The sequence below is a fragment of the Mesorhizobium sp. B2-8-5 genome (assembly GCF_006440675.2).
In the GTDB taxonomy this organism is placed as follows: domain Bacteria; phylum Pseudomonadota; class Alphaproteobacteria; order Rhizobiales; family Rhizobiaceae; genus Mesorhizobium.
In genome coordinates this window covers 790,799-845,962 of sequence record NZ_CP083951.1, presented here as the reverse complement: position 1 = coordinate 845,962, position 55,164 = coordinate 790,799, and the positions used below count along the sequence as shown (strand labels likewise).

The window sequence follows — 55,164 nt, the reverse complement described above, 5'->3', positions numbered from 1 at the left end:
TTCCGGCAACCATGCGCAAGGGGTGGCGGCCTCCGCCGCCATGTTCGGCGTCAAGGCTGTCATCGCCATGCCGGCCGATGCGCCGGCCATGAAGATCGGCAATGTCCGCAAGATGGGCGCCGAGGTGGTGCCGTTCGACCGCTTCAAGGATGACCGCATGGCCGTTGTCCGCCCCTATATCGAGAAGGGCATGGTGCTGGTGCCGCCCTTTGACGATCCGGCCATCATTGCCGGCCAGGGCACGATCGGCCTGGAGCTGATGAAGCAGGCGAAAGCGCTCGGCGCAGCGCTCGACGCCGTCGTCGTGCCTTGCGGCGGCGGCGGCCTGTCGAGCGGTATCTCCGTCGCGGTCAAGGACGCTTCGCCGCGAACCGCCGTCTGGGCGGTCGAGCCCGAGCATTTCGACGACACGCGCCGCTCGCTGGCCAAGGGCGAGCGGGTCGCGAACGATCCCGGCCATAGCTCGATCTGCGATGCGCTGCTGACCGCCGAGCCCGGCGCCATCACCTTCGAGATCAACCGCAGGAATCTCGCCGGCGGCATTGCCGTCTCCGAAGACGCGGTCAGACAGGCGATGCGCGACGCCATGGCCCATCTCAAGCTGGTGGTCGAGCCCGGCGGCTGCGTCGCGTTTGCCGCGCTCTCCTCCGGCGAGATCGACCTCGCCGGCAAATGCGTTGCCGTCGTGCTCTCCGGCGGCAATGTCGATCTCGTCACCTATGCCGGGATCATGGCCGCCGCATAAAGCGCCGCGCCGCGCTCATCCGCTCGCCAGCGCCTGTTCGAGATAGTCGCTGAAGGCGCGCGCCTTTTGCGAAGGGCGCCGTCCAGCCGGGAATACGACGTAAGCCGCTACAGGGTCGAGACGGTAGTCTGCCAGGAGTTCCACCAGTGCACCGGAGACAAGCTCCTCCGCGCACATCCATGTCGAGGCGATTGCGATGCCGAGGCCCGCGTTCGCGCAAGCGAGGACGCCTACGGTCGAACGGGTCCGCACGCGGGGATTGACGGGTTGGATCTCGGCGATGCCGTCCCGATGCGCGTTCCAGTTCTGCTCGTTCATGTCGCTGGGCCCGCTGATGAGATGGTGCCGGCTGAGCTCGGCGAGGGTCTTCGGAATACCGCGCCGGGCGAGGTAGGTGGGCGAGGCGACGAATAGCCGCCGGGCGGTGGCGAGCTTGCGCGCCACGAAGCTGGAATCCGGCTGTTCGCCAAGGCGAAGCGCCATGTCGGCGCCTTCCGCGATGAGGTTCTCGTAACGGTCGGACATCATGAGATCGATCTTCAGCAAGGGATGGTTGTCGAGGAAGGCAAGCAGCCGCGGCACTATCTGCCGCGCTCCGAAACCTTGCGACAGCGCCACGCGCAGTGTGCCGGACAGCCTGTCGGCGCTGCGGGCGGCGTTTTCCGCCTCTTCGACCCCGGCAAGCGCTTCTCGGGCGCGAGACAACAGAGCCTCGCCCGCGTCGGTAAGCGAGAGTTGGCGAGTGGTCCGGGTAAGCAGCTTGACGCCCAGCCGGTCCTCAAGCGCGGCCACTGTCCGCGAGACGGAAGGTTGCGACAGCCCGAACTCCCTGGCCACCTTGGAAAAACTGCCCGTCTCGACGGTGCGGACAAAGATCGCCAGTTGCTGAAATCGGTCATTCATACCAGAGACGTATATATCATATGAACCCGGCGGCGCTACCGGTCGCACGACGCATGATTTACCTCCTTAGCAACACGCCGCGTGGCGGCGATGAGCGAAGGAGAAAGATCATGAACGAGCTGAAGGACAAGGTAGCGATCGTGACCGGCGCGTCAAAGGGCATCGGTGCGGCGATAGCGCGTCGGTTTGCCGAGGCGGGCGCCGCCGTGATGGTCAATTACGCTTCGAGCAAGGAGGATGCGGACCGGGTGGTCGCAGACATCCTGCGCGAAGGTGGCAAGGCCGTGGCAGTCCAGGCGGATGTCAGCAACAGCGCCGACGTGAAGCGGCTCTTTGCCGAGACCAAGGCGACGTTCGGGACGCCCAGCATCCTCGTCAACAATGCCGGCGTGTACCGCTTCGGGCCGCTGGAGGACGTGACGGAAGCCGAGTTCCATCGTCAGTTCAACACCAATGTGCTGAGCACGATCCTGACGACACAGGAAGCGGCAAGGGCCTTTGACGGCCACGGCGGCAGCGTCATCAATCTCAGCACCATTTCGAGCACCAATCCGGTGCCGAACTCCGTCGTCTATTCAGCCTCCAAGAGCGCGGTGGATTCGATCACCAGGGCACTCGCCAACGAGTTGGCCACCCGCAGGATCCGCGTCAACGCGATCGCACCAGGCATGACGGAAACCGAAGGCCTCGCAGTCGTGGGCATCGATGACGAAACCGCCAAGAACATCGGAGCGACCTTGCCGATGGGCCGGGTGGGGCAGCCCGACGACATCGCGCGCGTCGCCGTCTTCCTGGCTTCCGACCAGTCAGCCTGGCTGACGGGTGAGCGCATCACTGCCTCCGGCGGCCAGCGTTAGCCGTTCGTCCGGAGTGAACTCGGCATCGATCTTGCAAAGTGTTGCGGCAATGGAATGGGCACGTCCGCCTGCCTCGACATCTTCATTGTTGTTCCGGAATGCAGCGGAGAACGCTCATCGCCGGCACCTCTTGCAGAAGGTCGGCATTCGAAGCCCTCACGACAGCGGACGTGCCCATCCCAACAAACGATGCCGGCTTGTCAGCTGGAGTGGACATCCGCGGTTCTGAGACCATTCGAACTGCGCGGCGACCGTCCCGTCACCCGGCTGAACACGCGAGAGAAAGCGGCGCCGCTCTGGTAGCCGACCTGCAAGGCCACGCTCTTGACCGGCTTACCCCTGGCAAGAAGCTGACGTGCGACCGTCATGCGCCAGACCGTCAGATAGTCGATAGGCGTCTGGCCGATGCGTGTCCGGAAATGCTCGGCGAACCGCGTGCGTGACATGCCGGCGATCCCAGCGAGATCTTCCAGGGTCCATGGCTTCCCGGGCGCATCGTGCATTGCCGTCAGCACCCTGGCAAGGCGCGGATCGCCGAGTCCGGCGAGCACGCCGGTCGCTACCCGGCCGCTGTCGGTGACGTGTCGCACGATCAGGATCAGGAGGTAGTCCAACAGCTGGTCGAGCGCCACCTGGCGGCCACTCAGTTCGGAGAATGCTTCCCCGATCAGCAGATCGCAGACCGGCGCCAGCGCGGGATGCGACGCGAGCGGCAGGACCACGAGTTCGGGCAGGCCCTGTCCGATCGGGTTGCCCTCGGCGCCGCCGAGCTCGACGGTCGCGCAAACGAGATCGGCGCCGCGGTCCGGATCAACCGTGAAACTGTGGACGCGGCCACGAGGAAAAAACAGGAGCGATGGCTCATCAAGCTGGAGGTCGACCTGGCCGGCCCGGGCGAGCGTGAGCACGCCTCCCTTGAGAAGGTGCAAGTGGCCATCATCGGTGAAGTGCCTCGTCTCACAAAGGTTACCGGTGAAGAAGGTCCGGGCTCTCGGCGTGACGTGGTCGAACAGGGCAGCGAAGGGATCCATTGGGACGATCGGCAACGTATTTGGCACCAACCATCACCTTTAATCCGACATACAGAGCAGTGCAAGCCCGCAATGTTACAGAAAAGGACCCCCCACATGCCCCGTATCGCTCCCATCGAAACTGCCCATGCCGATCCCGGCGTTAAGGCCACGTTGTCGGCCGTCAAGACCAAGATCGGCATGGTGCCGAACCTATTCTCGACTTTTGCGCGATCGCCCGCGGTGCTCAACGGCTATGTTGCCTTCTCCGATGCGCTCGGCAAAGGCGTGCTGACCGCCAAGCAGCGGGAGATCGTTGCGCTCGCCATTGGGCAGGCGAACGAGTGCGAGTACTGCCTCTCGGCGCACACGCTGATGGGCAAGGGCGCCGGCCTGTCGCCGGAAGGCATCCGCAGGGCCCGCGAGGGCAAGGCGGAAACCGCCATCGACGCCGTCATCGCATCGTTCGCGCGCCGCGTGCTTGAGAAGCGCGGGCAGGTCACGGACGCCGAAGTTGCCGCCGTGCGTTCGGCTGGTCTTGACGACGCCCGCATCATCGAGGTGATCGCGAACGTCGCGATCAACGTGCTGACCAACTACACCAACAACGTGGCGCTGACCGATATCGACTTTCCCAAGGTCGATGTCGCGCTGCGACCTGCCGCCTGATCCCGAAGGGCGTGGCGCTCGATCCTTGGGCGCCGCGCTCATCCGCCCCGCAATCACACGGTCCACGGCCTGTGCAGGCCCTCCTCAATAGCAGCGTGTCATGAATATTCGTTTCGTCACCAACACCGCTCAGGCCTTGCTCGACTATCTCGTCGCGCTGAGCCTGATTGCTATGCCGTTCCTCGTTGGGCTCCGCCATCCCGAACGCCACGGGATTGCAATCTTCGTCCTGCCCTGTTGGCTGCAGGTTGTCGTCGACCGCCTCGTCAGCGGTGTATTCATCGTTGTTCCGTTCGTGCTCGGCTTCCAGGGTCTCGAAGTCTGGTACTACTGGGCGAAAGTGAGATCCGGTCCGCGCTTGAGCCAGCCTGGGGATTGTGCCGGCCGAGGATCAACGAATGGCGGCGCAGCTTGAATCGGTGGCGGCCGACGTCCCGCCCGCAATCGGTTGCTATGTCCAGTGTCAATTTCCATAACTATAGCGGAGAACCCTCATGCCCCAACCAGAACATTTTGATTTTCTGATCCTCGGCAGCGGCCAGGGCGGCAAGGCGCTTGCCTGGCATCTGGGCCGATCCGGCCAGCGCGTCGCGGTCGTCGAGCGCCGCTGGGTAGGCGGCTCCTGTCCCGCGGTGGCCTGCATGCCCAGCAAGAATGAGGTGTGGAGCGCGCGGGTCGCCTACCTGTCCCACAACGCCGGCCAGTTCGGCACGTCGACCGGTCCCGTCTCGACCGACATGGCGAAGGTCCGCCGGCGCAAGCAGGAGATGGTCGATCGCGAGATCGCCTTCCACCTCGATGCCTATAAGACCAGCGGCGCGGAGCTGATCATGGGCAGCGGCCGCTTCGTTGGACAAAAGACGATCGAAGTTGCGCTGAACGACGGCGGCACGCGTGTGCTCACCGGCGACAAGGTCGTCATCAATGTCGGCACGCATGCGGCGATCCCCGGTATTCCCGGTCTCGAGCAAGCCCAGCCGCTCACCCATATCAGTGCCCTCGAGCTCGACATCCTGCCGCCGCATCTCATCGTGCTCGGCGGCGGCTATGTCGGGCTGGAACTGGCGCAGGCCTATCGCCGCTTCGGTAGCCGGGTGACGGTGATCGAAGCCGGGCCTCAGCTTATCGGCCGGGAGGACCGCGACGTCGCCGACGAGATGCGGAAACTTCTTGAGGACGAAGGCATCGAGTTCCTTGTCGGCACCGAGCCGCTGGGCGTGCATGGCCGCTCCGGCGAACAGGTCAGCGTGACCATACGCACGGCTTCGGGCGAGCGGACGATCGAGGGCAGCCATCTGCTCGCTGCCGTCGGGCGCGTCCCGAATACCGCCGGTATCGGCCTCGAAGAGGCCGGCGTGGCGCTGGATAGCCGTGGCTTTATCCGGGTCAACGAACGGCTGGAGACCGTCGCGCCCGATGTCTGGGCGCTCGGCGAATGCGCCGGCAGTCCGCAATTCACGCATGTCTCGGTCGACGATTTCCGCATCATCCGGGACAATCTGGCCGGCGGCCATCGCACGACGCGCGACCGGCTGGTGCCCTACACCATGTTCACCGATCCGCCGCTCGCCCGCGTCGGCTTGAGCGAGGGCGAAGCGCAGCGCCAGGGCGTCATCGTGCGCGTCGCCAATCTGCCGATGAGCGCCGTGCTGCGCACCGAAGCGACGGACGAAAAGCAGGGTTTTATGAAGGTGGTCGTGGCCGGCGATGACGACAATATCCTCGGCTTCACGATGATCGGCTCCGAGGCAGGCGAGGTGCTGGCGGCGGTGCAGACGGCGATGCTGGCGAACCTGCCTTATCCGAAGCTGCGCGACGCCGTCATCACGCATTTGACGATCGCGGAGGGACTTGGCCCCCTGCTGGCGAACGTGCCGCCGAGGTCCGGACAATAGGTTGGAAGCTTCATCCCGGGGAGCCACCGGAGAGACAAATGACGAGGAGGAAATTATCATGAAGGCAATCGTGGTGACGGACCAGGCCGCGGGAACGGCCGGGATGACGCTGGTGGAGCGGCCCGAGCCGCAGGCAGCGATAAACGACGTCGTGGTTCAGGTTCATGCTTCGGGATTCGTCCCGACCGAGCTGGCGTGGCCCTCGACCTGGACCGATCGCCGCGACCGTGACCGAACACCGTCGATCCCCGGCCACGAGCTGGCCGGCGTGGTCACCGCCCTGGGCTATGGCACGACAGGGCTGTCGGTGGGACAGCGGGTGTTCGGCCTCGCCGACTGGTATCGCGACGGCACCCTGGCGCAGTATATCGCCATCGAGGCACGCAACCTCGCGCCGCTGCCGGGCGACGTCGACTTCACGGTGGGCGCGAGCCTCCCGATCTCGGGCCTGACCGCCTGGCAGGGACTGTTCGAGCACGGCCGCCTTCGGGCCGGGCAGAGCGTGCTTGCGCACGGCGCGGCCGGCGCGGTCGGGTCGATGGTGACGCAACTCGCGCGAGAGGCCGGCGCCTACGTCATCGGCACCGGCCGCGCCGCCGACCGTCAGGCGGTGCTCGACTTTGGCGCGAGGGAGTTCATCGACCTCGACAACGACGCCCTGGAAGATGCCGGCAAAATCGATCTGGTGTTCGACGTCATCGGCGGCGACATCGGCAAGCGGTCCGCGGGCATGGTTCGGGACGGAGGAACGCTGGTGTCCGTCGTCGGGCCGGTAGAGGCGCGGCCCGCCGACGGCCTGGCGGTCGACTTCGTTGTCGAGTCCGATCGTGCCCAGCTGAGCGAGATCGTCCAGCGGGTGCGGGACGGACGTCTGCGGACGAACATCGGCAACGTCTCGACCCTCGACGATGCCGTCGCCGCCTTCAACCCCACCGAGCGGCGCAAGGGAAAGACGATCATCCGCGTTCGTCCGTGAGGACTTGGGGACGGCGAATGGTCTTTGCCGTCTTTGTGGATAGAACGTGCCATTCATCGATGTCCGGTTCTGGCCACAACAAGGCCGTTCGAGTCACTCTCGCTCGCCCCTTGCAATTGTCCTCCGCCCCCAATCCAGCTGCGGCGAGGGGCTTTCAAGTTGTCGCGCGGTTGGACCCGCTTTGGGGCCGAGAGAAGACTGGCGGGTTTCGGGCTGCGAATCTGCGAGAGCTGACATTCAGGTTAGGTCGGCATCGTTCGAGACATGACCCGACGCCGAAACATGGAAGCACGCGACGCAATCGAGTGCAGCCTTGCGGGTACCTCAATCGAGGAAAGGATTGGGCATTCACGCAGCCTCCTGAAATCACACGTCGCCGAGCAAGGCCGCACTCGTGCGCTGCTTGGCTTGCGGGTTGACGATATCGGCTTGTCCTTCGCCGCTCATCATCGCCCACAGGTTCTTGGCCGCATGCCAGCCGATGGCTTGAGTTCCTTCAGTCGTCCAGGCGGCGACATGCGGCGTGCACAAGACGTTGGGCCGCGAAAACAGCGGATCGTCGGTCTTCGGCGGCTCCTGGTCGAACACGTCGAGTGCTGCACCCGCGATTTGGCCATTGGCCAGCGCTGCTCGCAGGGCCGCGTAGTCGATCAGCGATCCGCGCCCGGTGTTAACGACAATGGCTGAGGGTTTCATCTTCGCAAACGCGGCGGCGTTCAGGATGTGATGGTTATCCGGGCTCGGCGTTGCGTGCAGCGTCAAGAAGTCGGATTGCTTCACCAGAGTGAAGAAGTCTACGAGTTCGATACCCGGAGGCGCTTCCTTAAGGAAGGGATCATAGGCCAGGATGCGAGCCTCCCAGCCCGACAGCCGTTGCGCCACGCCACGGCCGATGCGGCCGAGGCCGAGGATGCCGACGGTGGCGCCGCGCAGCGTAGCGCCATGTGTCAGGCCGCGCCACCCGCCACGCCGCATGAATTCGGGCGTCCACGTGCCGAGTTGCTTGGCAACAGCCAACATTAGGGCGACCGCGTGCTCGCTGACCGTAAAGATTTGAAAGTCGTTCGGCGTGCTGGAAACCAGAATGCCGTGCTCTGTTGCGGCGTCGATATCAATGCTGTCAACGCCAATGCCATATTTCGAGATATAGCGCAGATCCGGAAGCGCCTGTAAGACGCTCCGGGTGATGCGGGTGCCGCTTGCCCCCATCAAGGCGACACAGCCCTGTGCCTTGGCAATCAGCTCATCCTCGGTGAAGCGCTTGAACGGCATTTCCCAGAGCGCATTGCCGAAAATGACGTTGACCCCACGCTCGCGCAACCAGTCCAGCGAGGCGTCAGTCGGGTCGTAGCGTTCAAATGCGAGAACGCTGGGCAAGTCTTGAGCGCTCATGATGGTGCGATCTCCTCAGATACCTTCGAATTGTCCCGACGGAACAGTTCTTGTCGATTCAATCCGCGTCGCAGATGCGCTGGCAGGTATTGGACGGCTGCGCGCGCCTTGCCCCGCTTTGCCTTGGCAGCGGCTTGAGCGCTCAACCGCGATCGCTGGCAACGCATCTTCAGCATTCTTGTTTCCAGCACACAGCCCAAGCCTCGCACACGACCTTCCAAAAAAATAGTGCAGCATAGGTCCTGCATCTGATACGCGCCAGCAATGACGGCTTTTGGGAAACAGCTGCATCACCCGAAACGTCTGAACGGAGGCGCAAAGCAGCCATTGCCTAGCTCGGGGCCTGATCCGGCTTAGAACATGCCGTTCATCGATGTCCGGTTCTGACCACAACAAAGGACCGTCTCGACCCACTCCCGCTCGCCCCGCGTTGTCCTCCGCCCCTAATCCAGCGTCCGCCTGAACCGCACCAGGGCCACGCCGGCAAACAGCGCCACGAACACCACCAGCCAGCCGATCTCGGTCGCCACCGCCGGCAGTTGGGCGCCCTTCAGCATGACCGCGCGGGTGATGCGCAGAAAATGCGTCAGCGGGAAGATCTCGCCAAAAGTCTGCGCCCAGCCCGGCATGCCGCGATAGGGGAACATGAAGCCCGACAGCATGATCGAGGGCAGGAAGAAGAAGAAGGTGAGCTGCAGCGCCTGCATCTGCGTGCGGGCGATGGTGGAGATCGAATAGCCGAGCAGCACCAGCGACAGCACGAACACCAGCACCGCTGACAACAACAGAGAAAGCGAGCCGGTGAAGGGGATGGCAAACAGAAGCTTCGCCGCGGCCAGCACCACCACCACTTGCACCGCGCCCACCACCAGATAGGGCAGCACCTTGCCGAGCATGATCTCCAGCGGGCTCGACGGCATGGCCAGAAGGTTTTCCATCGTGCCGCGCTCGGTCTCGCGCGTCAGCGCGATCGAGGTCATCATCACCATCGTCATCTGCAGGATGACGCCGAGCAGGCCGGGCACGATGTTGTATTGCGAGATGCCCTCGGGATTGTAGCGCCGGTGCACGACGACATCGAGCTGGCCGCGCGCCGCCTCCTTGGCCGTCTCCTGCGTGCCCTGCGCCCTGAGCAGCCCCTGGCCGGCCACGGTGCTCAGCGTCGAGATCGCGCCGCTGGCCACCGCCGGATCGGTGGCGTCGGCCTCGATCAGGATCTGCGGATTGTCGCCGCGCTCCACCCGTCGGGCGAAATCGGCGGGAATGGTGACGACGAAGGAGACATCGCCGCGCGACATCAGGAATTCGGCCTCGTCCGCGCTTTGCGCGACATGGTCGAAGCGGTAGTAGCCCGTCGTCTGCAGCGCCGAGACCATGGCGCGCGTATAGGGATCGCTGCTGGTCGCCACAAGAGCTGCCGGCAGGCTCTTCGGGTCGTTGTTGATCGCATAGCCGAACAGCACCAGCTGGATCAGCGGCACGCCCAGCATCATGGCGAAGGTGATGCGGTCGCGCCGCATCTGGATGAATTCCTTGATCAGCAGCGCGCCGAGCCTGGCGAAGGAGAAGACCGCGTTCATGCCATGTTGTCCTTCGAGCCGGCCATGAACTGGATGAACACATCCTCGAGGCTTGTCTCGCCGGGCTTCACCGTGACGCCCTTATGCTCCTTCTCGACATCGGCGAGCGCCTTTTCGAGCGCCGCCTTGTCGGAACCGACGACATGCAGCGTCGCGCCGAACGGCGCCACCTGGTCGACGCCCGGACGGCCCTGCAGCGCCTCGGCCACCTGGTCGAGCCGCGGCCCCTGCAGCACGAAGGTGGTCAGCCCGGCATTCTTCACCACCTCGTCCACCGTGCCGGTGGCGAGCATCTTGCCGTAGGAGATGTAGCTGATGCGGTGGCAGCGCTCGGCCTCGTCCATATAGTGGGTGGAAACGAGCACGGTCAGCCCGCCGCCGGCCAGCCGATGGATCTCGTCCCAGAACTCGCGCCGCGCCTTCGGGTCGACGCCCGCCGTCGGCTCGTCGAGCAGGAGCAGCTTCGGCTTGTGCATGATGCAGGCGGCCAAGGCCAGCCGTTGCTTCCAACCGCCGGAAAGCGTGCCGGCCAGCTGGTCGCGACGGCTCGCCAGGCCGAGCTCCTGAAGCGTGCGCGCGACATATTCCTCCACCGGCCTCAGCCGGTAGAGCCGCGCAACGAATTCGAGGTTCTCGCCGATCGTCAAATCCTCGTAGAACGAGAACTTCTGCGTCATGTAGCCGACTTCGCGCTTGATCTTGAGCGCGTCGGTGCGGATGTCGAAGCCCAGCACCGTGCCGTCGCCTTCGTCCGGCGTGAGCAGCCCGCACATGATGCGGATGGTCGTCGTCTTGCCCGAGCCGTTCGGCCCCAGGAAGCCGACGATCTCGCCCTCGGCCACCGTCATTGTCACATGGTCGACGACGGTCTTGTCGCCGAAGCGCTTGACCAGGCCGCGAACGTCGATTGCGTTCATTGCCCGAGATCCGCGAGATCGACATCGACGATCTGGCCGGGCTGCAAGGGCCCGGTATTGCCGTCCGGCCGCGCTTCGACCAGATAGACCAGCTTCTGCCGGTTCTCGAGCGAATAGATCACCGGCGGCGTGAACTCCGGATCGGGCGAGACATAGCTGACACGTGCCTTCAGCCCCGTCCCGCAGCCGTCGCAATGGACGTTGAGCTCGGTGCCGACCTTGACCGACGAAAAAGCGCTTTCCGGCACATAGACGCTGAGCTTCACGGCACCGTCCGGCAGCACCGAGATCACCGGAGCGGTCGGCCCTGCGGTGTCGCCGGGATTGCGGATGACGTCGTTGACGTGCCCGGGCGAGGGTGCCGTCAGCACCCGCTTCGACAGCCGCCACTCGGCCTGCTCCAGGGTCGACTGCGCCTGCTTGACCTGGTTGTCGGCGGCCTTGATGGTCTCGGCCCGCGCCGGCAGGTTGCCGACGGCGAGATTGGCTTCCGCCTGGCCGACCTGGGCCGTGGCGGTCTCCAGCGAAGCCGAGGCGGTGTCGTAGTCGGCCTGGGTGCCGGTCCCGCGCTTGTAGAGATCGCTGGCACGGTCATATTTGCGCTTGGCGTCGGCGGCCTGGGCTTTGGCCATGTCGACCTCGGCCTTGAGCACGGCGATTTCCTCGGGGCGCTTGCCGACCTGCAGGTCGGCAAGCTGCGCCTGTGCCTGCGCAAGCGCGGCTTTAGCCTGCGCCACCTCGATCTTGGCGTCGGCGTCTTCCAGCGTCGCCACCGCCGTGCCGTTCTCGACGCGGTCGCCGCGCCGGACCGTCACCGTCGCCACCTGGGCCACTTCGATCGGCGCCATCAGCACATATTCGCCTTCGACATAGCCGACGGCCAAAGGTGCGGCCGGCGCGCAGGCGCCGAACAATTGGGCCGCGAGCGGCAGCGAACAGAGAAAGCTCATGATTTGCCCTTCTTGCCGGCGCGCGCATCGCGTGCCGCCAGCATCGCCCTGAGGTTGTCGGTCGCGACTGCCACCACCTTGGCGGCCTCTTCATTGCCGATCCCGCGCCAGCCCATCCGGCGCATCACCGCCTCGCGGCCGATGCGGAAATAGATGACCTGGCCGATCATGGTGAAGACGGTGAGCTTGGTCGCCTCGCTCTCGGCCGGCTCGCCGGTCGCCTGTTCCCAGATCTGGCACAGCCGCCGGTGCGTCGGCTCGAACACGCCGGCATAGATGCGGTCGAGCGCGGCGGTCGGATGCGAGAGCTCGCGAAGTACGAATTGTACGATCTCGCCGGCCTGCGGACTGGCCACGACGAAGCCCACCATCCGCTCGAGCGCTGCGAAAAGCTGGGCACGGGCGGCTTCCGGTTCCGGCGGCGCGGCGGCCTGATCGCCGCCCAGCGCCTGGCCGGCGATCCCCTGGATGGTGTCGACGATAAAATCGGCGGCGGCGGCGCGCAGGCCTTCCTTGCCGCCGAAATGATAGGCGATCGAGCCGATATTGGCCTTGGCCTCGGCCGCGATCTCGCGCGTCGAGGTGCCGTCGAAACCTTGCCGCCCGAACAGCTTGAGCGCCGCGTGCACCAGCGCAGTGCGCGTCTGCTCGGCGGTGGTGGCCTCGCGCGGCTGCCTTTTTATGCTTGGCTGCTTGTTCATATTCAGACTTTAATCATTCGATTGATTAAAGTCAAGTTTGACTCCGACTCGGCTTGCCTTCTCGACCCTCACAGGCTTTAGTGCCCGGCCATGGGCAAGGAAGTCGAGCGCAAATTCCTGGTCTCCGGTCCGGCCTGGCGCGACAGGGTCGAGGCGGAAATCCGCATTCGCCAGTTCTATGTCGCCGCCCAGCCCGGCCGCACGGTGCGCGTACGCATCAGCGACGGGCGCTCCGCCAGGCTGACGCTGAAGTTCGGCGACAGGGCGCGCGAGCGCGACGAGTTCGAATATTCGATCCCGCTTGCCGAGGCCGAGGAACTGATGGCGTTTGCGCTGGGGCGTGTCATCGAGAAGACACGCCACCATGTTAGACACTGCGGCTATCTCTATGAAGTCGATGTTTTCGGCGGAAAGCTCGCGGGGTTGGTGATCGCGGAGCTGGAGACGCCGGAGGACGTATCTGACGAAATGCTGCCCGACTGGCTCGGTCGCGAGGTCACCGGCGAGTCGAGATTCTACAACGCGTCGCTGGCCCTCGGGGGGATTCCGGAGATCGCCGCATGAGCTTCCGCATCGATCCGCGCTTGCCGCTGACCGGCGAGGTCAGGCGCATATTGGCCGACGAGATCGGCAAGGCAATCGCCCATCTCGAGATGGCGCGCGAGAAGCCGGAGCAGGGTCTGCACAAATGCCGCAAGCGGCTGAAGAGCGTGCGCGCCTTGCTGCGCCTGGTTCGTTCCGGGGACGAACCGTTCTGCCAGACCGAGAACGAATGCTATAAGCAGGTATCGGCGCTGCTGGCCGGGCCGCGCGAGGCAACCGCCTTGATCGAAACCGTCGATCGCCTGGCCGATGCCTTTCCGGAACAATCCGCCGGCGGCGGTCTCGATCCCGTGCGCGAGCGGCTGGTGCTGCGCCAGCATGAGCTCCATGCCGGTCCCGGCCTCGACGCCGCCATCAATGCGGCGATAGCCGCTTGCCGGGAGGGCCTGGAGCGCATCGACAGGCTGGCCCTGCCCGACCAGCCGGAACAGGCCGCCGACATCCTCGCCGACGGCGCCCGCGCCACCTTGCGGCGGGCGAAGAAGGCGCTGGACAAGGCGGAGTCGCGCGGCGAGGACGAGGACTTTCACGACCTGCGCAAGGCGGTCAAGACGCATTCCATGCATCTGTCGCTGCTCGGCCGCCTGTGGCCGACGCCGATCAAGGCGCGCCGCAAGGCGGTCGACAGGTTCGGCGAGCAGCTCGGCGAATTGCACGACGTCTTCGTCATGCGCGCCCTGCTCGCCGCCGAAGGCGAGCCGCTCGGCTCCGCCGACGACACGAAGCTGCTGCGCAAGCTGCTGAAGCGCTCCGAAAAGAGCCTGACCAAGGCCTGCCTCGCCGATGCCGCCGACCTGTTCGGCGACAGTCCGAAACGCTCGGCCAAAAAACTCGCCCGCAAGGCGCGCGACGATCTCGCCGGACCCCAGGAAGAAGCGAAAGCGGCGTGACGCCCTTTCCTTCTGCCACAAGGGATCCCAAAAGGGAGAAGGGGCAGAGCTACGCCGGCAGCGCCCGTTTCTCCTTCTCCGGCCGCGCGCCCGCATCCCTCGGATGCGGCCCGATCGGCATGATCGCCGGAAACGGCGTTGCGCCGAAGGCAAAGGTCCATTTGTAGCCGGTGAGCTGGTCCTCCGGCGTGGTGTGCTGGTCGTGATGGGCAAGCAGCTTGGCGCGCTCGGCGAGCTCCTCGGCCTCGCGCCGCAGCATCTCCGCCGTTTGCGGCCGCATGCGCCTGGAAAAGCTGATGAAGGTCGCGCCCTGCTCCATGTGGCCGAGCGCCCAGCCGACAAAATTCTTGTTGGTCATCTCGAAATGCGGCTTCAGCGGTCCCTCGAAATCCCACTGGATCGGCGTGTCGACGAGCAGCCTTGCCGACAGGCCGCGCCCCAGCGCCACCAGCCCGAGCTCCTCGAGGTCGCGCAGGTAGAGGAACATCGAAGCTTCGCTCAGGCCTTGCGAGAGCATGATGCCTTCGGCCGTGAATTTCTCCGACAGCATGATGAAGACGAAGAGCAGCGCCGGCCGCGCCGCCAGGCGGCGCTCGATCTCCGGCCCGACGCGGTTGGCCGGGCCCGGTCCCCGGTTCATCGCGCCGAGCACGTTCTCCAGCTCGACATTGGCCGCGGCGCAGATCTCCATCAGCCGGTCGAGCTTGCAGTTCCGCTCATGGAAGATGCGCTTCACCGTCGGCTCGGAAACGCCCATGCGTTCGGCCAGCGTCCGGTAGGTCAGGCCCTTGGCCTTCAGCGTCCGTTTCAGCGCCTCGAAGATCGGACCGTTCATGGAATGCGCCTCGTTCATTCGATTTGGTATCGAAGAACGATACTAGTCTTGTTCCGGCTTCCGGAAAAGTATCGAAAATACTAGCTCTCCGCCGTCATTGCAGGAGAGCACCCATGAAACGTCTCATCGCCTCAACCGTCGTCGCAACGATCGCCGTGTCTGTCGCGCAGGCCGGCGAACTCTGGCGCGCCACCGGCTTCGAGCAGCCGGAATCCGCGCTTGTCGATGCCGCCCGCAACCGCATCGTCGTCTCCAACATTGCCGGCAATCCCGGCGACGCGGACGGCAATGGCTACTTGTCGCTTCTGTCTATGGACGGCAAGGTCATCGCCCGCCACTGGGTGGACGGCATGGATGCGCCCAAGGGCATGGCGATCGCCAGCGGCAGGCTCTACGCCGCCGACATCACCAAGGTGCGCGTCGTCGACCTCGCCAGCGGCAAACTGGTCGAAACCATCGATGTACCGGGCGCCGTGTTTCTCAACGACATGACGCAGGACAGCGCCGGCAAGGTCTATGTCAGCGACATGCTGGCCGACACGATCTACCGCATCGACGGCGACAGGCCGGAATTGTTCGTCAAGGACGCGCTGCTCGCCTCGCCCAATGGCGTGTTCGCCGATGGCGGCAGGCTGATCGTCGCGTCCTGGGGCAAGGGCATCAACAAGACCGATTTCAGCACGGCCGAGCCGGGTGGCTTGCTGTCGGTCGACCTCGCCACGAAGGAGATCACGCCGCTGCCGGGCGCGCAAAAATTCGCCGACCTCGACGGTGTCATCGCCATGGGCGACACCATCTACGCCACCGCCTACATGACCGGCACGCTTTACAGCTACGAAACAGGCGGCGCGCCGGAAGCGGTGGCGCACTTCAAGCCCGGCAGCGCCGACATCGGCACCGACGGCAAAAAGATCTTCGTGCCGCTGATGGGCGAAGGCGAGGTCGTGGCGCTGTCACTGGATTGAGCACGTCGCGGCGGAGAAGCATTGCAACGCCGGCGGGACAGCGTTTCGCATCTCGGCACTGCAGCGGCGAGGCGAGTTTTTCGCCTCGCCGATCGGGATTGGACCGTCATATCGACGGCGCTGCCATCTGGTTTGGCCGCTTGCTCCGTACTATCCGGCTCCCATCCGTCACATGAGCGAAGCCGTGAAGACATCCAGCCTGACCGGCGCCGTTTCGCCGATGATCCCCGTGCTCATATGCGCGCTGGCGATCTTCCTGCTCTCCGGCATGGATGCGGCAATGAAGTCCCTGGCCCTCGCGGTCGGCGTCTATAACACGCTGCTGTGGCGCAGCCTGGTTGCCACGTTGGTCGCGGGCGCCGCCTGGTCGGCGGGGTCGCGCTCGAAGCCGAGCCTTCCGGTGCTGGGCCTGCATGCCCTGCGCGCCGCGATTGTCGGCATCGTCCTGGTCTTGTTCTTCTGGGGTCTGGCGAGGCTGCCGCTCGCCGAGGCGATCGGGCTCAGCTTCGTCGCGCCGCTGTTTGCGCTTTTGCTTGCGGCATTGTTGCTGGGCGAACGCATAAGGCGGCAGGCAATCTGGGCATCGCTGGCCGGCATGGCGGGCGTCGCGATCATGCTGGCCGGCAAATTCGGGGCGGCGAGCCATTCGCAAGATGCCCTGCTTGGCACGGCCGCGGTGCTCGCATCGACGGTGTTCTACGCCTACAATCTGATCCTCTCGAGGCAACAGGCGCTGCTGGCCAGGCCGGTCGAGATCATGCTGTTCCAGAACCTCTTCGTCGCGATCATCCTCGGTCTCGCGGCACCCTGGCTCGCGGTTGCGCTGCCGAGCGATCTCTGGCTTCCCTTGGGCGCGGTGGCGCTGCTGTCGCTCGCCGGGCAATTTTTGATGAGCTGGTCCTACGCCCGTGCCGAGGCGCAATATCTGATTCCGACCGAATACTCGGCCTTCATCTGGGCGATCGCGCTTGGCTGGTTCTTTTTCGGCGAGACGGTGGCCTGGACCACGCTGACGGGGGCATGCCTCATCGTCGCCGGCTGCCTGATCGCCGCGCGCGCCAATCCGAAGCTTGCCGAGCCGATCGAAGCGGCGATGTGAGAGAGCGCGGCATCGGTCGGTAAATCCGGCCGCAACGGCGCCGATTCTTTCGCACCGCCGCGGTGGCGGCTCAGCCCTGCGGGTTCTGCGCCGCGGTAGTCTTGAGGCGCACGCCCCTGCCGCCGCGCTCGCTGGCCTGGTTCTCGCCGATCAGCTCCACGCCGACCTCGTCGAGCGCCTGGATGACCTTCATCAGCGTGTCGACCACGCCCCGGACCACGCCGTCGCTTGCTTCCATGCGCTGGATCGTCGGCAGCGAGACGCCGGCGCGCTCGGCGAGCGTCTTCTGGTCGATGCCGGTCAACGCCCGCGCGGCGCGCATCTGTGCGGCAGTGATCATCGGCCTGAACCCGTCTTTTGAAGCTGCAGGAGATGTATATTGCAGATATTACAATGTCTCAAGCATCATTTTATATGCCTCAGCCATCGATCAGTCGCTGTCGGCCACTACTTTGCGTCGCTGCAGCAGGCGCGCCGCAAGCCAGCACAGCATGGCCCATGCGAAGCCCGCGCACCAGCCGGCAAGCACGTCGGACGGCCAGTGCACGCCAAGATAGACGCGACTGGCGCCGATCAGCACCGTGGTGAGCACGGCAAGGCCGAGCACGAAGACTTTCGTCCTGCGATCCGGCAGGAAGCGGGCCGCCAGCGAGCCGAGGGTCAGATAGGTCACCGCCGACAGCATCGCGTGACCGCTGGGAAACGAGAGCGAAGTCTCGGTGACGAGATGCGAGACGAGATCGGGGCGCGGCCGGTCGACCTCGAATTTGAGCAGGCTGGAAAGCACTTGCCCGCCCGCCACGGCCGCGAACATGAACAGAGCGGTCAGGGGTCTGCGGAGCAAGAGCAGATAGACGATCGTCGCCGTCGTGATCAGCGCCAGCACGGCGGTGCTGCCCAGCGCGGTGACGTCGCGCACCGCGCCTTCGAGCCAGGGTGGACCGATCGGACTGTCCGGCTGCCCTGCATGGCGGAAGGCAAGCAGGATTTCCGTATCGAAGGCATGTGGCGTGGTGGCGCGCGCCACCTCGATGAGCTCCACCAGGCCCCATAGACCGCCGGCGATCGCCAGCCCGGCCAGCAGCACCGGGAATTCCAACTTGTTGAGCAGCGCGTCGGCGGTCGATTTCATTCGGGCCCTTGGGTCCAGCTACAGCCGTTGCATATAGGGCCCGAGCGTGATCAGCGCGACGGCGGCGATCGCCAGCACCATGCCGGTCGCCTGCAAGGCGTTTAGCCGTTCGCCGAAGAAGGCGAGCGCCACGGCATTGACCGAGACGAGCTGGATGACCGCCGACAGGCTGAACGACACCGACATGCCGAACTCGCGCACCAGCCGCAGCATGATCAGATTGCCGGCCGTGTAGAGCGCCAGGGTCAAAAGAAGCTTGGCCAGGCTCGGCGCCATCCCCCAATGCTTGGCCGCCATCGCCGCCAGCAGGAACATCACCGTCGAAATGCCGAGCTGCGCCAGTCCCCAGAAACTCACCTTGTCGTCCCCTTCTTGAAGCGCCGTCGCCACGCCGGCCGCAGCCTTTGTTTCCGAAGCGGGCGAAACCGTCAAGCTGCGTGGTGGAGGATAGGGCGAAGGCCGCGGCAAGCCCTTTCTCCCCGTATAGTGTAGAAAGGGAATCGACATCGACGACTTCGCCAATCACGGAGGGTATGTCGAAGGCATGTCACGAAAATGTGATCGGCGCGCTTTAGGGGTCGAAAGGTCAAAATCCCAGCCACCTCAAGAAGCCAGAGGAATCCCATGACCGTGACCCCTGAGACCCGCTTCCGCACCAGTCAGCTCGAAGAAAATGACGGCCCGCCCGTCAATCCGACCGACAACCGCACCATGGGCGAGATCGTCGCCGCGCGTTTCTCGCGCCGCGGCTTTCTCATGGGCTCGCTGGCCGTCTCGGCCATTGCCGCCACCGTCAGCCCGCTGGCGCTGATCGCCGCCGACGAGGCGCGCGCCGCCGAGGCTTCGGCTTTCAAGTTCGACGAGCTAGAGGCCGGCATCGACGACAAGCACCATGTCGCGCCGGGCTATGACGCCGACGTGCTGTTGCGCTGGGGCGATCCGTTGTTCGCCGACTCGCCCGCGTTCGATCCGGCAAAACAGTCGGCCGAAGCCCAGGCCAGGCAGTTCGGCTACAACAACGACTATGTCGGCTATATCCCGATCGACGGCTCCGCCGAGCACGGCTTGCTGGTCGTCAATCACGAATACACCAACCCGCATCTGATGTTCCCCGGCATCGTCTCGATCGTCGAGAAGGACGGCAAGAAGGCCGCCGAGGTGGCGCCGCTTTCGAAGGAGCAGGTCGATGTCGAGATGGCCGCGCATGGCGGCACGATCGTCGAGATCCGCAAGCAGGGCGGCAAGTGGCAGGTCGTGCGCGACGGCAAGCTCAACCGCCGCATCACCTCCAACACCGAGATGGCGCTGTCCGGCCCGGTCGCCGGCCATGATCGCGTCAAGACCAATGCCGATCCGTCCGGCGCCAAGGTCATCGGCACCGTCAACAACTGCGCCGGCGGCGTCACGCCCTGGGGCACCTATGTGATGGCCGAGGAGAACATCCACGGCTATTTCTCGGGCGAATTGCCGGAGAGCCACAGGGAAGCCGCCAATTACAAGCGCCTCGGCATCCCCGAAGGCGCCTATGAGTGGGGCGCGCATTATGATCGCTTCAACCTTGCCAAGGAGCCGAATGAGCCCAATCGCTTCGGCTGGATCGTCGAGGTCGATGTCAACGATCCGGCTTCGGTGCCGAGGAAGCGCACCGCCATGGGCCGTTTCAAGCATGAGGGCGCCGAATCGATCGTCGCCAGGGATGGCCGCGTCGTCTTCTATCTCGGCGACGACGAACGCTTCGACTACGTCTACAAATTCGTCACCGCCGGCAAGTTCAATCCCGATGACCGCGCGGCCAACATGAACCTGCTCGACGACGGCACGCTGCATGTGGCGAAGTTCGCCGAGGACGGCTCGGTCGAATGGATGCCGATCGTGTTCGGGCAGGGCCCGCTGACTGCCGAGAACGGTTTTGCGTCCCAGGCCGACGTGCTCATCGAGACGCGGCGCGCCGCCGACCTGCTCGGCGCCACCAAGATGGACCGGCCGGAGGACATCCAGCCGAATGCCGGCAACGGCAAGGTCTATGTCATGCTGACCAACAACACCAAGCGCAAGGCCGAGCAAGTCGACGCCGCCAATCCGCGCGCCGGCAACGCCTTCGGCCACATCATCGAGATCGTCGAGGACGGCGGCGACTTCGCCGCCACCAAGGGCAAATGGGAAGTGCTGCTGAAATGCGGCGATCCGTCGGTGGCTGATGTCGGCGCCACCTTCTCCACCGCGACCACCGCCCATGGCTGGTTCGGCATGCCGGACAATTGCGCCGTCGATTCGGCCGGGCGCCTGTGGGTCGCCACCGACGGCCAGGGCCCGAAGGCCACTGGCCGCACCGACGGCCTGTGGGCGGTCGACACCGAAGGCCCGGCGCGCGCGACTTCAAAACTGTTCTTCCGCGTGCCGATCGGCGCCGAAATGTGCGGCCCGCTCTTCGCGCCGGACGACCAGACGGCTTTCGTCGCCGTCCAGCATCCGGGCGACGGCGGCGAGGACTGGGAAGGCTTTGGCCGCCCGTCCTATTACGAGGACTCGTCGACCCGCTGGCCGGACTTCAAGCCGGACATGCCGGTGCGGCCGTCCGTCGTTGCGATTACGAAGCAGGGCGGCGGCAAGATCGCGATGTGACCTCGAGAGGGAGGATTTCGATCGATCCGAAATCCTCCCCCTTCCGTCATCCGGCGCGTTGAAGCATTGCCATGTTCATCCTGTTCCTCAGGCGGAAGCCGATCGACTCGTAAAGCCGATCGCCACCGCATTGCTGTCACAGGCGTGCAGGTACGCAACCTCGCCGCGTGCCGAACGGGCCGGGCTTGGTGAGAGACGCGAGCAAGCAGCGCCACGCTGCCCGTCACGCCCGGTTGCGCGACGCCGAGGGATTGCGCCAAAGCCGACGCGCGCATGGCGCGTTTCGCGCGGCGATGGACGATACTGGCCGCTTTCGGACGTTTGCCCTTCATTCGCCGCCAATTGCATCCTATATCGCGCTGGCGCGACGTGGCCGGCAGCGGTCGCCAGCGATTCGCGACCTGAGGGCGGCAGGTCATCCATTCTTGGCACGCGGAGCTCATGGCGCCCCTGCGCATCTATTTCGACAGGCTTCTCGACGCCGTGGCGCCCAAGGTTCCGCGGCGCGAGTTGACGGATGCCGAGCGCCTGGCGCTGGTGCGCCGCCATGGCGATTTCTCGCTCGCCTATTCCACGGCCGTGCAGAAGAAACTGTCCTATTTCAGCGATGGCGACGGCTATATCGCCTTCGGCACCAAGATGAGCCGTCATTTCGCCCTGGGCGATCCGGTCGCCGACCCGGCCGACCGCACGGCCTATATCAAGCGCTTCGTCGAGGCCGCCGGCGGCCCGTGGTTCGTCCAGGTCGGCGCCGACACCGCCAAGGTGCTGGCCGGCCTCGGCTACCGGGTCAATCGCCTCGGCGTCGACACCAGGCTGCTTTTGCCGGCGCATGATTTTTCCGGCAAGCGCAACGAAACCGTGCGCTATTCCGAACGCTGGCTGACGAAGAAGGGTTTTATCCTCGCCGAGGACAGGGGCGACGGGCTGCAGGAGGAGATCATTCAGCTTTCCGCCGACTGGCGAAAGGAGCGCATCATCAAGCGCTGGGAGATGGGTTTCCTCAACCGTCGCTTCGCCGAAGAGCTCGGCGCCGACATGCGCCGCTTCATGCTGCACAGCCCGGAGGGCCGGCTTCTCGCCATCCTCGATTTCGACCCGCTGTTTCGCGACGGCAAGGTCATCGGCTACACCACCTCCTTCAAGCGCAAGCAGGTCGACGCGACGCCGCATGCCGAAATCGGCTTGACCAAATTCGCCGTCGATCGCTTTCGCGAGGAGGGCATCTCTGAGGTGACGCTCGGCCTCTCGCCGCTGCTCGACATCGAACCCAGCGGTTTTGCCGAATCGGGCTTCTGGCGCGGCGCCTTCCAGCGCGCCTACAACTCGCCCTGGGTCAACCGCTCGCGCTTCAACCTGCAGGGCCAGGCGGCCTTCAAGCGCCGCTTCCATGGCGTCGAGGAGCCGACCTACATCGCCTTCCGCAAAGGGACTTTCGTGGAAATGCTGGGGCTGCTGCGCCTGCTGAAGGCGATTTGAAGGAGGCTCTGTTTTCCTCGCCCCCACTTCGTGGGGCGAGGAACTGAAAGTCCGTCAGTTCCTCAACCGGTAGCCCGTCTTGAAGATCCACGCCACGATCGCGATGCAGATGGCCAGGAACATCAGCGTCATGCCGAGGCTGACGCCGACCGAGACGTCAGCCTTGCCGTAAAAACTCCAGCGGAACCCGCTGATCAGGTAGACGACCGGATTGAACAGCGTGATCGTCTTCCAGATGCCCGGCAGCATGTGGATCGAATAGAAGCTGCCGCCGAGGAAGGTGAGCGGCGTGACGATGAGCAGCGGCACCAGCTGCAGCTGCTCGAAGGTCTTTGCCCAGATGCCGATGATGAAGCCGAACAGGCTGAAAGTCACCGCCGTCAGCACCAGGAAGGCGATCATCCAGAACGGATGCTCGATCCTGAGCGGCACGAACAGTGCCGCGGTGGCCAGGATGATCAGGCCGAGGATGATCGACTTGGTCGCGGCGCCCCCGACATAGGCGATGATGATCTCCAGATAGGAGACTGGGGCCGACAAAAGCTCGTAGATCGAGCCGACGAATTTCGGGAAATAGATGGCGAAGGAGGCGTTGGAGATCGATTGCGTCAGCAGCGACAGCATCATCAGGCCCGGCACGATGAAGGCGCCGTAGGCGATGCCGTCGATCTCGTTGATGCGCGAGCCGATGGCCGAGCCGAAGACGACGAAATAGAGCGATGTCGAGATGACCGGCGAGATGATGCTCTGCAGCACCGTGCGGAAGGCGCGCGCCATCTCCACCCGGTAGATCGCCCATACCGCACGAAAATTAGGGGCCGCGCGCAGGTTCATGGCTCTTGCCTCAGAAGATTGACGAAGATCTCTTCGAGCGAGCTGTTCTTGGTGTCGAGATCGCGGAACTGGATGCCGGCCGCCTCGAGGTCACGGATCAGCGAGGCGACGCCCGGACGGTCGCTCTGGTTGTCATAGGTGTAGGTGAGCTGGTTGCCGTCGTCCGACAGCTCCAATGAATAGTGGGAAAGCCCGTCCGGAACGGCGGCAAGCGGCGCGCGCAGCTCCAGTTTCATCTGCTTGCGACCGAGCTTGCGCATCAGCTCGGCCTTGCCTTCGACCAGGATGATCTCGCCCTTGTTGATGACGCCGACCCGGTCGGCCATCGCCTCGGCCTCTTCGATGTAATGCGTGGTGAGGATGATGGTGACGCCGTCCTCGCGCAGGCGCCTGACCATCGCCCACATGTCCTGGCGCAGTTCGACGTCGACGCCGGCGGTCGGCTCGTCGAGGAATAGCACGCGCGGCTCGTGCGACAGCGCCTTGGCGATCATCAGCCGGCGCTTCATGCCGCCGGACAGCGTGATCGCTTTCGAATCCTTCTTGTCCCACAGCGAGAGGTCGCGCAGCACTTTCTCGACGAAGGCCGCGTTGGGCGCCTTGCCGAACAGGCCGCGGCTGTAGTTCACCGTCGCCCAGACCGTCTCGAAGGCGTCGATGGTCAGCTCCTGCGGCACCAGCCCGATCAGGCTGCGCGCCGCGCGGTAGTCCCGGCCGATGTCGTGGCCGTCGACGCTGACGCTGCCCGACGAGCGGTTGACGATGCCGCAGACGATCGAGATCAGCGTCGTCTTGCCGGCGCCGTTCGGCCCGAGCAGCGCGAAGATCTCGCCGCGCTCGATGTCGAGATTGATTTCCTTCAGCGCCTTGAAGCCGGTGGCATAGGTTTTCGTGACACCGGAGATCGAGATGATGGATGACATGCTGAAATACGGCCGGCTGGAAAAGGTGACCTGATATAGGTCGGATGCCGCCCGGTGCAACCGTGAATCGACGCCGTTCCTGACAACTCTCGACAGTGAGGAGGTTCTTTCTCCCCGTGAAACGGGGGAAAGGACTAAACCTGCTGCGTCCAGAACGCGATCTCCTGCGCCTTGGTCCTGAGCTCGGTCTTCAGCCATTGATCGTCGTCGTCGAGGTAGCTCCACGGCGTCCTGCCCTGCGCCCGCATCTCGCGGATGTAGGAGCGGTAGCGGTAGTGGCTGTAGACGGACATTGCATAGGTGGCATAGGCGGCGGCAAGCTTCCTGTGGCCGCGCACGATCACCAGGTTCTCGTCGTTCTTCTCGCTCGCCGGCGCCGAGAAATTGTGGCTGCCGGTCACCACCACGCAGTCGTCTGAATGCGGGTCGGTCACCAGGATCTTCGAATGCACGATGGCGTGGCCGATCTGCGACAGGAAGCTGCGCCGGTTGACCTCGGCGATCCATGGCCCGAGCGGCGCGTCGAGGCCTTGCGGCTGCGCCACCGCGTAGCGGTCGGGCGTGAATTTCCGGTCGCTGCTCACCAGGTCGATGTCGAGGAAATTCTGTTCGGTGCCGCCCTCGTCCGCGCTCAGCGTCGAGACCACGCCGCGGACATACATGCCCTTTTCCCTGGCGCGCTGGCCGGCCAGCGTGTGCAGCCCCTGCTTGCCCGGCGTGAACATCAGGAACAGCACGGCCTGCCTGGCCGAGCCGATGACGTCGCGCAGCGCCGCCATGTCGGCCCCGTCGGAGGTGCGGGTGAACCAGACGGTCGCCTTGGCGGTACCCACCGTGAAGGTTTTCGGCGCGTTGTTGTCCGCCATCAGCGCCGGCGTGAAATTGGCCGGGTCGGTCTTCGGCGGCGAGGCGTCCTTGAGCAGGTCCCAATGCCGGCGATAATGCTCCGCCACCGCCGCGTCCTCGATCAGCAGGCCGTTGTTGACCTGCGTGCACAGGCCCGTCGTGCTCCAGTTGGTGCTGCCCGTCCACACCTTCTTCGGCTCGCCGTCTTGCGACACGGCGACGAACTTGTTGTGGCCGAGGCCTTTCGATTTCAGCATCCGGTCGATGGTCGCGATGCCGTGGTCGTTGAGGTTTTTGCGCGCCTCTTTGTTGCCGTCGCCGCTTTTGTCGGAGCCGTTGGCGAGGATGAGATTGAGCCGCGGCCCCAGCCCGATCAGCGCCGTCTCCAGCATCGCGTCGCCGAGCTCGTAGAGTGCCGCATGCAGTTCGTCGCCGGCGCCTTGTGTCAGCCCGACCATGCGCAGCCCGAGATCGCCTTCCAGGAAAGCGCGGAACTTTGCGTCGCCATTGGTCTGCAGGCTCCTCTTGAAGGCCGCCGGCGAGAGCTTGTTCTTGGCCATGTAGCGGGCGACGAATTGCGACAGCACCAGGCCGCGGTTGAAGTAGCAGGAAAAGCCGCCGCCGGCGTCGGTGGCGAGCGTGTGCCAGTCCGTCCAGTCGCTCGACACGCCCTTGGTCAGCGGCTTGCCAGGGCCGGCGCTCATCATCGCGGTCACCCGGTAGCGCACCACATTGCCGACATCGGCCGCGTGGTCGGTCCAGTTGAAGCGCTGGAACGGCCACACGTCCGACGGCCGGTGGTCGCCCGATTTCGGCTTGTCCTTGGTGAAGCCGACACGGTTCTCCACCGGCTCGATCTTCTCGGTGGCGCCGGCCTTGCGGCCGCGCTCCAGAAGGAAGCCCCGGCATCCGGCGATGAAGTCGCTGGGCGCCCAGGCGACGAAGGCGTCGTCGCCATTGGTGTAGACGGAGACTTTTATGTCGATGGCCATTTGTCGTTCCTCCCCATCTGTCGTTGTTCCCAAAGCGCGCGGCCGGCATGTCCGGCTCATCAATGCAGCCAACAAGAATCCGCCCCGGAAACAGGGTTCCGGATCAGTTGAAACAGAATATTCGAAAGGTGACGGCGATGATTATGCGGTGGCAGAAGATCGGATGTCAATGTTTTGCAGCGCCAAGTATAATTCTATGAACTGCTTCACATTGTATTCTGTTTGCCAGCAAAATAAAGGGCGGATGGTTTCGCCGACACTCCGCCCAAACCGGCTTGGGGTGGTTTCAGGAAAAGCGCGAGCGGCCAGGTTGCCGTTTGTCGGCGCGCAGGATTTTCACCGTTCCTTTCCGTGAAATCGACGCAAACGCTGGGGATTGGCTAAGGCCGCCTGTGCCTTCGTCATCCACGGGCGGAGCAAGGAGCGAAGCGACGCGCGCAGACCCGAGGATCCATTCCGTGACTTCCGAGCGCTGCTGCGGTGCAGAATTCTGCTCCGCTGCACCCTCTGATCAAGGTCACGGAATGGATTCCAGGGTCTCCGCGACGCCGCTTCGCGGCTGCTCCGCCCTGGAATGACGAGGTTCGGGCGGCGTCTGCCAATCGCCAAGGCATGTCACCTGCCGACGCAGACATACCTGACGGTCGAGATTCCCCTCTGTCAGGAAACCGGCCGGCCTTCCTCAGCTCTTGCTGGAGGCCAGCACCAGCACCGGCTTCTCGCTGTAGAGCTGCGGGAACAGCGCCTTCAGATTCTCGATCTTGGGCAGGTCGTTGTAGACGATGTAGGGATAGGTCGGGTTCAGCGTCAGGAAGTCCTGATGGTAATCCTCGGCCGGGTAGAAGGTCTTGCCGGTTTCGAGCGTGGTGACGATCGGCTTGCCGAACACCTTGGCCTTGTCGAGCTGGGCGATGTAGCTCGCGGCGACCTTCTTCTGCTCGTCATTCTCGGCGAAGATCGTCGAACGGTACTGCGTGCCTGAATCCGGCCCCTGGTAGTTCAACTGCGTCGGATTGTGCGCGACCGAGAAATAGACCTGCAGCAACTGGCCGTAGGTGACCTTCGCCGGGTCGTAGGTGATCTCGACGGATTCGGCGTGGCCCGTGCGGCCGGTGCCGACGACTTCATAGACGGCGTTTTCGGCGCTGCCGCCGGTATAGCCGGACACCGCCTTGCTCACGCCCTTGACGTGCTGGAACACCCCCTGCACGCCCCAGAAGCAGCCGCCGGCGAAGATCGCCTTCTCGGTGCCGCTCGCCGCCTTTTCGTCCATCGCCGGCGGCGGGATCACCACCGCGTCCTCGGCCGAGCGGGCCGGTGTCTGCCAGAAGGTCGCGGCAGCCGCCGTCAGGATGATCGCCGCGAACGCGCTCTTGACGAAACTCGCCGGTCGGCTCCCGGCCGTTTTCCGAATGTCGGTCATGTCAAATCTCCCATGCCTGTTGGTACGACTATACGATATATGGTGCCGCCGGCGGCGCACATTGCCGTGCGCCGGTCAAATCCAATCATCCGACATGCCGGGCGGCAGCCTCGATGAGGTTGGCGATCTCATGCGGATGAGAAATCAGCGACAAATGGCTTGCCTTCACTTCTATGGTCTTTGCGTTCATGCGCTTGGCCATGAAGCGCTCGAGATCCGGGTTGATCGTGCGATCCTCGGTCGAGACGGCGTACCAGCTTGGCTTCGAGCGCCAGGCCGCTTGCGTCGTCTTTCCGGAGAATAGCTGGTCCGAGATCGGTGCCTGCACGGCATAAAGGATGCGCGCCTTCTCGCTAGGAAGATCGCCGGCGAAATCTCGCAGGAAAGCCTCTTCTCCGAGCTTGCCATAGCCTCCGGACCAGACAAGGCCGGCGGAGGCGGGCGGCGCCGCAAAAGTCTTGGCGAGCGCCGTGTAGTCTTCGCCGGCATCCGGTGCACGCGCCGCGACATAGACCAGCGACGTAACCTTCGAATCCACGCCTGCCTCGGTGATGATCATGCCGGCAAAGGAGTGCGCGACAAGGATCGTCGGTCCATCCTGGAGCGCGATCGCGCGGCGCGTCGCCTCGACGCCCGCCTCCAGGGTGGTCAGCGGGTGTTGGACGGCGGTTGCGTTGAAGCCGGCCTTCTGAAGAACCCCGATCACCTCCGACCAGCACGAGCCATCTGCATAGGCGCCGTGGACCAGGATGACATTGCGAACCTTGGAGCCCGTTTGCGCTCGCGCCTTGTCGGTGCCGGCCAACAGCGTCGTTGCCATTCCAGCGGCGAGTGCGGCGGAGAAAGTACGTCTGTTCAACATGATGGTGGGCTCCTTGCGAGGGTCGCAAACTTGGCAATTCCAGAAAAGCGTGCAGCGGCTTTCCGTCCGGAATTGTGTACAAAACAACTGGCTCTCGCGCCGCGAGAGAACAGCCTTGGCGCGCCCCCGTCTGCCGACGCGCCGAGGCTGCAAAGACCGGACCTATTGAGCCGGAGCCATGGCGTCCGCCGGCTTCATCGCATCCGCCGGCTTCATGGCATCCGTGGCCGGTTTCATGGCGTCGGTGGTAGCCGGCTTCATCGCTTCGGTGCTCATCGCGTCGGGCTTCATGGCATCGGCGGGCTTCATGGCGTCAGCCGGTTTCATGGCGTCAGCCGCCGGCTTCATCGCGTCGGTCGCCATCGCGTTGGCGGGCTTCATCGCGTTGGTCGCGTCGTCGGCGCGGGCGCCGGCGACGAAGACGGCAGCGGAAAGCGCGAGGGCCAGCGCCGGCAGGGTCAGGTATTTGGTCATGATAGTCTCCTTGGTTTTGGCGCGCGGAAGCGGGCCGGGTTATGCGTTGCCGCTGTCATGCGGCCCCGCGCGTAGGGGAAAAAGATCAGTTGGCGGCCGCGGCCAGGATCGGGCCGCCGCCTGGCGCCTGCACCAGCACCGCGGTGTTCAAGCCGCCGGCGGCCGCCGGCAGCGGCAGCGTGGTGGCCTCGCCGGTCCAGCTGCCGAGCTTCGTCAGCGCATGCACGACATTGGCGTGCGGCAGGGTGCGGCCGGTGTTCTCGCCGCGCGCCACCGGCACCTCGACGACGCCTCTCGTGTAACGCACCAGCCAGATGTCGGCGCCGCCGCCCGGCGCCTTGCCGGCGCCGATGCTGACCTTGGCCTGCCCAAGCGAAAGCTCCGGACCCTGGGTGTGGCCGCCCTTGGCGATCAGGCTCTGGATCTCGCCGGGCGCCGCGCCCACGCCGTCGCGTCTGCCGTTCACCACCACTTGCGGCGTGAACGGTCCGTCCCGGCCGAGCGACGGCTCGTAGGTCACCTGGCGATCGGTGAATTCCTTGCGGCCGAACGTGTCCTTCCAGCCGAGATAGTCCCAGTAGGTGACGTTGAACGACAGCGCCAGCACGCCCGGCTGGTCCTTGACCTTGATCAGGTTGGCGTTGGCCGGCGGGCAGGACGAGCAGCCCTGGCTGGTGAACAGCTCGACCACGGTCAGCGGCTGTGCCGAAGCGGCGCCGAGCGTGGCGGCGAGCATCGCCCCGGCGAGCAGGCCGGTCCTTGTCTTCAATCCGATCATGGGGAAGCAGTCTCCGTTGCGGCGGGTCATGCTCCCATTTCGCGACGGCGCAGGGCTTCGTTACAGCTTCACCGGTTTGTGATTGGGGTGCCTCAGTGCGGAACGTTGGAGGGACAGCACCCCCCTCTGCCCTGCCGGGCATCTCCCCCGCAAGGGGGGAGATCAGATGTCGCGCAGGCCTTCGCCAATCTCCCAGGTCGAAAGGGAGATGCCGGCGGCGGAACAGCCAATCTCCCCCCTTGCGGGGGAGATGGCCGGCAGGCCAGAGGGGGGTGTGAAGGATCGCGACGCTTGGATCCGTCTCAGATGCGCGCCGATCCACCTTCCCGCATGGGGGAGAAGGCGAAGGAAAAACCCCCACCGCTTGCCCCTCAACCCCGCCCCTGCTAAAGCGCGCCGCATGACGACGCCCCTCGACCACATCCGCAATTTCTCCATCGTCGCCCACATCGACCATGGCAAATCCACGCTTGCCGACCGGCTGATCCAGCTCACCGGCACGCTGGAGGAGCGCGACATGAAGGAGCAGGTGCTGGACTCGATGGATATCGAGCGCGAGCGCGGCATCACCATCAAGGCCCAGACGGTGAGGCTGAACTACCGCGCCAGGAACGGCGAGGACTATGTCCTGAACCTCATCGACACCCCCGGCCATGTCGACTTCGCCTATGAAGTGTCGCGTTCGCTCGCCGCCTGCGAGGGCTCGCTGCTGGTGGTCGACGCCTCCCAGGGCGTCGAGGCGCAGACGCTGGCCAACGTCTACCAGGCCATCGACAACAACCACGAGATCGTCGTGGTGCTGAACAAGGTCGACCTGCCGGCGGCCGAGCCCGAGCGCATCCGCGAGCAGGTCGAGGAGGTGATCGGCCTCGACGCTTCCAACGCCGTGCTGATCTCGGCCAAGACCGGCCTTGGCGTGCCCGACGTGCTGGAGGCGATCGTCCACCAGCTGCCGCCGCCGCGCGAGGGCGACATCAATGCCCCGCTGAAGGCCATGCTGGTCGACAGCTGGTATGACGCCTATCTCGGCGTCATCGTGCTGGTGCGCATCATCGACGGCGTCATGAAGAAGGGCCAGACCATCCGCATGATGGGCACCGGCGCGAAATACCTCGTCGAGCGCACCGGCGTCTTCAAGCCGGCCCGCGTCAATGTCGATGAGCTCGGCCCCGGCGAGTTCGGCTTCTTCACCGGCTCGATCAAGGAAGTGGCCGACACCCGCGTCGGCGACACCATCACCGAGGACCGCCGCCCGACGCAAAAGGCGCTTGCTGGTTTCAAGCCGGCGCAGCCGGTGGTGTTCTGCGGCCTGTTCCCGGTCGACGCCGCCGATTTCGAGGATCTGCGCGCCGCCGTCGGCAAGCTGCGCCTCAACGACGCGAGCTTCTCCTACGAGATGGAAACCAGCGCCGCGCTCGGCTTCGGCTATCGCTGCGGCTTCCTTGGCCTGCTGCATCTGGAAATCATCCAGGAGCGGCTGGAGCGCGAATTCAACCTCGACCTCATCGCCACGGCGCCGAGCGTCGTCTACCGCCTGAACCTCAACGACGGCTCGGTGAAGGAACTGCATAACCCGGCCGACATGCCCGACGTGGTCAAGATCGCCTCGATCGAGGAGCCATGGATCCGCGCCACCATCCTGACCCCCGACGACTATCTCGGCGGCATCCTGAAGCTCTGCCAGGACAGGCGCGGCATCCAGGCCGATCTCTCCTATGTGGGAAAACGCGCCATGCTCACCTACGACCTGCCGCTCAACGAAGTGGTCTTCGATTTCTACGACCGGCTGAAGTCGATCTCCAAGGGCTATGCCTCCTTCGACTATCATCTGACCGACTATCGCGAGGGCGACCTGGTCAAGATGTCGATCCTGGTCAACGAGGAGCCGGTCGACGCGCTGTCCATGCTGGTGCACCGCACGGCGGCGGAAAAGCGCGGCCGCGCCATGTGCGAGAAGCTGAAGGAGCTGATCCCGCACCACCTGTTCAAGATCCCGATCCAGGCGGCGATAGGCGGCAAGGTCATCGCCCGCGAGACCATCTCGGCGCTGCGCAAGGACGTCACCGCCAAATGCTACGGCGGCGACGTGACCCGCAAGCGCAAGCTGCTCGACAAGCAGAAAGAGGGCAAGAAGCGGATGAGGCAGTTTGGGAAGGTGGATATCCCGCAGGAGGCGTTTATTCAGGCGCTGAAGATGGGGGATTGAGGGCTTAACTCGACCGGTTAAACCGTCTCCTTGTCGATTTGGATTTTGTTTTGTGGGCTGCAGAACGAACCATCTCAAAGTTTGAGTCTTGCGACCGCAAGATCGAAGGGAAGTCGTAGTAGTTTGGGCTAAGATTTGCTAGGTGCCATTGCTCTTCGAGATATTGTCTAAATAACTCTGCTTTCAGAAGCCTCTCTCTTATATCAAATGAGGACGCGAGCTTAGATATCTGCTCTCTTATATTATTGTCGAATATTGGCGTGTCGGTCGACGTCGCATCTAAAAAGGAAAAGGATGGCGCCCAAAATCTGACGTGATATATGCCGACAGACGTTGCGCGGTAGTGTAAGTTCTCTATAGGGAAATTATCTGCAACAGTTAGCTCCCTGAAGTGAGCAAAGGGCGTTTCTATTAATTTCTTAGATGCAAGACGCCGGAAGGCATGCTTGGTCTGATCTTCCAAGAACCCGTGGCGGAGCATCTCTCCAATCACCACGTCGCCGCGCACAAATCCGTCGCTATCTCGGACACCCATGTTTGAGCTTAGGAAACTAATTACTAAGCTACACAGGAAGTGCTCTCTCGCATCTGACCTGCTTACGTCGAATATATTGCAGGCCAGTTGGGAGGATTGCGGATTGTAGTACGCGTACTCGCCGAGAAGAGCGTGCTTAGTAAATTCGTGCAGCGGCACGTTATATCTTCCGGTTTCTAGTTCAATCTCAACAATTTTGCGAGAATCAACATTCGGACTGCCACAGAATCCAGTTATCAGTTCCATGACCGCGCGCGTATTTCCGCCAGTGATATTGCTAAGAAACTGGCGTATACTCTCGTTGCTTGTTATCGACCGCAGTGTTGATCGGAGAAAAGCAACAACATTGGAAAGTTGGAGGGCGATACCACCAAGACTGCCTAGATTCTCCTTCCCCTCAGCAACGCGAACGGCAAAACTCAATCGCTTTGAGACAACCTCGTCCGCTGGAGGAGGAGAAATTGTCAAGATCTTGTTTTGGTATGCTGACAGGGCACCTTTTTGCTTCGATTCGTAGAACGTGGCAGGTCTAAGGGCCACGAAGACCAGAAGGAGCCGATGGGACGCTAACTCTTGAGCAATTAGGAATGCCTCCTGCTGCGTGGCATAGTCCCGTTGGTCGGCATTATCTATAATCAGGATGATTTGTTTCCGGCGGCCTCTTACCAAATGCCCCAGTGCAGCCAAGAGATGCGTATCGCGAGATGAAATCAATTTGGATAGGAAGGCGACCCGCTCGCGTTCATAACGGTCCGGCTCTATGAGCTTGAGTCGTCCAAAAACACCACGGTCAAAACCGCGCAGTTGCTCATGGTAGATTGAATTCACGAACGACGCTTCTTCAATATCGATGTTATACGAATTCAACAGGACGCGAGGTACCTCGTCGAGGATGAAATCCTTGAGGTTCCGAGCTAAATTTGCCTTTATACCTAAGTTAATGTGGATAAAGTACGTATTTGCTCGATCATCCTTATCCATCGATACAAAAAGATTCTCAAAGAAGGACGTTTTCCCAACGCCAACATCGCCGATAACAACAACTGGTCGCGAGCTGGCGCTATCGTCGAAGCCAACGTTTGCTACATGTATCTTATTCGCTTCACTGACGGTAATCGCCGTCTCTAAGGCAGAAGGTGCTGATGCGTCAGTCGAAGCTCTCTTGTATCGTGCCGCGATGATTTGCTTACTCAGTAAGAGATGCCGATTGTTTGCTTCGGTAGACACGTAGCAATCACGGTAAAAAGCTGGTTTCAAAGAGGGATTATCCTCAATTTCTTCGAGCAATAGAGATGACAGAGCGCGAAGATTTTCCTGGAACTCGCTCCGATAGCGAAGCTTCATAGGTTCTGCAATTGCTATTGAGGCCTTCTCTGGAAGCCTGGGATTTCTGTGTAGAGCTATCTGTCTATAGGCCCTGTTTTCGCTTACGCCTTCCGGTGAGAGCAAGGTCCAGAGAAGTGTGAAGTCATCCAAGTAGCTTTGAAAGCCATTAAAGAAAAAGCACTCGCCCGTCAGCGGCGATTGTCCGGGGGTCATCACTTGGAAAATAGCGAGCTGCGGCCCGTTACATACAATGGCGAGCGGGACTCCGAGCAAAGAACAATATGAAATTACTTGGTAGATGGAGGACTTGAATTCCTTTGAGGCGGCTATTAGCGGTTCAAGCTTTCGTACTATACTTGGCTTTCCTGGTGGCAGGTCACCATACGAAATTGCCTCCCGCTTTACCTCTACCACAGCCTTTTGAGGAACCCCCAACACATAGTCAGCTCGTCCTCCCGCTCCATCCGGTCGCTCGACCACGATACTGGGATTCTCCCATCCCAGGCATTCCAACAGCAATCGATCGACAAATTGAAAGCGATTCTGTGCCTCGCTCCAATGCATATGGTCTGCGGGAAAGGAGTCTAAAATGGCCTTCAGGCGTTGCCGACCTTCAACCCACTCAAACGGTGCCTGCATCTTTCCCCCCCCAAGAGTAAGAAGTCCCCTAAAACCTCTCACAGAGAAGCACAATGTCGATCGGCCGGAAAGACCAAGTTCGCAATCGATGAGCGCCCTTCTCGTCTTCCGATGCACTGAGCCCGGCCTCGTGGGTCAGCTAGCAGTAGCTACTTGAATCCTGCTACTTGAATCTTATTGAAGGGAGGAAAGCCCTCGTTGCATTGGATTGGGCGGCCTTCATTGTTATCCCCCGTTGCGGTATCCTCTCCCCAGCCTGGGGAGACATCACATGCGCTCCACCTCTGACACCATCGCCGCGATCGGCTTCGCCATCGGCGGCGCTTTTGGCTTGGCGGGCACTTTTGTTGCCAGCGACGCGCTGCGTGAAACGGTCTGGACCATCGACGGCGTCGGCATTGTCGTCGCCACGGCGCTTCTCACGATGAAATACCAGCGGCTCGGCAATGATCTCGTCGCGGCCGGCTTCCTGACTTTCCTCGCCGGCGAAAGCCTGCTTCTGGCCGGCAATGCGGCGGGGCTGCAGGCCAGCGTGCCGTCCTATGCCGGCGGTATCGCGCTGTGGGCGGCGGGGCTGGTCATGGTCAGCGCGCAAGCCACATTCGCGCTCTGGATGCGGCTCACGGCGTCCGTCGCCGCTTTGCTCTTCGCCATCTCGGTCCTTATGATCCTGTGGGGCGCGCCGCTTTTGCCCACTTCGGCGCCGCTGCCGGCGGCCGGCTATCCGTTCCTGGTGCTGACCTTCATCGGCTGGATCTGGACTTTGCTCAAAGCCGAGCGTTGAGTGCGAAGGCGATGGCCGCGCCGCTCGAAATCCGCAACAGCCCGTCGGGGAAAATCCTTCCCGCCGTAGGGCCGTTCCTGCTTGGCGGCATTTTCGGTTTCGGCGCGCTGCAGGGCGTGGCCTCGGGCGCGAACAGCGGGCATGTGCTGTGGATCGCGCTGCTCGGCGCCGCCTGCCTGGGCCTCGGCGTGTTCATCGCGCGCGGCGCCTTCGACACTTCGGTCAAGGTGGTGCTGAACAGCCAGGGTTTCCGCGATGCCCGCGCCGGCGACGTGCTGGTGCCGTGGAGCAAGGTGCGGAGCGTGCGGCTTGCCGCCGGCGGCAAGGGCGCGGCGATGCTCAATTTCGAGCTCACCGAGGAGCCGCCCGACGCAATCCGATATTCCTCCGCCAACGCCTTCGGCCTGATGCCCTTCGGCCGGAACATCGTGCATATGGAGATCTCCTCGCTCGACGTGCGGGGAGAGGAGATTGTGGATGCGGTGAAGACATTCGCGCCGCATGTGGCGGTGAGGAGGTAGCGATCGCCTGCGTTTTAGAAGGAGCGGGGCGCCGAAGCTGCTGATCTCCCCCCTCGTGAGGGAGATGGCCGGCAGGCCAGAGGGGGGCGCTGTCCCGCCGGCATCTCAAAGGGTAAGCTTTCGCGGCCAGGTTCTCTTTGATTGACACAAACGCCGCGTTCCTTCGCGCCCCCCTCTGCCCTGCCGGGCTTTCGTTGCTCGGAAAGCCAAGCAATTGGCTTCCCATCCGCTACGCGGACCGCTCCTCAACCCCCACAAGGGGGGAGATTACGCACTTCACCCGTGCTCTACTCCCCTTGGGGACCTCGCCATGATTCGCGCTCTGCTCGCCTTCCTTCTCCTCACCTCGCCGGCCTTCGCCGCCGACATGTCGGTCTTCGTCCGCAACCAGCGTTCGGACGGCGTCGCGGTCGAGCTGTTCGGCCGCGACAGCGGCAAAGTCTGGCCGGGCGACGACAAGGTGTTTCTCATCCGGCCGAAGGCGCGGAAATCCGTGCCGATCTCCTGCGAGCCGGGCGAGCACATCTGCTGGGGCGCCTGGGTGAACGGCGACGATTCCGTCACCGCCGGCGTCGGCCCCGACAACGACCAGCCCTGCGACACCTGCTGCTTCATCTGCACCGAGCACTCGACCGAGACGGTGGATCTGGCCGAGTAGCGGGGGGTTGAAGCTGCCAATCTCCCAAAGAGGGGGAGATGCCCGGCAGGGCAGAGGGGGGCGCGAAGGATCGCGGCGCTGCAAGAACAAGTTCCTCGCCCCGCGGAGTGGGGAGAGGTGGCTCGGCGAAGCCGAGACGGAGAGGGGGAGCGCCCTACGAAGGCGCCCTCTTCGTCCGCTTCGCGGCCACCTCGCCCCCGCCTTCGGCGGGAGCGAGGAACCCAAGCATAGACACGTCGGCGGGACAGCGCCCCCCTCTGGCCTGCCGGCCATCTCCCCCTTTTGGGGGGAGATCAGCCAATCGCCACAGCCTCAACAATCACCCCCAATTCCGTCAGCCATTTTCGCTGCCGCCCCTTGGCATACGCGCCGGCCATGTCATCATCCAACCATCGGCCGTGGGGGCCGATTCTACCTCGGGGGTTTTCATGTCTTTGCTGTCTGCGCGCCGCTTTGCCGCCGCGTTTTCGCTTGCCGTCCTGTTTTCGCCTGCCGCTCATGCCGGCGACGTCACGTTCCAGATCAAGAACAGCCATCCCAATGCCATGCGGCTCGAGCTCTACAGCCAGGACCGCGACTATGTCTGGCCAGGCAACGGCAAGGATTTCTATCTCGACGACGGCGAGACCAAAGAGCTGCCGATCTCCTGCAACGAGGGCGAATCCATCTGCTACGGCGCCTGGGTCGACGGCGACGAGGCGACCTATTGGGGCGTCGGCCCCGGCAACAAGGAAAAATGCGAAGACTGCTGCTACACCTGCAGCGGCGGCGAGACCGAGGAGATCGATCTGGAGGAGTAGGGTGGCGCCTTCTTCTCCTTCTCCCACAGGGGCCCACAGGGGAGAAGGAGCAGGCTGTGCATCCGGCCAGCTTGACGCCCCTCTCGCCCCCGCCCTAGCCTCGTCTCCAACCACCAACAGGAGGCCCCACCCAAATGGCAGGCACGGTCGAAGGCGAGAAGATCGACGTTTCTTTCGGCGGCAAGCGCTGCATCCATTCGCGCAATTGCGTGCTCGGCAACCCGCATGTCTTCGTGCCCAACGCGCCGGGCGAATGGATCCATCCGGAAGCGGCCAGCGTCGAGCAGGTCGTGGCGCTGGCGCAGAACTGTCCGTCGGGCGCCATCACCTACACCAGAAAGGATGGCGGACCGCAGGAGAAGCCGCCGGTGGTCAACACCGTGCGGTTGAGGGAAAACGGCCCGCTGGCGGTGCATGCCGAGATCGTGCTGGGCGAGGAAACCGTCTTTCGCGCCACGCTCTGCCGCTGCGGCCTGTCGCAGAACAAGCCGTTCTGCGACAACAGCCACATCAAGGCCGGCTTCACCGCCACCGGCGAGCCGCCGCTGAAGGAAGCGCAGGTGCTGGAGGTGCGGGATGGCCCGCTGACGGTGACGCCCACTATCAACGGACCGCTGAAGGTCGAGGGGAATGCCGAGATCGTCACCGGGACAGGACATACGATCGCCCGCACGACCAAGGTGTTTCTCTGCCGCTGCGGGCACTCGGCGAACAAGCCGTTTTGTGATGGGTCACATAAGCGGGTGGGGTTTGAGGGGTAGGCGTCGAAGCTGCCAATCTCCCCCCTCGTGGGGGAGATGTCCGGCAGGACAGAGGGGGGCGCCGTAGAATGCGAACCTCAACAATCACCGAGCGATACAAATGCCGCATACGCCGCTGCCGCCAAAACACCGTGCCAACGCCAGATCAATGCGCAAGGTGATGACAGGAGCCGAATTGAAGCTTTGGAACGAGCTTCGCGCCCATCGGTTGATGGGCCTAGAGCAATTCCAGGAAAAGTGTGAGCGGTTTTCCGTCCGGAATTGCGTAAAATCAGAGAGTTAGAGCGATTTGCCGTTTCCGTGAAACGGCGAAGCGCTCTAGGCTTCCGGCGCCAGTTCCCGATCGCCGGATATATCGTAGACTTCGCTTGCCCGCAGAAGAAGCTCGTCGTCGAGGTCGACGGGTCTCAGCACGGAGAAGCCGATGCAGTCGCAGGCGATGAGGCACGGACTGCGAGGCTGGAGAAAGATGGCTGGACCGTTCTGCGGTTCTGGAACGAAGATGTCATTCGCGACATCGATAATGTTTGCCAGCATACCGTGATCGTGACCGGGCTTGGAAGTCCATCCGAATAGCGCGGTCAGGTCAGCGGGACAGCGCCCCCCTCTGGCCTGCCGGCCATCTCCCCCACAAGGGGGGAGATTAGCTCTTCCCCCCTGGCCCACCTCTCCTGCCTTTATCGGCCAGCCCGTATCGGCTAAGGGCTTCGAAACAAAGCCCTCTTGCCCGGACCGCCCGCCAAAAATGACCGCTAAGCCTCATCCCCTCTTCCTCGGCATCGACACCGGCGGCACCTACACCGACGCCGTGCTGTGGTCGGAGGGAGGCGGACCCAAGGGAAAAGTCCTGGCCAAGGCCAAATCGTTGACCACGCGGCACGACCTCGCCGTCGGGATTTCCGGCGCGGTGGATGCGGTGCTTCAGGAATCCGCCACCGATCCGGTCGCCATCAAGCTGGTCTCGATGTCCACCACTCTGGCCACCAACGCGCTGGTCGAGGGGCAGGGCGGGCGCGTGGCGCTGGTCATGATCGGCTTTTCCGAGGCCGATCTTGCGCGCGACGGGTTGAAGACGGCTTTAGGCACCGACCCGGTGGTGTTCTGCCCCGGCGGCCATGACGTGCATGGCAATGCGGCGAAACTCGACCTGTCCGGCCTCGAGGCGGCGCTCCCCGAGCTTGGCGGCTCGGTGTCGGGCTTCGCCGTCTGCGCCTATTTCGCCACCCGCAACCCGGCGCATGAGCTTGCGGCCCGCGACCTGATCCGCGACAAGACCGGCCTGCCGGTCACCGCCAGCCACGAGTTGTCGGCCAAGCTCGGCGGCCCGCGCCGGGCGCTCACCACCTTGCTCAACGCCCGCCTGATCTCGATGATCGACCGGCTGGTCGCGGCGACCGAAGGTTTTCTTGGCCATCGCGGCATCGCAGCACCCCTGATGGTGGTGCGCGGCGACGGCGCGCTGGTCTCGGCGGCCTTCGCCCGCCAGCGGCCGATCGAGACGATCCTGTCCGGCCCGGCCGCCAGCCTTGTCGGCGCCCGCCACATGACCGGGCTGGACGACGCCATGGTCTCGGATATCGGCGGCACCACGACAGACGTCGCCGTGCTCGATGGCGGCCGCCCGCGCCTCGATCCGGAAGGCGCCACCGTCGGCGGTTTCCGCACCATGGTCGAGGCGGTCGCGATGCGCACCTTCGGCCTCGGCGGTGATTCCGAAGTCACGCTGGAAGACGGCGCGCTCGACCCGAGAATCCTGCTCGGGCCGCGCCGCCTGGTGCCGCTGGCGCTGTCGGGCATGGTGCATGGCGAGGCGGTGACGTCGGAGCTGGAGCGGCAGCTGCGCGCGCCGAACCCTGGCCGCATGGACGGGCGCTTCGCCATGCGCACCGGCGTGCCGGACCGGCTCGCCGCCGGGCTGACCGCGCCGGAAGCGAAGCTGTACGAGACGATCGGTTCCGTGCCGCTCGCGCTCGACAGGCTGCTCGCTTCCAACGCCCAGAACGCCACGCTGAACCGGTTGGTCGCGCGGGGGCTCGTGCATATCTCTGGCTTCACGCCGTCCGACGCCGCCCATGTCGTGGGAAAACAGGCCAATTGGGACGCCGCCGCCGCCCGCCTCGGCGCCGAGCTCTTCGCCCGCCGCCGCGACGGCCGTGGCCAGACCATCGCCGCGACGCCGGAAGCCATCGCCGAACGTGTGCTGGTGACGCTGACCCGCTGGTCGGCCGAATACATCCTTGAAACCGCCTTCGCCGAGGACGGGCTGGACGGCGCCGCCACCGTCGCGCACGCGCTGGTGCAGCGCGCGGTCGATGCCCATCCCGGCATCGCCCGCTTCACCGTCGCGCTCGACCGCCCGGTCATCGGCCTCGGCGCGTCGGCGCCGCTGCATTATGCCGGCCTGGCCATGCTGGTCGGCAATGGCTGCATCGTGCCGGAAGACACCGACGTCGCCAACGCGCTCGGCGCCGTGGTCGGCCAGGTGCGCGTCTCGGCCGAAGCCCGCGTCAGCCAGCCCAAGGAAGGCCTGTTCCGCCTCGCCTCGGGCCAGACGGTGCGCGACTTCACCGAGGAGGAGAAGGCGATCGCGGCGGCTGAGGCCGATGTGCGGGCATTGGCCGCCGAGCGCGCGAAGGACGCCGGTACCGACAGCGCCGAGATCGAAATCGCCACCGAGTTCAAGGTCTCGACCATCGAAGGCCAGCGCATGTTCATCGAGGCACATGTGGTGGCCGTGGCGTCGGGACGGCCGCGGATTGCGGTGTGAGGGAGAGCGTAATCTCCCCCTTGTGGGGGAGATGGTCGGCAGGCCAGAGGCGGGCGCTGTCCCGCCAGCGTCTCCGTTCTTCCGCCTCTCCGACAGCCAGTCTGGGTGACATTTGCACGGGATAGAAGTGACAAGGTTGGCGTTCCTTCGCGCCCCCCTCTGCCCTGCCGGGCATCTCCCCCACGAGGACCCACGAGGGGGGAGATCAGCAGCTTCGCCGCCCCGCCAACCCCCCCTACATCCTAAGCCGAATTGACCCCGCAACCCCAAACATGCCAAAGGCCCCCGCTAACAAGGCCAAAGCCTACTATCTGGAGACGTGCAGATGACCGACCGCATCGAGATCGCCGGGTTGCGGATTGCCCGGGAGCTCCATGACTTCGTGGCCGAGGAGGCGGCAGTCGGCATCGGCATCGACCCGGAGAAATTCTGGACCGGCTTTTCAGAGATCGTCCACGACCTCGCGCCGAAGAACCGGGCGCTGCTGGCAAAACGCGACGCCATGCAGGAAAAGCTCGACGGCTGGTATCGCGCCAATGGCGCGCCGGTCGACATGGAAGGCTACAAGAATTTCCTGAAGGAGATCGGCTACCTGGTGCCGGAAGGCCCGGCCTTCAGCGTCTCGACCGTTAACGTCGATCCCGAGATCGCCGTCGTCGCCGGACCGCAGCTGGTGGTGCCGGTGATGAACGCGCGCTATGCGCTCAACGCCGCCAATGCCCGCTGGGGCTCGCTCTATGACGCGCTCTACGGCACCGACGCCATTCCCGAGACCGGCGGCGCCGAGAAGGGCAAGGGTTTCAACCCGGCGCGCGGCGCCAAGGTGATTGCCTGGGCCAGGGATTTCCTCGACCAGTCGGTGCCGCTGACCACGGGCAAATGGGCGGGCGTCAACGGGCTCTCGGTCGCCAATGGCGCGCTGAGGCTCGGCGAGGGCGCCGGCGCCACGACGCTCGCCGACCCAAAACAGTTCGCCGGCTATCGCGGCGATGCCGCCAATCCCGAAGCCGTGCTTCTGGTGAAGAACGGCCTGCATATCGAGATCGTGATCGACCGCGCCAACCAGATCGGCAAGACCGATCCTGCGGGCATCGCCGACGTCATCCTGGAATCGGCCTTGACCACCATCCAGGACTGCGAGGATTCGGTCGCGGCCGTGGATGCGCAGGACAAGGTCGTCGTCTACCGCAACTGGCTCGGCCTGATGAAGGGCGACCTTGCCGAAGAGATCACCAAGGGCGGCAAGACGTTCACCCGCAAGCTCAACCCCGACCGCCGCTACACGGCGCCGAATGGCGGCCAGCTCTTGCTGCCGGGGCGCTCGCTGATGCTGGTGCGCAATGTCGGCCACCTGATGACCAATCCGGCGATCCTGGACCACGAGGGCCACGAGGTGCCGGAAGGCATAATGGACGCCGCCATCACCGCGTTGATCGCGCTGCACGATGTCGGCGACGACGGCCGCCGCGCCAATTCCCGCGCCGGCTCGATGTATGTGGTGAAGCCCAAGATGCATGGGCCCGAAGAGGTCGCTTTCGCCGTCGAGGTCTTCGACCGGGTCGAGGCGCTGCTCGGCATGGCCAGGAACACCATCAAGATGGGCATCATGGACGAGGAGCGGCGCACCACGATCAACCTCAAGGAAGCGATCCGCGCCGCAAGAGAGCGCGTCGTGTTCATCAACACCGGCTTCCTCGACCGCACCGGCGACGAGATCCACACCTCGATGGAAGCCGGCCCGATGATCCGCAAGGGCGACATGAAGCAGGCCGCCTGGATCTCCGCCTATGAAGCGTGGAACGTCGACACGGGCCTGGAATGCGGGCTCGCCGGCCACGCCCAGATCGGCAAGGGCATGTGGGCGATGCCGGACCTGATGGCGGCGATGCTGGTCGAGAAGATCGCGCATCCCAAGGCCGGCGCCAACACCGCCTGGGTGCCGTCGCCGACGGCCGCGACCCTGCATGCCACGCACTATCACAAGGTCGATGTGCACGCCGTGCAGGCGGCGCTGAAGAGCCGGCCGAAGGCCAAGCTCGACGACATCCTGTCGGTGCCGGTCGCGGTGCGGCCGAACTGGACGCCGGACGAGATCCAGCGCGAGCTCGACAACAATGCGCAAGGCATTCTGGGCTATGTCGTGCGCTGGATCGACCAGGGCGTCGGCTGCTCGAAAGTGCCGGACATCAACGATGTCGGCCTGATGGAGGACCGCGCCACGCTGCGCATCTCCTCGCAGCACATCGCCAACTGGCTGCGCCACAAGGTCTGCTCGGAAATCCAGGTCCGCGATTCGCTGCAGCGCATGGCGGCGATCGTCGACCGCCAGAATGTCGGCGACCCGCTCTACCGGCCGATGGCGCCGGATTTCGACAATTCCATCGCCTTCCAGGCCGCCTGCGACCTGGTGTTCAAGGGAACGGTTCAGCCCAACGGCTATACGGAGCCGGTGCTGCACGCGCGGCGGCTGGAGTTGAAGGCGCGCGACAGGCAGGACTCTGCTTGAGTCTGCTGGCTTGCCGCCGGCTGGTCGGCGGTTACGGCCCTCACCCGCCTTTGATCGTGCGCGACAGGAAGACGTCCGTGTGCCTGACATGCGCGGGCGTGTCGCGAAACGGCGCGCAGGGCCTGAAGCCGAACGCCTCGTACACGGCAATCGCGCTTTCCATATAGAAAGTGGTGTGGATCAGCACCATGCGGGCCGGGCTCTTGTCGATCTCCGCCAGGACCGCGCCCATCAGCGCGCGACCTATGCCTTGTCCCCGGAAGGATGCATCGACGAAGAACTTGTGAAGTTCCGCCGTGCCATCGCCGAACGGACCGAAAGCGAGGCAGCCCGCCGGCACGTTGCCCGATCGCGCAATGAAGGCCATGGCACCCGGCACACCGAATTGCATTGCCAGTTTATGGCCGCTGGTGCCGGGCTGGAAGAGCGTCCTTATATCCTCCTCCGAGACACCATGGGGCGCGGACGCGTCGACATCCCACTGCGCTAGCCTGCCGCAGAGCATGGCCATGGTCTCGAAGTCTTCGGCGCTGCGCGCCGGCAGAACTGAAATCATCCTTCGCCCCCGCGCGGATCCGTTCCACCATACCACGCAGTTACCGGGATGCGAACGCATCGTCGAGCGCTCAACGAGGCGGCGAACCTCGCAAATCGCTTGACGAATGTTAAGCTACCTACTAGTAGGTAGATACCGACTCTCCAGGAAAGGTATCCGTCATGTCTTCACAAATGAGCGGCCAGAACCGCGCCCGGTCCTCAAACGGCTGGCTCAAAAGCTACTACTATCTACGGTTTGCCGTATCGGCGGCCTGGGTCGCGGTAGCCTTCACCGTCGCGAAGTCGGTTCCGCCGCTCGCCGCCGTCATGCTGGTGGCCTACCCCGCCTGGGACGCGCTGGCGAACTATGTTGACGCGCAGCGCAGCGGCGGCTTGGGCCGCAACAAGTCGCAACTGCTCAATTTCGCCGTCAGCATCCTCACCGCGATCGCGGTTGCTATCGTGCTTGGCCGCGGCATGAACGCGGTGCTCGCGGTCTATGGTGTCTGGGCCGCGATCTCCGGCGCATTTCAGCTCCTCACCGCGCTACGCCGCTGGAAGACCAACGGCGCCCAATGGGCGATGATCCTGAGCGGCGCCCAGTCGGCGCTGGCCGGCCTCTTCTTCGTCAAGATGGCGGGCGGCGCGGAGGCCATCGGCATCGCCAATGTCGCGCCCTACGCCGCCTTCGGCGCCTTCTACTTCCTGGTGTCCGCCGTGTGGCTTTCCGTCAGCGATATGCTTCGCAAGTCGCGGCAGGTGGCGAGTTGAGCTTTCTTCCGTCGGACGTTAGGCATGTCTATGGATAAGCCCTCGAACACCGCCGATGACATCCTGGCCGCCGCGCGAAGCTTCATCGTCGCCGGCGGCTATAACGGGTTCAGCTACGCCGATATCGCCGAGGTCGTCGGTATCCGCAAAGCCAGCATCCATCATCATTTCCCCAGCAAGGTCGACCTCGTGCAAACCCTGGTCAGGCGCTACCTCGAGGATGCCGTCAAGGGCATGACCGAGCTTGAGCGCAATGTGCCTGCGCCGCCGGAATTGCTGCGAACCTATGCCGGCTTCTGGGCGCAGTGCATCGAGGACGCGAGCAGGCCGATCTGCGTCTGCGCGCTGCTTGCCAGCGAGCTTCCCGCCCTTCCGCCGGAGGTTGCCGTGGAGGTCCGGGCGTATTTTCAGTTTCTCTCGGGGTGGCTGACCGGCGTCATCGAGCGCGGTGCCGCGCAGGGCGCATTGACGATCTCCGCCGCCCCGCGCGCGGAAGCGGAGGCATTCATGGCGACCGTGCACGGGGCGATGATTTCCGCGCGGGCCTACGGCGATGTCCTGACCTTCGGCATGATCCTGGCACCGACGCTGCAGAAGCTGATCCCCGCGCAAGATTGAGGAGGAGATCGGCCGGCATCCGCCCCTTTCCGGCGATAAGTTCACGCATGAAGCCGAGCGTCCCGTTGGCGTCCTTACCGGCATCAATTGCCGCTTCAGCACTTTGTCCGCCGATCAGAAAGTGTTCCGCCTTGGACGTTCGGCAATCCCCATTTCCCGCATTGAGTGACTGTTTTGCTACAGGTTTATTAGACAATTAAGATTAAGCTCTTTGCAGTGGCGGCGATAACGAGCGACGCTTGGGAGACAATCGATGCGTTCTATCCTTGGGACTTTCCTGGTTCTGGGCGTGGCCATGACTGGGGCCAATGCCGCTGACATCGTCCAACCCGTGGCCTCCATGGAAGTTCCCTATTCCTGGACCGGCCTTTATGTTGGTGCGAATGCGGGTGGGGCCTTCGGAAAGGTCGATGGCGATTTCATCGGCATTCCTGGGTCGGCAGACATCGGCAATTTCACCGGCGGCGCTTTGGTTGGCGCCAATTATCAGTACGGTCAGTGGGTTCTCGGTATCGAAGGCGATATCAACTACCTGGGTTTCAAGAAAGAATTCTCGCCGGGGGTTGGCGGCGGCGGCCTTGGCGCAGAAGCGAGCGTCGATGCCTTCGGAACGATCCGGGGCCGCGTCGGCTACGCCTTTGATCGCTGGCTTCCTTATGTCACGGCCGGCGTTGCGATGGGTGATGTGAAGATCGATGAGCACGTCTTCGGTGTAGCCAGGACCAAATTCCAGACAGGATATGCAGTCGGCGGCGGTGTTGAATACGCTTTCAGCAACAATTGGACCGCCCGTGCGGAATATCTCTATGTCGACCTCGGCAAGAAAGACTTCGGGTTTGACCCGATCGATCCGTATAACGTGAAGACGAACTTCAGTGTCGTTCGCGCTGCCTTAGCCTACAAATTCTGATTCCGGGCATCGCAATTTGCTCATGATGATGCCGGCGCGGCTGCACGCCAAATCGCGCCGCCGTCAGGAATTGCCTTGAACAAAAAATGACAGAGCTCTTCCCCGTTCCGGCGGCATCAGGTCGCTTCATCAAGCCGCCTGCGCCATCCGCTCCGCGCTCATCCGGTAGGAAATCGCCTCGGCCAGATGGATGCGGCCGACGGTTTCGCTGGCGTCGAGATCGGCCAGCGTGCGGGCGACCTTCAGCACGCGATGATAGGCGCGCGCCGAAAAGCCGAGCTTTTCGCTGGCGTCCTTGAGCAGCGTCAGGCCGGCGGTATCGGGCTTGGCGATCTCCTCGATGATCGAAGGCGGGCAATGCGCGTTGGTGGTGGCGCCCGCTCCCAGTCTTTGCAGCCGTTCGCGCTGCATGGCGCGCGCACGGGCCACGCGCTGCGCCACCGCGGCACTTGTCTCAGCCTTGTCCGGTCGGATCAGGTCGCTCGCCGAGACCGCCGGCACCTCGATCCGAAGGTCGATGCGGTCGAGCAGCGGGCCGGAAATGCGCGCCTGGTATTCGGTGCGGCAGCGGTCGCCGCGCAAGCAGCGATAGCCGGGCTCGCCCGACATGCCGCAGCGGCACGGATTCATCGCCGCCACCAGCTGGATGCGGGCCGGATAGGTGACGCGGTGGTTGGCCCGCGCGATCATGCAGTCGCCCGTTTCCAGCGGCTGCCGCAGCGCATCGAGCGTTTGCGGCGTGAATTCCGGCAACTCGTCGAGGAACAGAACGCCGTGATGGGCGAGCGAGACCTCGCCCGGCCGCGCGCGCAGCCCGCCGCCCACCATCGCCGCCATCGAGGCGGAGTGATGCGGGGCGCGGAACGGCCGCCGGTCCGTCAGCTTGCCTTCGCCGAGCTCGCCGGCAACGGACGCGATCATCGACACTTCGAGCAGTTCCTTGGGCGCCAGCGGCGGCAGGATCGAGGGCAGGCGCTGCGCCAGCATCGACTTGCCCGAGCCAGGCGGTCCGACCATCAGCATTGCATTAGCGTATGACCCATCCTAAAGACGCTTTGACCTAAGGATGGAAACCATGAAATCTCCCACGCAGCCGCGCCCTAAGGCCTATTCATACGTCCGCTTCTCCACTCCCGAGCAATCCCGAGGGGACAGTAAGCGTCGCCAGACGGAGAAGGCTGTACGCTACGCGCTGGACCACGACCTTGACCTTGTCGACGACAGTTACATGGACCTTGGCGTGTCAGCCTATCGTGGCCGGAACAAAGACGCAGGGGCTTTAGCCGACTTCCTGCAAGCCGTCGAGGACGGGGTAGTGGAGAAAGGCTCTTACCTGTTGGTGGAGAGCATGGACCGCATTTCCCGCGAGAGGCCCCGCAAGGCCGTGAGGTTGCTTGAAGACATCTGCGAACGCGGGATTGTCCTTGTGACCCTTGGCGACGGCAAGGTCTACACCACCGGCATCCTCGACGCGGACCCCATGGCCTTCATGTGGGCCTTCATGGTTGCCATGCGCGCCAACGAGGAAAGCGAGACCAAGGCCAAGCGTGTCCGCGAGGCTTGGGGTAGGAAGAAGGCGAATGCCGCCTCCGAGGGTAAACCCATGACCATGCGGGTTCCCGCGTGGCTGGCTCTCAAGGCCGATCGCTCGGGGTTCGATGTCTTGGAGGATAGAGCCTCCGTGGTGCGTCGGGTGTTCCGCGAGGCCGACAAAGGGATTGGCCAACACACAATCGCCAATGGCTTGAACAAGGACGGCGTGGAGACATTCGGTGATGGTAGCCGCAAGGCCGCCTTCTGGCACCGCTCCTACATCGCCAAGATACTGGGAAACTCAGCCGTCATCGGGACCATGGTGCCCCACGAGACCCGCGAGGTTGGCGGCAAGAAGAAGAGAGACGCCCTTGCTCCTATACCGAACTACTACCCGGCAATCGTCCCGGTTGCTCAATTCGACCGCGTCAACTCCCGCAAGGCGGGGAACAACACGCCACGTATGCGGGCATCGGCGGGGGAGGTGTCCAACGTGCTGGCGGGGCTGGCGGCTTGCCCGGCATGCAGCGCGACCATGACGCGGGTCAACAAAGGCCGCAAAGGCGGAACCCCCTATCTGGTTTGCACCAAAGCCAAGGCCGGGGCCGGGTGCCAGTATCGCCAAGTGAACCTTGAGGCTGTCACCGCTGCTATCAGACACGCCGGGGGCAGACAGTTGGTCTTCGAGGTTCCATCGGGTGACGAAGGATTGGACGACGAACGCGCTTCGTTGCAGGCGGCGTTGGACGGACTGTCCCAATCCGTCGACAACATCTTGACGGAGATAGAAGGGGGCAATGCGTCCCCCGCGCTTCGTCGGCGGCTGTCTGGTCATGAGGCCGACCTTGCAACCGTAACCCAGCGCCTTGAGGAAGTTCATGAGCGCACCAAGCGCGCCAGCGGTCGGGCCATTGGGAAGCTCGTGGCCTCCATAGAGCGTGTCCTCACCAACCCAGCGTCAACCGTGACGGAGATCAACACCGCATTGCGTGATGCGTTCGTCCGCTGTGTCGTGGAGTATCGCGAGGGAACCATGCTTTTCTTCTGGAAACATGGCGGTGTCCCTACCGCCGTGCCATACGCGATTGCCGATGAGTGAACGTAAGCCCATCGATAAGCACCGGGGTAAATATTAGCCTCCACTAATATCGTCATATGGAGACAGGGAACGTCTTGCTCACGTTTCCTCCCCTCTTTTCTTGAGAAAATTCTTGGTGGCCTCCTCTGGTCACCCAGCCATCGCCGCTACATTTGGCGCTTGCACCACCGCTCACAACAACATGTAGGACCACTATGACCTATACCGCTCCGGCGGATGCGGCTGGCGATGCCGAGTTGCTCGCCCTCCGTGAAGCCTTGCGCATCCCGACGACCACTCCAAGCCTCGCCAGGACCTTCCCGTCCCCCAGGAAACGCCCTTGGGGCCGTGAGTTTCCCCTACCAGTCCGCATCACCCGCGCCACCCGCCGCCTCGCCCACGTTGGCGGAATGGTGCCGGAAGGGTGCAGCTTGAAGGACATGGAAAGGGTTCGCTGTAACCACCGCATCCACGTGGATGTCATCAAGGGAATCCTTGGGACGCTCTGGTCCTTCCGGCTTCTCGGGTGGTCCCCATCCGACACCGTCTACCTGGAACATGACCAGATAGCCGAGATTGTAGCCGCTGGCACCCAACGCCCAGCGGACACTCAAGACCTCATGCCCGACTGGTTCACCCACCGTCATTCGGTCGATGAACTCCAGGCCTTCCGAGACGGGAAAGCTGCTTAGGACTGGGCATATTGCCCATGTAGCGTTGCCCACTCAGCACCAGCGAAAGGTTCCAAATGACGGAACAAATCTCTACCCCTGAGGCCCTCCGGGTTATCCGGCAGGCCCTCGAAACGTACGGCTCTACGCCACCCGCTCCCCTGCCAACCCACCTCCACCTCAAAGGACCCATCGGTCCCACCCGCGTCACGTCAATGACGGGTGTCTTCCAGCCCCGTGAACTTGAAGGCCGCAAGCTGGAGGGCGAGCGCCACATTGAAACCCTTATGGCCGCTATCGGCTCCCCGTCCAATCCCACCTACCTTGACCCTCTGGTTGTCTGGTGGGGCGGAGACCGTTGGTATGTGATCGATGGTCACCACCGTCGACATGCCTACCTCCGCTCTGGTGTTCACACAGCCGTGCCTGTCAAGGTCTTTGAGGGGACCCTTGAGGAGGCCCTGGCGTTTGCGGTCGAGGCCAATTCAAAGGACCGTCTGCCCATGACCCTTATCGAGAAGTTGGACCGCGCATGGTTCCTGACGGTCACCACAGACCTATCCCGCGACCGCATCCGTCGCAGCTGTTCCGTAGCGGATGGTACCGTAAAGAACATGCGCAAGGTTCGCGATGGTCTGGCGTTGACCGGAGCAACCCAGGAGCATCTCATGTCGCTCACGTGGCAGGATGCCCGTGACGAATTGCAGGGGCTCGCGCCGAAGGAACCTGTGCCCGACTGGCGTTCCAAGCTGGTCTCAGATTATGAGCGCCGCCTCCGCAAGACGTTCGGTTCCCAGTTGTTCAAGAACGCTGACATCCTCGCTGAGGCGCTGGTGGTTCTCGACAAGCGTTTCCCCGAGTGGCTCCTTGAGGCCCCCGCCTTCAGTGAGCATGTCATGGCCAACCTCGATCGCATGATCGCGGAACGGGACAATCCCGACTACTGAGCGACTGGGCAATTTGCCCATGTAGCGTTGCCCAGTTGGGCAAGCCGCTGGCGGCAAACGCTCCCTACATCTCCATCCTAACATGGAGACTCCCACACCCAACATAGGAGGTCACCATGTGTGATCTTGGTCTTACTCTCGGTATTGCTGCCGGGATCGCTAATGCTGCCGGTCAGGCTTCTGCCGCCGCCGCCAACTCTGCGAGCATGAAAGCTCGCTATAATTTCAACCAAGCGAGCAATGAACACGACTTCGTCGCCAAGGCCAACGCCGCCAATAAGGAAGGCTATCAGGCTACCCTCGAAGGGGACCGTGCGAAGTCAACCGCCGTCGCCTCAGGCGCTGGCATGAACGGCAACACGGCTGGCCTCAGGCTGGCCGAGCAGAGCCGCCAGACCGCGTTGTCCATCGCCAACGTCAAGGACCAACGCGAGGGGGCCACCGCCACCTACATCATGCAGGGCAAGGCCAACCAGCTTGAGGCCCAGGACGCGCTCAACAAGCAACGCATGAACCCCATGTCCACGTTCATGGACATCGCTTCGTCTGGTCTCAAGAACTACGGCGCATTCCAGTAAACCCAAGGAAACCTCATGGCATCTCCCGTCACCCGGGGCCACCCGCGCGAATGGCGTGTGGGTGTCCAAGCTCCCGACAACGGCGTCCAGTTGCGCCGCCGACAGATCATCAACGAACGCCAACCTTGCTCCTGCCCAGGCTGCGACCGGAGGCGCTCAGGCGTCTCCCGCTACTGTGGCCACCATAGGGACGCCGCCAGTTCCCGAGGGGACCCTCTGGCCCGCCTTCCGTCCCGCAATGAACTGGCCATCTTCCGCCACGCCATTGCCGTCTACCTTCAGACGGACGCCAAGCTGGCGGCGCGTATCGCAGGGGACCTCAGGGGCCTTGAGCGGCGCATGACACAGCCTCCTGCCTTCTGCCTCAGCCCTTCCGACATCCACAAAGGATTGCCCCAGATAGCCAAGGCCAAGGGTCTCCTCGCGAACTGGCAGCACAAGGACAAGCGGACCTATACCGAGGCCGTGACCAACGCGCTGGCACTGACCGGGTGGATGTCGGTCTACTACGACACAGGCCACGCCGGGGGCCTTTGGGAGAACCGCAAGGCGTTCCTGACAACTCGATCCGGTGCCCTTCTGGGCGACTTCCGCAAGACCATTGGTCGAACGACGCTGCGCAAGGAGACCTCAGGGGCAACCCATAGGCTCCTTGGCCGGGACTTCGTCCACCACGCCAACACGATCTACGGCCAGGATTTCTGGTCCTCGCCCGTCTCCACCAATGACGGTCAATCCCTGACCCTCCGTGATTACACCCGCATGGCCCTCAAGGCCGCTGGTCTCCTCTAAAAACCCCAAGGAAACAACTGCATGTCCGATGACGGAATGATGCGCATGCCAAGCCCCGACAATTCCCGCTCGGGCTGGACCCCAAGCAACCCAAACTATGCCTCAGGCTCTGCCGCTGGACCTGCCCCCGAGGGTAAGGTCTTCGTGGCCGGTCTCAACACCTACGTGGATGCCGACATCGCGGCTGAGCTTGGGCTCTCTGGAGGTGCCCCTGTGGCTGCTCAAGCGTACCCCGAGGCCACTCCCGTTGCCTTCCCTGCTGCCCTCAACCCCGAGGCCATCCCTGCCGGTCACGATCCTCTCGAACATATCGACGTCGACGAGATGACCGACGCGGAACTTGAGGCCCTTCAAGAGCAACTTGAGATCAAGGACGAGGACGCAGCGCCGTCACTCTCAGAGACCCTTGACGCCGTTGCCGAATGCTTCACCCCCGAGGCCTTCGTGGACGGCGTGGAGACCATGGTCGAAACAGGCGACTTCAACGACACGCTCACCCGCCTCTCCGAGGCTACTGGGGTGGACACGGCGACTGCATCAACCCTTGTCGAGACTGCTGTGATGGAGGCCTCGCCGGTGGCATCCGAGCATATCGGGGACGAACGTTGGGCCTCTCTGGTCTATGCGGCTTCCAGCACGGATGACACATTCGCCCGTCGCATCGTTTCCGACGTAGTCACAGGACGCTTGGACCCTTTCCGTCTACCCCAAGCCTATGACTGGTGGTGGCAGTCTCTGCCCGACGCGGACGAGTTCTGATCCGTGCCTGTTCTCATGAAACACCTCACCTCCCTCTACTTGGTCCTCGCGACCGCATCCACCATCGCGGCCCTGCTGCCGCACTAAATCTCCAGGAAGGAAGAAACATGGCCAAGAAGCCTATGACCCGCGAGGAACTCCTCGCCCAACTCGACGCCCTCGACAACTCAACCGAGATCGGCAGGCTCAACGCCGAAGTCTCCCGGCTCACCGAGGAGAACACTTCGCTGACCGTGCAGCGCCGGGAACTTGACCGCCAGCTTAAGCTGGAGCGTGACGCCATGCAGTTGGTCCGCGAGGCCATCCGCAAGGTGGACGTTCGGACGCGCTCACACGGGGCGGACAGGCTGGCTGGCGTTGCTGATGCCGCTGACCGTTCCGACCGAATGGCCCTCGCAGAGGTCCGTCTGGGTATCAAGCGCGGCACCCATGACCCAGCTACGGGCCTTCCCTACACAACCGAGACCAAGCCTCAGCGCGACTTGGCGGCAGGGGCACCCAGGGTGACCCAGAAGGAACTCACGTCCTTCTTCCCGGCCCTAAGCGGCCCCGAGGTGGACGACACCGACAACGCGGAGGCCATGCTGGACGCTGAGTTGGCCGAAGCCAACGCCGCATTAGCGGCTCAGGACGCCTTGGTGATTGCCTCAGGCGCATAAACTAACACTCTGCCCTTCCACCCCCGCTGCTCCCCCGTTCGTTGTCTCTCACCTATGTTCAGGTGGCGTGTGGGTGGAGGGGTAGAGCGACCTCGGGGGCACCTTGCGTTTCGTTACGGTCGCGCGAGGTGCCCCACGTTGTCGGTGCCCTACGGTAGTTTAATCATCCCTACAGAATGTGGAACGCCGCACTGATCGCCTCATCCTCCTTCCGAAGCTGCGCTTCTGGATCATGGTCGAGGTCCGCTTCTTCGATGTGGAAATCATCCGCCCGAGAAGGTTTATGTTTCCACGCCCATTCGCAGGCCTCCCAGTGCCCATCGCAGGGTACTTGTCGCTGACTGAGGAGGCGCCCCTGTTTCCCAAAGTACATGACTTTGTAGTTGATCATGATGTGTGTCGGCCTTCTTTCCTTTGAAGCACGGCGTTGTTGCCGACACGCTATGAATCACACCTCCGCGAGCAAAACAAATCCGATACCAGAGAGATTCCGCTAACGATGGTTTCTGTGGACAACACGAATGTTCAGACCGAAAACACGGTGGCTGCTCCCGGCAGGGGAACCGCTTGTCTTGATCACCCACTGGCTGCTATCTGAGATACCGTCGAGGCACTCCGAGGCGGAATAAAAAATGCCGTTGTCGCGCTACTCTGAATCGTATGATCCTGATGATCTGGCGTTGCTCCAGCGGGTATTCAATCGGCTGTGTGCCGAGCGTCGTCTTGCTGTCAAAGATAAGGAGCAGCGGGAGGCCTTGGCTGCGGAACTCATCGGCGTGTTCGCCTTCGGCATCACGGACGAAACGCAGCTATGGCATGCTCTCTCCAAGCGACGGAAGGCCTAAACCCTGCCGTCCACAGCGTCACCCAGAGAACCTTGCGCCTTTTTGCGAAAAGTCTGTTTCGGCATTTACGTATAGCGACGAGGCCTGTTTCCCCCGTGGCCCCTCAGGGACAACCTCGTTTTCGTCCTATACCGCGCGTCTGAGAAGCGGCCCCCAGTAAGCACGAAGCACCTTAGATGTTAGGTCCTTTGTGCTTGACTTGAGGAGGTTGTGTCCGCCGGCGGCAGCCACTTCCAGCGCCCGCTTGGCACTCTCCTGGCCCTTGATGTCGGTGAGGTCCGGCAGGTCGCGCGCCGCAAGCTTTATGCCGGCCTCGGGCCGCGACAGCACCTGCGTGCCGCGAAAATGGTTGGCGACCGCGATCAGGCTGCGTGGCGCGAGAATGTCGAAATCCTTGCCGGCCCAGGCCGCCTCCGGCCCGCAGGCGAAGGGGCAGATCAGGCCCTTGCCTTCGGCATTGGCGCCGATCGCCGCCGGCAGCGCGCCCGCCACGCCGGCGATGGTGCCGTCGAGCGACAATTCGCCAAGCACCACATAGCCGGCAAGCATGTCGCCCGGTATGGCGCCGAGCGCCGCCATCAGGCCGAGCGCGATCGGCAGGTCGTAATGGCTGCCTTCCTTGGGAAGATCGGCCGGCGCGAGGTTCACCGTCACCTTCTTCGAGGGCATCGACAGGCCCGATGCGTGCAGCGCCGCTTGTACGCGCTCGCGGCTTTCGGCCACCGCCTTGTCCGGCAGGCCGACGATCTGCATGCCGACCTTGCCCGGCCCGACCATCACCTGGACATCGACCGGCACGGCCTCGATGCCCTGGAAAGCCACCGTGCGAACCCGCGCCACCATGTTTCCCGCCCCCGGATTCAGGCTCCTGCACGGCGCTGCGATCAGCCCGCCCAAGACCTCACGCCAGACAACCACAGATTTGTCGCTGAGGCAAGAACATTACAAGAACATCGATTCGGCCGCGGCAACGGTGCGTGGCCGAACCGGTATATTGTCGCCTCCCCAGCCTACCGGTCCAGCCACACCTTCTCGAAATGCTGCTCGAGATTGGGATGCGCCGGATTGTCCTTCACCGCCGCCACCGAATGGGTGAACAGCGAGCGCCAGTAAGGCTGGATGAGGATGCCGGAATCCTGGAGGATCTGCTCGACATCCTTCATGATCCCCTTGCGCTTTTCGGCATCCGGCACGGCAAGCGCCTCGTCGAGCTTCTTGTCGAAGGCGGGATTGGCGTAGCCGGATTCGTTCCACGCCTCGCCGCTGCGATAGGCGAGCGCGAGGTTCTGGACGCCCAGCGGCCGCATGCCCCACGACGTCATCGAGAAGGGATATTTGGTCCAGTTGTTCCAGAAGGTCGAGCCCGGCAGCACGGTGCGCTTCACCTTGAAGCCGGCCTCGCGCAGCTGCGCGGCGATGGCGTCGCCTGTGCTGCGGTGCCAGTCCTCGTCGCCGGTGATCAGCTCGTGCTCGAAATCGAGCTGCCCGGCCTCCGCCATCAGCTTTTTGGCGCCTTCAAGGTCGCGCGTCTTCTTCGGCAGCGCGTAATATTCCGGATGCAGCGGGCTGACATGGTGGTCCTCGGCGACCGTGCCCTTGCCGCCATAGCCG

At 63.7% G+C, this 55,164-nt stretch carries 54 protein-coding genes and 3 pseudogenes (2 of these 57 only partly in view); 32 read left to right on the top strand and 25 right to left on the bottom strand.

Annotation, left to right across the window (positions count from 1 at the left end; translation table 11 throughout):
• Window positions 1–745, top strand: the 3' portion of a protein-coding gene (locus FJ430_RS03995) for a threonine/serine dehydratase (RefSeq protein WP_140709406.1). Its footprint begins 233 nt before the window's first position; the window shows 745 of its 978 coding nt (coding positions 234–978); its start codon lies off the left edge, out of view; the stop codon is at window positions 743–745.
• A 15-nt stretch (window positions 746–760) separates the two neighbouring features.
• On the opposite strand, the gene FJ430_RS03990 is transcribed toward FJ430_RS03995, so the two are convergent.
• Window positions 761–1,648 (bottom strand): LysR family transcriptional regulator, encoded by an 888-nt coding sequence (locus tag FJ430_RS03990; RefSeq protein WP_140658179.1) that lies wholly within the window; start codon window positions 1,646–1,648, stop codon window positions 761–763.
• Between the two features lie 110 nt (window positions 1,649–1,758).
• Between FJ430_RS03990 and FJ430_RS03985 the strand changes: the two genes are divergently transcribed.
• A complete protein-coding gene (locus tag FJ430_RS03985) occupies window positions 1,759–2,505 on the top strand; it encodes an SDR family NAD(P)-dependent oxidoreductase (RefSeq protein ID WP_140709404.1) in 747 nt (248 codons plus the stop codon).
• Window positions 2,506–2,705: 200 nt separating this feature from the next.
• Here FJ430_RS03985 and FJ430_RS03980 read toward each other — a convergent pair whose 3' ends face one another.
• Window positions 2,706–3,536 carry an AraC family transcriptional regulator gene (locus FJ430_RS03980; protein ID WP_140709402.1) on the bottom strand — a complete coding sequence of 277 codons (831 nt, stop codon included), beginning with the start codon at window positions 3,534–3,536 and terminating at the stop codon, window positions 2,706–2,708.
• A 96-nt stretch (window positions 3,537–3,632) separates the two neighbouring features.
• Between FJ430_RS03980 and FJ430_RS03975 the strand changes: the two genes are divergently transcribed.
• From FJ430_RS03975 to FJ430_RS03960, 4 genes are all read left to right on the top strand, one after another.
• On the top strand, window positions 3,633–4,184 hold the full coding sequence (locus FJ430_RS03975) for a carboxymuconolactone decarboxylase family protein (protein ID WP_140645915.1): 552 nt from the start codon (window positions 3,633–3,635) through the stop codon (window positions 4,182–4,184).
• Window positions 4,185–4,284: 100 nt separating this feature from the next.
• A complete protein-coding gene (locus tag FJ430_RS03970; RefSeq protein WP_140658173.1) occupies window positions 4,285–4,599 on the top strand; it encodes a hypothetical protein in 315 nt (104 codons plus the stop codon).
• A gap of 79 nt (window positions 4,600–4,678) precedes the next feature.
• Window positions 4,679–6,079, top strand: a complete 1,401-nt coding sequence (locus tag FJ430_RS03965) for a mercuric reductase (RefSeq protein ID WP_140709400.1) — start codon at window positions 4,679–4,681, stop codon at window positions 6,077–6,079.
• 58 nt (window positions 6,080–6,137) lie between these two features.
• On the top strand, window positions 6,138–7,055 hold the full coding sequence (locus FJ430_RS03960; protein ID WP_140709398.1) for an NADP-dependent oxidoreductase: 918 nt from the start codon (window positions 6,138–6,140) through the stop codon (window positions 7,053–7,055).
• 366 nt (window positions 7,056–7,421) lie between these two features.
• Here the strand turns inward: FJ430_RS03960 and FJ430_RS03955 are convergent, their stop codons facing one another.
• From FJ430_RS03955 to FJ430_RS03935, 5 genes are all read right to left on the bottom strand, one after another.
• On the bottom strand, window positions 7,422–8,447 hold the full coding sequence (locus tag FJ430_RS03955; protein WP_140709396.1) for a hydroxyacid dehydrogenase: 1,026 nt from the start codon (window positions 8,445–8,447) through the stop codon (window positions 7,422–7,424).
• Between the two features lie 443 nt (window positions 8,448–8,890).
• Entirely contained in the window at window positions 8,891–10,027 is a 1,137-nt protein-coding gene (locus tag FJ430_RS03950) for an ABC transporter permease (protein WP_140709394.1), read from the bottom strand.
• Window positions 10,024–10,944, bottom strand: a complete 921-nt coding sequence (locus FJ430_RS03945; RefSeq protein ID WP_140658165.1) for an ABC transporter ATP-binding protein — start codon at window positions 10,942–10,944, stop codon at window positions 10,024–10,026. Before FJ430_RS03945 ends, FJ430_RS03950 begins: the two co-directional genes overlap by 4 nt.
• Window positions 10,941–11,894 carry an HlyD family secretion protein gene (locus tag FJ430_RS03940; protein ID WP_140709391.1) on the bottom strand — a complete coding sequence of 318 codons (954 nt, stop codon included), beginning with the start codon at window positions 11,892–11,894 and terminating at the stop codon, window positions 10,941–10,943. The genes FJ430_RS03945 and FJ430_RS03940 overlap by 4 nt, the downstream gene beginning before the upstream one ends.
• On the bottom strand, window positions 11,891–12,595 hold the full coding sequence (locus FJ430_RS03935; RefSeq protein ID WP_140709389.1) for a DUF1956 domain-containing protein: 705 nt from the start codon (window positions 12,593–12,595) through the stop codon (window positions 11,891–11,893). Before FJ430_RS03935 ends, FJ430_RS03940 begins: the two co-directional genes overlap by 4 nt.
• A 90-nt stretch (window positions 12,596–12,685) precedes the next feature.
• Between FJ430_RS03935 and FJ430_RS03930 the strand changes: the two genes are divergently transcribed.
• Together FJ430_RS03930 and FJ430_RS03925 are read left to right on the top strand one after the other, a co-directional pair.
• Window positions 12,686–13,159, top strand: coding sequence for a CYTH domain-containing protein (locus FJ430_RS03930; protein WP_140658162.1), 474 nt, complete (start codon window positions 12,686–12,688; stop codon window positions 13,157–13,159).
• A complete protein-coding gene (locus tag FJ430_RS03925; protein WP_140645903.1) occupies window positions 13,156–14,088 on the top strand; it encodes a CHAD domain-containing protein in 933 nt (310 codons plus the stop codon). The genes FJ430_RS03930 and FJ430_RS03925 overlap by 4 nt, the downstream gene beginning before the upstream one ends.
• Window positions 14,089–14,137: 49 nt before the next feature.
• Here FJ430_RS03925 and FJ430_RS03920 read toward each other — a convergent pair whose 3' ends face one another.
• Window positions 14,138–14,923, bottom strand: a complete 786-nt coding sequence (locus tag FJ430_RS03920; RefSeq protein ID WP_140709387.1) for a helix-turn-helix domain-containing protein — start codon at window positions 14,921–14,923, stop codon at window positions 14,138–14,140.
• Window positions 14,924–15,036: 113 nt separating this feature from the next.
• On the opposite strand from FJ430_RS03920, the gene FJ430_RS03915 reads away from it, so the two are divergent.
• Both FJ430_RS03915 and FJ430_RS03910 read left to right on the top strand, forming a co-directional pair.
• The gene (locus FJ430_RS03915) at window positions 15,037–15,888 is read left to right on the top strand and encodes an SMP-30/gluconolactonase/LRE family protein (protein WP_140709385.1); all 852 of its coding nucleotides are present in this window, start codon (window positions 15,037–15,039) and stop codon (window positions 15,886–15,888) included.
• Window positions 15,889–16,060: 172 nt separating this feature from the next.
• Window positions 16,061–16,987, top strand: a complete 927-nt coding sequence (locus FJ430_RS03910) for a DMT family transporter (protein WP_140709381.1) — start codon at window positions 16,061–16,063, stop codon at window positions 16,985–16,987.
• Between the two features lie 70 nt (window positions 16,988–17,057).
• Here the strand turns inward: FJ430_RS03910 and FJ430_RS03905 are convergent, their stop codons facing one another.
• From FJ430_RS03905 to FJ430_RS03895, 3 genes are all read right to left on the bottom strand, one after another.
• Entirely contained in the window at window positions 17,058–17,327 is a 270-nt protein-coding gene (locus FJ430_RS03905) for a helix-turn-helix domain-containing protein (RefSeq protein WP_140645899.1), read from the bottom strand.
• A gap of 90 nt (window positions 17,328–17,417) precedes the next feature.
• The gene (locus FJ430_RS03900; protein WP_140709373.1) at window positions 17,418–18,119 is read right to left on the bottom strand and encodes a phosphatase PAP2 family protein; all 702 of its coding nucleotides are present in this window, start codon (window positions 18,117–18,119) and stop codon (window positions 17,418–17,420) included.
• Between the two features lie 18 nt (window positions 18,120–18,137).
• A complete protein-coding gene (locus FJ430_RS03895) occupies window positions 18,138–18,476 on the bottom strand; it encodes a hypothetical protein (RefSeq protein WP_140709366.1) in 339 nt (112 codons plus the stop codon).
• Window positions 18,477–18,743: 267 nt separating this feature from the next.
• Between FJ430_RS03895 and FJ430_RS03890 the strand changes: the two genes are divergently transcribed.
• Both FJ430_RS03890 and FJ430_RS03885 read left to right on the top strand, forming a co-directional pair.
• A complete protein-coding gene (locus FJ430_RS03890; protein ID WP_140709359.1) occupies window positions 18,744–20,741 on the top strand; it encodes a PhoX family protein in 1,998 nt (665 codons plus the stop codon).
• Between the two features lie 441 nt (window positions 20,742–21,182).
• The gene (locus FJ430_RS03885) at window positions 21,183–22,220 is read left to right on the top strand and encodes a phosphatidylglycerol lysyltransferase domain-containing protein (protein WP_140709351.1); all 1,038 of its coding nucleotides are present in this window, start codon (window positions 21,183–21,185) and stop codon (window positions 22,218–22,220) included.
• A gap of 54 nt (window positions 22,221–22,274) precedes the next feature.
• Here FJ430_RS03885 and FJ430_RS03880 read toward each other — a convergent pair whose 3' ends face one another.
• The 3 genes from FJ430_RS03880 to FJ430_RS03870 all read right to left on the bottom strand — a co-directional run bounded on the left by FJ430_RS03880 (window position 22,275) and on the right by FJ430_RS03870 (window position 25,815).
• A complete protein-coding gene (locus FJ430_RS03880) occupies window positions 22,275–23,054 on the bottom strand; it encodes an ABC transporter permease (protein ID WP_140709343.1) in 780 nt (259 codons plus the stop codon).
• Entirely contained in the window at window positions 23,051–23,977 is a 927-nt protein-coding gene (locus FJ430_RS03875; protein WP_140709341.1) for an ABC transporter ATP-binding protein, read from the bottom strand. The genes FJ430_RS03880 and FJ430_RS03875 overlap by 4 nt, the downstream gene beginning before the upstream one ends.
• A gap of 134 nt (window positions 23,978–24,111) precedes the next feature.
• Window positions 24,112–25,815: a phospholipase D-like domain-containing protein gene (locus FJ430_RS03870; RefSeq protein WP_181175542.1), complete on the bottom strand. Its 1,704-nt coding sequence runs from the start codon at window positions 25,813–25,815 to the stop codon at window positions 24,112–24,114.
• Here FJ430_RS03870 and FJ430_RS03865 point away from each other — a divergent pair.
• Entirely contained in the window at window positions 25,802–26,170 is a 369-nt protein-coding gene (locus FJ430_RS03865) for a hypothetical protein (protein WP_181175541.1), read from the top strand. The two genes, FJ430_RS03870 and FJ430_RS03865, sit on opposite strands and share 14 nt — an antisense overlap.
• A gap of 327 nt (window positions 26,171–26,497) precedes the next feature.
• Here the strand turns inward: FJ430_RS03865 and msrA are convergent, their stop codons facing one another.
• The 4 genes from msrA to FJ430_RS03845 all read right to left on the bottom strand — a co-directional run bounded on the left by msrA (window position 26,498) and on the right by FJ430_RS03845 (window position 29,352).
• Window positions 26,498–27,238 carry a peptide-methionine (S)-S-oxide reductase MsrA gene (msrA, locus tag FJ430_RS03860; RefSeq protein WP_140709332.1) on the bottom strand — a complete coding sequence of 247 codons (741 nt, stop codon included), beginning with the start codon at window positions 27,236–27,238 and terminating at the stop codon, window positions 26,498–26,500.
• Between the two features lie 85 nt (window positions 27,239–27,323).
• Window positions 27,324–28,103 (bottom strand): alpha/beta fold hydrolase, encoded by a 780-nt coding sequence (locus FJ430_RS03855; protein WP_140709438.1) that lies wholly within the window; start codon window positions 28,101–28,103, stop codon window positions 27,324–27,326.
• 159 nt (window positions 28,104–28,262) lie between these two features.
• Entirely contained in the window at window positions 28,263–28,574 is a 312-nt protein-coding gene (locus tag FJ430_RS03850; RefSeq protein ID WP_140709324.1) for a hypothetical protein, read from the bottom strand.
• A gap of 85 nt (window positions 28,575–28,659) precedes the next feature.
• The gene (locus tag FJ430_RS03845; protein WP_140709317.1) at window positions 28,660–29,352 is read right to left on the bottom strand and encodes a DUF1223 domain-containing protein; all 693 of its coding nucleotides are present in this window, start codon (window positions 29,350–29,352) and stop codon (window positions 28,660–28,662) included.
• Between the two features lie 400 nt (window positions 29,353–29,752).
• On the opposite strand from FJ430_RS03845, the gene lepA reads away from it, so the two are divergent.
• On the top strand, window positions 29,753–31,558 hold the full coding sequence (lepA, locus tag FJ430_RS03840; RefSeq protein ID WP_140709309.1) for a translation elongation factor 4: 1,806 nt from the start codon (window positions 29,753–29,755) through the stop codon (window positions 31,556–31,558).
• 4 nt (window positions 31,559–31,562) lie between these two features.
• Here the strand turns inward: lepA and FJ430_RS03835 are convergent, their stop codons facing one another.
• On the bottom strand, window positions 31,563–34,058 hold the full coding sequence (locus tag FJ430_RS03835; RefSeq protein ID WP_140709301.1) for a type I restriction enzyme HsdR N-terminal domain-containing protein: 2,496 nt from the start codon (window positions 34,056–34,058) through the stop codon (window positions 31,563–31,565).
• Window positions 34,059–34,329: 271 nt separating this feature from the next.
• Between FJ430_RS03835 and FJ430_RS03830 the strand changes: the two genes are divergently transcribed.
• The 8 genes and pseudogenes from FJ430_RS03830 to FJ430_RS03795 all read left to right on the top strand — a co-directional run bounded on the left by FJ430_RS03830 (window position 34,330) and on the right by FJ430_RS03795 (window position 42,855).
• Complete coding sequence (locus FJ430_RS03830; RefSeq protein WP_181175540.1) at window positions 34,330–34,842, top strand: hypothetical protein; 513 nt, start codon at window positions 34,330–34,332, stop codon at window positions 34,840–34,842.
• Window positions 34,843–34,853: 11 nt separating this feature from the next.
• Window positions 34,854–35,363 carry a hypothetical protein gene (locus tag FJ430_RS03825; protein ID WP_140709293.1) on the top strand — a complete coding sequence of 170 codons (510 nt, stop codon included), beginning with the start codon at window positions 34,854–34,856 and terminating at the stop codon, window positions 35,361–35,363.
• Between the two features lie 310 nt (window positions 35,364–35,673).
• The gene (locus FJ430_RS03820; protein WP_140660010.1) at window positions 35,674–36,021 is read left to right on the top strand and encodes a hypothetical protein; all 348 of its coding nucleotides are present in this window, start codon (window positions 35,674–35,676) and stop codon (window positions 36,019–36,021) included.
• A 428-nt stretch (window positions 36,022–36,449) separates the two neighbouring features.
• Window positions 36,450–36,821: a hypothetical protein gene (locus FJ430_RS03815; protein ID WP_140660009.1), complete on the top strand. Its 372-nt coding sequence runs from the start codon at window positions 36,450–36,452 to the stop codon at window positions 36,819–36,821.
• Window positions 36,822–36,955: 134 nt separating this feature from the next.
• On the top strand, window positions 36,956–37,582 hold the full coding sequence (locus FJ430_RS03810) for a CDGSH iron-sulfur domain-containing protein (protein WP_140709290.1): 627 nt from the start codon (window positions 36,956–36,958) through the stop codon (window positions 37,580–37,582).
• A gap of 100 nt (window positions 37,583–37,682) precedes the next feature.
• Window positions 37,683–38,158 (top strand): annotated as a pseudogene (locus FJ430_RS31730) (endonuclease domain-containing protein).
• A 169-nt stretch (window positions 38,159–38,327) separates the two neighbouring features.
• Window positions 38,328–40,349 (top strand): hydantoinase/oxoprolinase family protein, encoded by a 2,022-nt coding sequence (locus tag FJ430_RS03800; RefSeq protein WP_140709284.1) that lies wholly within the window; start codon window positions 38,328–38,330, stop codon window positions 40,347–40,349.
• Between the two features lie 325 nt (window positions 40,350–40,674).
• Window positions 40,675–42,855, top strand: a complete 2,181-nt coding sequence (locus FJ430_RS03795; RefSeq protein ID WP_140709281.1) for a malate synthase G — start codon at window positions 40,675–40,677, stop codon at window positions 42,853–42,855.
• A gap of 40 nt (window positions 42,856–42,895) precedes the next feature.
• On the opposite strand, the gene FJ430_RS03790 is transcribed toward FJ430_RS03795, so the two are convergent.
• Window positions 42,896–43,411: a GNAT family N-acetyltransferase gene (locus FJ430_RS03790; RefSeq protein ID WP_226892071.1), complete on the bottom strand. Its 516-nt coding sequence runs from the start codon at window positions 43,409–43,411 to the stop codon at window positions 42,896–42,898.
• Between the two features lie 161 nt (window positions 43,412–43,572).
• On the opposite strand from FJ430_RS03790, the gene FJ430_RS03785 reads away from it, so the two are divergent.
• From FJ430_RS03785 to FJ430_RS03775, 3 genes are all read left to right on the top strand, one after another.
• A complete protein-coding gene (locus tag FJ430_RS03785) occupies window positions 43,573–44,163 on the top strand; it encodes a DUF308 domain-containing protein (protein ID WP_140709279.1) in 591 nt (196 codons plus the stop codon).
• A gap of 30 nt (window positions 44,164–44,193) precedes the next feature.
• Window positions 44,194–44,781: a TetR/AcrR family transcriptional regulator gene (locus FJ430_RS03780; RefSeq protein WP_140709432.1), complete on the top strand. Its 588-nt coding sequence runs from the start codon at window positions 44,194–44,196 to the stop codon at window positions 44,779–44,781.
• 253 nt (window positions 44,782–45,034) lie between these two features.
• Window positions 45,035–45,691, top strand: coding sequence for an outer membrane protein (locus FJ430_RS03775; RefSeq protein WP_140642032.1), 657 nt, complete (start codon window positions 45,035–45,037; stop codon window positions 45,689–45,691).
• 129 nt (window positions 45,692–45,820) lie between these two features.
• On the opposite strand, the pseudogene FJ430_RS03770 reads toward FJ430_RS03775, so the two are convergent.
• A pseudogene (locus tag FJ430_RS03770) lies at window positions 45,821–46,714 on the bottom strand (YifB family Mg chelatase-like AAA ATPase); the annotation flags it as partial.
• Window positions 46,715–46,757: 43 nt separating this feature from the next.
• Between FJ430_RS03770 and FJ430_RS03765 the strand changes: the two are divergent.
• Complete coding sequence (locus tag FJ430_RS03765; protein ID WP_140709275.1) at window positions 46,758–48,323, top strand: recombinase family protein; 1,566 nt, start codon at window positions 46,758–46,760, stop codon at window positions 48,321–48,323.
• A gap of 338 nt (window positions 48,324–48,661) precedes the next feature.
• On the opposite strand, the gene FJ430_RS03760 is transcribed toward FJ430_RS03765, so the two are convergent.
• Entirely contained in the window at window positions 48,662–48,949 is a 288-nt protein-coding gene (locus FJ430_RS03760) for a hypothetical protein (RefSeq protein ID WP_140709273.1), read from the bottom strand.
• A gap of 239 nt (window positions 48,950–49,188) precedes the next feature.
• Here FJ430_RS03760 and FJ430_RS03755 point away from each other — a divergent pair, with 239 nt between their 5' ends.
• From FJ430_RS03755 to FJ430_RS03735, 5 genes are all read left to right on the top strand, one after another.
• Window positions 49,189–49,920, top strand: a complete 732-nt coding sequence (locus FJ430_RS03755) for a ParB/RepB/Spo0J family partition protein (RefSeq protein WP_181175539.1) — start codon at window positions 49,189–49,191, stop codon at window positions 49,918–49,920.
• 116 nt (window positions 49,921–50,036) lie between these two features.
• On the top strand, window positions 50,037–50,498 hold the full coding sequence (locus tag FJ430_RS03750; protein WP_140709269.1) for a hypothetical protein: 462 nt from the start codon (window positions 50,037–50,039) through the stop codon (window positions 50,496–50,498).
• Window positions 50,499–50,837: 339 nt separating this feature from the next.
• Window positions 50,838–51,290: a hypothetical protein gene (locus FJ430_RS03745; protein ID WP_140709267.1), complete on the top strand. Its 453-nt coding sequence runs from the start codon at window positions 50,838–50,840 to the stop codon at window positions 51,288–51,290.
• Window positions 51,291–51,311: 21 nt separating this feature from the next.
• Window positions 51,312–52,049, top strand: coding sequence for a hypothetical protein (locus tag FJ430_RS03740; protein ID WP_140709265.1), 738 nt, complete (start codon window positions 51,312–51,314; stop codon window positions 52,047–52,049).
• A gap of 107 nt (window positions 52,050–52,156) precedes the next feature.
• Window positions 52,157–52,708 (top strand): hypothetical protein, encoded by a 552-nt coding sequence (locus FJ430_RS03735; protein WP_140709263.1) that lies wholly within the window; start codon window positions 52,157–52,159, stop codon window positions 52,706–52,708.
• A gap of 169 nt (window positions 52,709–52,877) precedes the next feature.
• Here the strand turns inward: FJ430_RS03735 and FJ430_RS03730 are convergent, their stop codons facing one another.
• A complete protein-coding gene (locus tag FJ430_RS03730; RefSeq protein ID WP_140709261.1) occupies window positions 52,878–53,099 on the bottom strand; it encodes a hypothetical protein in 222 nt (73 codons plus the stop codon).
• A gap of 241 nt (window positions 53,100–53,340) precedes the next feature.
• Between FJ430_RS03730 and FJ430_RS03725 the strand changes: the two genes are divergently transcribed.
• Window positions 53,341–53,553, top strand: coding sequence for a hypothetical protein (locus FJ430_RS03725; protein ID WP_181175537.1), 213 nt, complete (start codon window positions 53,341–53,343; stop codon window positions 53,551–53,553).
• A gap of 201 nt (window positions 53,554–53,754) precedes the next feature.
• On the opposite strand, the pseudogene FJ430_RS03720 reads toward FJ430_RS03725, so the two are convergent.
• Window positions 53,755–54,396 (bottom strand): annotated as a pseudogene (locus FJ430_RS03720) (magnesium chelatase domain-containing protein); the annotation flags it as partial.
• A gap of 167 nt (window positions 54,397–54,563) precedes the next feature.
• A protein-coding gene (locus FJ430_RS03715) for an ABC transporter substrate-binding protein (protein WP_140709259.1) crosses the window boundary here: on the bottom strand, window positions 54,564–55,164 show its 3' portion. Its footprint extends 1,055 nt past the window's final position; only the last 601 of its 1,656 coding nucleotides appear in the window; its start codon lies off the right edge, out of view; the stop codon is at window positions 54,564–54,566.

Bases quoted from the DNA above. Each gene is read 5' to 3' on its own strand.
- FJ430_RS03945 (WP_140658165.1), bottom strand. From the start codon at position 10,944: ATGAACGCAATCGACGTTCGCGGCCTGGTCAAGCGCTTCGGCGACAAG.
- FJ430_RS03725 (WP_181175537.1), top strand. From the start codon at position 53,341: ATGCCGTTGTCGCGCTACTCTGAATCGTATGATCCTGATGATCTGGCG.
- FJ430_RS03890 (WP_140709359.1), top strand. From the start codon at position 18,744: ATGACCGTGACCCCTGAGACCCGCTTCCGCACCAGTCAGCTCGAAGAA.
- FJ430_RS03765 (WP_140709275.1), top strand. From the start codon at position 46,758: ATGGAAACCATGAAATCTCCCACGCAGCCGCGCCCTAAGGCCTATTCA.
- lepA (WP_140709309.1), top strand. From the start codon at position 29,753: ATGACGACGCCCCTCGACCACATCCGCAATTTCTCCATCGTCGCCCAC.
- FJ430_RS03970 (WP_140658173.1), top strand. From the start codon at position 4,285: ATGAATATTCGTTTCGTCACCAACACCGCTCAGGCCTTGCTCGACTAT.
- FJ430_RS03750 (WP_140709269.1), top strand. From the start codon at position 50,037: ATGTGTGATCTTGGTCTTACTCTCGGTATTGCTGCCGGGATCGCTAAT.
- FJ430_RS03905 (WP_140645899.1), bottom strand. From the start codon at position 17,327: ATGATCACTGCCGCACAGATGCGCGCCGCGCGGGCGTTGACCGGCATC.
- FJ430_RS03795 (WP_140709281.1), top strand. From the start codon at position 40,675: ATGACCGACCGCATCGAGATCGCCGGGTTGCGGATTGCCCGGGAGCTC.
- FJ430_RS03845 (WP_140709317.1), bottom strand. From the start codon at position 29,352: ATGATCGGATTGAAGACAAGGACCGGCCTGCTCGCCGGGGCGATGCTC.
- FJ430_RS03865 (WP_181175541.1), top strand. From the start codon at position 25,802: ATGTCGATGGCCATTTGTCGTTCCTCCCCATCTGTCGTTGTTCCCAAA.
- FJ430_RS03960 (WP_140709398.1), top strand. From the start codon at position 6,138: ATGAAGGCAATCGTGGTGACGGACCAGGCCGCGGGAACGGCCGGGATG.
- FJ430_RS03940 (WP_140709391.1), bottom strand. From the start codon at position 11,894: ATGAGCTTTCTCTGTTCGCTGCCGCTCGCGGCCCAATTGTTCGGCGCC.
- FJ430_RS03930 (WP_140658162.1), top strand. From the start codon at position 12,686: ATGGGCAAGGAAGTCGAGCGCAAATTCCTGGTCTCCGGTCCGGCCTGG.
- FJ430_RS03835 (WP_140709301.1), bottom strand. From the start codon at position 34,058: ATGCAGGCACCGTTTGAGTGGGTTGAAGGTCGGCAACGCCTGAAGGCC.
- FJ430_RS03755 (WP_181175539.1), top strand. From the start codon at position 49,189: ATGACGGGTGTCTTCCAGCCCCGTGAACTTGAAGGCCGCAAGCTGGAG.
- FJ430_RS03730 (WP_140709261.1), bottom strand. From the start codon at position 53,099: ATGATCAACTACAAAGTCATGTACTTTGGGAAACAGGGGCGCCTCCTC.
- FJ430_RS03735 (WP_140709263.1), top strand. From the start codon at position 52,157: ATGGCCAAGAAGCCTATGACCCGCGAGGAACTCCTCGCCCAACTCGAC.
- FJ430_RS03900 (WP_140709373.1), bottom strand. From the start codon at position 18,119: ATGAAATCGACCGCCGACGCGCTGCTCAACAAGTTGGAATTCCCGGTG.
- FJ430_RS03920 (WP_140709387.1), bottom strand. From the start codon at position 14,923: ATGAACGGTCCGATCTTCGAGGCGCTGAAACGGACGCTGAAGGCCAAG.
- FJ430_RS03740 (WP_140709265.1), top strand. From the start codon at position 51,312: ATGTCCGATGACGGAATGATGCGCATGCCAAGCCCCGACAATTCCCGC.
- FJ430_RS03985 (WP_140709404.1), top strand. From the start codon at position 1,759: ATGAACGAGCTGAAGGACAAGGTAGCGATCGTGACCGGCGCGTCAAAG.
- FJ430_RS03800 (WP_140709284.1), top strand. From the start codon at position 38,328: ATGACCGCTAAGCCTCATCCCCTCTTCCTCGGCATCGACACCGGCGGC.
- FJ430_RS03775 (WP_140642032.1), top strand. From the start codon at position 45,035: ATGCGTTCTATCCTTGGGACTTTCCTGGTTCTGGGCGTGGCCATGACT.
- FJ430_RS03870 (WP_181175542.1), bottom strand. From the start codon at position 25,815: ATGGCCATCGACATAAAAGTCTCCGTCTACACCAATGGCGACGACGCC.
- FJ430_RS03955 (WP_140709396.1), bottom strand. From the start codon at position 8,447: ATGAGCGCTCAAGACTTGCCCAGCGTTCTCGCATTTGAACGCTACGAC.
- FJ430_RS03780 (WP_140709432.1), top strand. From the start codon at position 44,194: ATGGATAAGCCCTCGAACACCGCCGATGACATCCTGGCCGCCGCGCGA.
- FJ430_RS03915 (WP_140709385.1), top strand. From the start codon at position 15,037: ATGAAACGTCTCATCGCCTCAACCGTCGTCGCAACGATCGCCGTGTCT.
- FJ430_RS03810 (WP_140709290.1), top strand. From the start codon at position 36,956: ATGGCAGGCACGGTCGAAGGCGAGAAGATCGACGTTTCTTTCGGCGGC.
- FJ430_RS03875 (WP_140709341.1), bottom strand. From the start codon at position 23,977: ATGTCATCCATCATCTCGATCTCCGGTGTCACGAAAACCTATGCCACC.
- FJ430_RS03815 (WP_140660009.1), top strand. From the start codon at position 36,450: ATGTCTTTGCTGTCTGCGCGCCGCTTTGCCGCCGCGTTTTCGCTTGCC.
- FJ430_RS03760 (WP_140709273.1), bottom strand. From the start codon at position 48,949: ATGACGGTGGGTGAACCAGTCGGGCATGAGGTCTTGAGTGTCCGCTGG.
- FJ430_RS03820 (WP_140660010.1), top strand. From the start codon at position 35,674: ATGATTCGCGCTCTGCTCGCCTTCCTTCTCCTCACCTCGCCGGCCTTC.
- FJ430_RS03980 (WP_140709402.1), bottom strand. From the start codon at position 3,536: ATGGATCCCTTCGCTGCCCTGTTCGACCACGTCACGCCGAGAGCCCGG.
- FJ430_RS03790 (WP_226892071.1), bottom strand. From the start codon at position 43,411: ATGATTTCAGTTCTGCCGGCGCGCAGCGCCGAAGACTTCGAGACCATG.
- FJ430_RS03965 (WP_140709400.1), top strand. From the start codon at position 4,679: ATGCCCCAACCAGAACATTTTGATTTTCTGATCCTCGGCAGCGGCCAG.
- FJ430_RS03885 (WP_140709351.1), top strand. From the start codon at position 21,183: ATGGCGCCCCTGCGCATCTATTTCGACAGGCTTCTCGACGCCGTGGCG.
- FJ430_RS03950 (WP_140709394.1), bottom strand. From the start codon at position 10,027: ATGAACGCGGTCTTCTCCTTCGCCAGGCTCGGCGCGCTGCTGATCAAG.
- FJ430_RS03990 (WP_140658179.1), bottom strand. From the start codon at position 1,648: ATGAATGACCGATTTCAGCAACTGGCGATCTTTGTCCGCACCGTCGAG.
- FJ430_RS03935 (WP_140709389.1), bottom strand. From the start codon at position 12,595: ATGAACAAGCAGCCAAGCATAAAAAGGCAGCCGCGCGAGGCCACCACC.
- FJ430_RS03925 (WP_140645903.1), top strand. From the start codon at position 13,156: ATGAGCTTCCGCATCGATCCGCGCTTGCCGCTGACCGGCGAGGTCAGG.
- FJ430_RS03830 (WP_181175540.1), top strand. From the start codon at position 34,330: ATGCGCTCCACCTCTGACACCATCGCCGCGATCGGCTTCGCCATCGGC.
- msrA (WP_140709332.1), bottom strand. From the start codon at position 27,238: ATGACCGACATTCGGAAAACGGCCGGGAGCCGACCGGCGAGTTTCGTC.
- FJ430_RS03825 (WP_140709293.1), top strand. From the start codon at position 34,854: ATGGCCGCGCCGCTCGAAATCCGCAACAGCCCGTCGGGGAAAATCCTT.
- FJ430_RS03745 (WP_140709267.1), top strand. From the start codon at position 50,838: ATGACACAGCCTCCTGCCTTCTGCCTCAGCCCTTCCGACATCCACAAA.
- FJ430_RS03975 (WP_140645915.1), top strand. From the start codon at position 3,633: ATGCCCCGTATCGCTCCCATCGAAACTGCCCATGCCGATCCCGGCGTT.
- FJ430_RS03850 (WP_140709324.1), bottom strand. From the start codon at position 28,574: ATGACCAAATACCTGACCCTGCCGGCGCTGGCCCTCGCGCTTTCCGCT.
- FJ430_RS03910 (WP_140709381.1), top strand. From the start codon at position 16,061: ATGAGCGAAGCCGTGAAGACATCCAGCCTGACCGGCGCCGTTTCGCCG.
- FJ430_RS03880 (WP_140709343.1), bottom strand. From the start codon at position 23,054: ATGAACCTGCGCGCGGCCCCTAATTTTCGTGCGGTATGGGCGATCTAC.
- FJ430_RS03785 (WP_140709279.1), top strand. From the start codon at position 43,573: ATGTCTTCACAAATGAGCGGCCAGAACCGCGCCCGGTCCTCAAACGGC.